General features: G+C 74.3%; 55 protein-coding genes (1 of these 55 running past the window's edge). 17 read left to right on the top strand and 38 right to left on the bottom strand.

Features of this window, described 5'->3' with window-relative positions; translation table 11 throughout:
* The first annotated feature begins 78 nt into the window (after positions 1–78).
* From EDC57_RS06710 to EDC57_RS06690, 5 genes are read left to right on the top strand one after another with little or no spacing between them, the layout of a single operon-like run.
* A complete protein-coding gene (locus EDC57_RS06710; protein WP_123401131.1) occupies positions 79–558 on the top strand; it encodes a hypothetical protein in 480 nt (159 codons plus the stop codon).
* A gap of 6 nt (positions 559–564) precedes the next feature.
* Positions 565–2961 carry a HEAT repeat domain-containing protein gene (locus EDC57_RS06705; protein WP_123401130.1) on the top strand — a complete coding sequence of 799 codons (2397 nt, stop codon included), beginning with the start codon at positions 565–567 and terminating at the stop codon, positions 2959–2961.
* On the top strand, positions 2958–4052 hold the full coding sequence (locus EDC57_RS06700) for a type IV pilus twitching motility protein PilT (RefSeq protein ID WP_123401129.1): 1095 nt from the start codon (positions 2958–2960) through the stop codon (positions 4050–4052). Before EDC57_RS06705 ends, EDC57_RS06700 begins: the two co-directional genes overlap by 4 nt.
* A gap of 13 nt (positions 4053–4065) precedes the next feature.
* A complete protein-coding gene (locus EDC57_RS06695; RefSeq protein WP_123401128.1) occupies positions 4066–5148 on the top strand; it encodes a type IV pilus twitching motility protein PilT in 1083 nt (360 codons plus the stop codon).
* 43 nt (positions 5149–5191) lie between these two features.
* A complete protein-coding gene (locus EDC57_RS06690; RefSeq protein ID WP_170165064.1) occupies positions 5192–5857 on the top strand; it encodes an FHA domain-containing protein in 666 nt (221 codons plus the stop codon).
* 11 nt (positions 5858–5868) lie between these two features.
* On the opposite strand, the gene cysG is transcribed toward EDC57_RS06690, so the two are convergent.
* The 7 genes from cysG to EDC57_RS06655 are packed head-to-tail and all read right to left on the bottom strand — an operon-like array spanning position 5869 to position 13539.
* Positions 5869–7275 carry a siroheme synthase CysG gene (gene cysG, locus EDC57_RS06685; protein WP_123401126.1) on the bottom strand — a complete coding sequence of 469 codons (1407 nt, stop codon included), beginning with the start codon at positions 7273–7275 and terminating at the stop codon, positions 5869–5871.
* A 50-nt stretch (positions 7276–7325) separates the two neighbouring features.
* Positions 7326–8603, bottom strand: a complete 1278-nt coding sequence (gene serS / locus EDC57_RS06680; protein ID WP_123401125.1) for a serine--tRNA ligase — start codon at positions 8601–8603, stop codon at positions 7326–7328.
* Between the two features lie 12 nt (positions 8604–8615).
* Positions 8616–8927: a DUF190 domain-containing protein gene (locus tag EDC57_RS06675; protein WP_123401124.1), complete on the bottom strand. Its 312-nt coding sequence runs from the start codon at positions 8925–8927 to the stop codon at positions 8616–8618.
* Positions 8924–9307 carry a fluoride efflux transporter CrcB gene (gene crcB, locus EDC57_RS06670; RefSeq protein ID WP_123401123.1) on the bottom strand — a complete coding sequence of 128 codons (384 nt, stop codon included), beginning with the start codon at positions 9305–9307 and terminating at the stop codon, positions 8924–8926. The genes EDC57_RS06675 and crcB overlap by 4 nt, the downstream gene beginning before the upstream one ends.
* The gene (locus EDC57_RS06665) at positions 9304–10575 is read right to left on the bottom strand and encodes a replication-associated recombination protein A (protein ID WP_123401830.1); all 1272 of its coding nucleotides are present in this window, start codon (positions 10573–10575) and stop codon (positions 9304–9306) included. The genes crcB and EDC57_RS06665 overlap by 4 nt, the downstream gene beginning before the upstream one ends.
* Before the next feature lie 32 nt (positions 10576–10607).
* Complete coding sequence (gene lolA / locus EDC57_RS06660) at positions 10608–11237, bottom strand: outer membrane lipoprotein periplasmic chaperone LolA (RefSeq protein WP_148051438.1); 630 nt, start codon at positions 11235–11237, stop codon at positions 10608–10610.
* A 4-nt stretch (positions 11238–11241) separates the two neighbouring features.
* Positions 11242–13539 carry a DNA translocase FtsK gene (locus tag EDC57_RS06655; protein WP_211331916.1) on the bottom strand — a complete coding sequence of 766 codons (2298 nt, stop codon included), beginning with the start codon at positions 13537–13539 and terminating at the stop codon, positions 11242–11244.
* Positions 13540–13706: 167 nt separating this feature from the next.
* On the opposite strand from EDC57_RS06655, the gene trxB reads away from it, so the two are divergent.
* Positions 13707–14669, top strand: coding sequence for a thioredoxin-disulfide reductase (trxB, locus tag EDC57_RS06650; RefSeq protein WP_123401120.1), 963 nt, complete (start codon positions 13707–13709; stop codon positions 14667–14669).
* 7 nt (positions 14670–14676) lie between these two features.
* Here the strand turns inward: trxB and EDC57_RS06645 are convergent, their stop codons facing one another.
* Both EDC57_RS06645 and EDC57_RS06640 read right to left on the bottom strand, forming a co-directional pair.
* Positions 14677–15165 carry a L,D-transpeptidase gene (locus EDC57_RS06645; protein WP_211331915.1) on the bottom strand — a complete coding sequence of 163 codons (489 nt, stop codon included), beginning with the start codon at positions 15163–15165 and terminating at the stop codon, positions 14677–14679.
* Positions 15162–16649, bottom strand: a complete 1488-nt coding sequence (locus EDC57_RS06640; RefSeq protein WP_123401119.1) for an ABC transporter substrate-binding protein — start codon at positions 16647–16649, stop codon at positions 15162–15164. The genes EDC57_RS06645 and EDC57_RS06640 overlap by 4 nt, the downstream gene beginning before the upstream one ends.
* On the opposite strand from EDC57_RS06640, the gene EDC57_RS06635 reads away from it, so the two are divergent.
* Genes EDC57_RS06635 through EDC57_RS06625 form a run of 3 tightly spaced genes read left to right on the top strand, consistent with a single transcriptional unit; the run spans position 16648 to position 18970 of the window.
* Positions 16648–17466: an alpha/beta hydrolase gene (locus EDC57_RS06635; protein ID WP_123401118.1), complete on the top strand. Its 819-nt coding sequence runs from the start codon at positions 16648–16650 to the stop codon at positions 17464–17466. The two genes, EDC57_RS06640 and EDC57_RS06635, sit on opposite strands and share 2 nt — an antisense overlap.
* Positions 17463–17837 carry a gamma-glutamylcyclotransferase family protein gene (locus tag EDC57_RS06630; protein ID WP_123401117.1) on the top strand — a complete coding sequence of 125 codons (375 nt, stop codon included), beginning with the start codon at positions 17463–17465 and terminating at the stop codon, positions 17835–17837. Before EDC57_RS06635 ends, EDC57_RS06630 begins: the two co-directional genes overlap by 4 nt.
* Positions 17765–18970, top strand: coding sequence for a PQQ-dependent sugar dehydrogenase (locus tag EDC57_RS06625; protein WP_123401116.1), 1206 nt, complete (start codon positions 17765–17767; stop codon positions 18968–18970). The genes EDC57_RS06630 and EDC57_RS06625 overlap by 73 nt, the downstream gene beginning before the upstream one ends.
* On the opposite strand, the gene rlmD is transcribed toward EDC57_RS06625, so the two are convergent.
* Genes rlmD through cysM form a run of 3 tightly spaced genes read right to left on the bottom strand, consistent with a single transcriptional unit; the run spans position 18886 to position 21903 of the window.
* The gene (gene rlmD, locus EDC57_RS06620; protein ID WP_123401115.1) at positions 18886–20211 is read right to left on the bottom strand and encodes a 23S rRNA (uracil(1939)-C(5))-methyltransferase RlmD; all 1326 of its coding nucleotides are present in this window, start codon (positions 20209–20211) and stop codon (positions 18886–18888) included. The genes EDC57_RS06625 and rlmD overlap by 85 nt on opposite strands.
* Positions 20212–20214: 3 nt before the next feature.
* Positions 20215–21000 carry a 3'-5' exonuclease gene (locus EDC57_RS06615; RefSeq protein WP_123401828.1) on the bottom strand — a complete coding sequence of 262 codons (786 nt, stop codon included), beginning with the start codon at positions 20998–21000 and terminating at the stop codon, positions 20215–20217.
* 9 nt (positions 21001–21009) lie between these two features.
* Positions 21010–21903 carry a cysteine synthase CysM gene (gene cysM / locus EDC57_RS06610; RefSeq protein ID WP_123401114.1) on the bottom strand — a complete coding sequence of 298 codons (894 nt, stop codon included), beginning with the start codon at positions 21901–21903 and terminating at the stop codon, positions 21010–21012.
* 108 nt (positions 21904–22011) lie between these two features.
* Here cysM and EDC57_RS06605 point away from each other — a divergent pair, with 108 nt between their 5' ends.
* The 3 genes from EDC57_RS06605 to EDC57_RS06595 are packed head-to-tail and all read left to right on the top strand — an operon-like array spanning position 22012 to position 28473.
* Positions 22012–24042, top strand: coding sequence for a TonB-dependent receptor plug domain-containing protein (locus tag EDC57_RS06605; protein ID WP_123401113.1), 2031 nt, complete (start codon positions 22012–22014; stop codon positions 24040–24042).
* 16 nt (positions 24043–24058) lie between these two features.
* On the top strand, positions 24059–24976 hold the full coding sequence (locus EDC57_RS06600; protein ID WP_123401112.1) for a hypothetical protein: 918 nt from the start codon (positions 24059–24061) through the stop codon (positions 24974–24976).
* Complete coding sequence (locus EDC57_RS06595) at positions 24973–28473, top strand: ATP-binding protein (protein ID WP_123401111.1); 3501 nt, start codon at positions 24973–24975, stop codon at positions 28471–28473. Before EDC57_RS06600 ends, EDC57_RS06595 begins: the two co-directional genes overlap by 4 nt.
* Here the strand turns inward: EDC57_RS06595 and acpS are convergent.
* The 14 genes from acpS to rpoE form a co-directional block, all read right to left on the bottom strand.
* Positions 28455–28847 (bottom strand): holo-ACP synthase, encoded by a 393-nt coding sequence (acpS, locus tag EDC57_RS06590; RefSeq protein WP_123401110.1) that lies wholly within the window; start codon positions 28845–28847, stop codon positions 28455–28457. The two genes, EDC57_RS06595 and acpS, sit on opposite strands and share 19 nt — an antisense overlap.
* Entirely contained in the window at positions 28844–29593 is a 750-nt protein-coding gene (gene pdxJ / locus EDC57_RS06585) for a pyridoxine 5'-phosphate synthase (RefSeq protein WP_123401109.1), read from the bottom strand. Before pdxJ ends, acpS begins: the two co-directional genes overlap by 4 nt.
* The gene (gene recO, locus EDC57_RS06580; RefSeq protein ID WP_123401108.1) at positions 29590–30312 is read right to left on the bottom strand and encodes a DNA repair protein RecO; all 723 of its coding nucleotides are present in this window, start codon (positions 30310–30312) and stop codon (positions 29590–29592) included. The genes pdxJ and recO overlap by 4 nt, the downstream gene beginning before the upstream one ends.
* A 6-nt stretch (positions 30313–30318) precedes the next feature.
* Complete coding sequence (gene era, locus EDC57_RS06575; protein ID WP_123401107.1) at positions 30319–31215, bottom strand: GTPase Era; 897 nt, start codon at positions 31213–31215, stop codon at positions 30319–30321.
* On the bottom strand, positions 31208–31888 hold the full coding sequence (gene rnc / locus EDC57_RS06570; RefSeq protein WP_123401106.1) for a ribonuclease III: 681 nt from the start codon (positions 31886–31888) through the stop codon (positions 31208–31210). Before rnc ends, era begins: the two co-directional genes overlap by 8 nt.
* On the bottom strand, positions 31885–32280 hold the full coding sequence (locus tag EDC57_RS06565; protein WP_123401105.1) for a DUF4845 domain-containing protein: 396 nt from the start codon (positions 32278–32280) through the stop codon (positions 31885–31887). The genes rnc and EDC57_RS06565 overlap by 4 nt, the downstream gene beginning before the upstream one ends.
* Positions 32281–32288: 8 nt before the next feature.
* Entirely contained in the window at positions 32289–33098 is an 810-nt protein-coding gene (lepB, locus tag EDC57_RS06560) for a signal peptidase I (protein WP_123401104.1), read from the bottom strand.
* 11 nt (positions 33099–33109) lie between these two features.
* Positions 33110–34906 (bottom strand): translation elongation factor 4, encoded by a 1797-nt coding sequence (gene lepA, locus EDC57_RS06555; RefSeq protein WP_123401103.1) that lies wholly within the window; start codon positions 34904–34906, stop codon positions 33110–33112.
* A gap of 94 nt (positions 34907–35000) precedes the next feature.
* Positions 35001–35255: a glutaredoxin family protein gene (locus EDC57_RS06550; protein WP_123401102.1), complete on the bottom strand. Its 255-nt coding sequence runs from the start codon at positions 35253–35255 to the stop codon at positions 35001–35003.
* A complete protein-coding gene (locus EDC57_RS06545; RefSeq protein ID WP_425454793.1) occupies positions 35248–36678 on the bottom strand; it encodes a DegQ family serine endoprotease in 1431 nt (476 codons plus the stop codon). Before EDC57_RS06545 ends, EDC57_RS06550 begins: the two co-directional genes overlap by 8 nt.
* Before the next feature lie 73 nt (positions 36679–36751).
* Positions 36752–37198, bottom strand: a complete 447-nt coding sequence (locus EDC57_RS06540) for a SoxR reducing system RseC family protein (RefSeq protein WP_123401101.1) — start codon at positions 37196–37198, stop codon at positions 36752–36754.
* A 4-nt stretch (positions 37199–37202) separates the two neighbouring features.
* Positions 37203–38165: a MucB/RseB C-terminal domain-containing protein gene (locus tag EDC57_RS06535; RefSeq protein WP_123401100.1), complete on the bottom strand. Its 963-nt coding sequence runs from the start codon at positions 38163–38165 to the stop codon at positions 37203–37205.
* Complete coding sequence (locus EDC57_RS06530) at positions 38166–38681, bottom strand: sigma-E factor negative regulatory protein (RefSeq protein ID WP_123401099.1); 516 nt, start codon at positions 38679–38681, stop codon at positions 38166–38168.
* Positions 38678–39274 (bottom strand): RNA polymerase sigma factor RpoE, encoded by a 597-nt coding sequence (rpoE, locus tag EDC57_RS06525; RefSeq protein ID WP_123401098.1) that lies wholly within the window; start codon positions 39272–39274, stop codon positions 38678–38680. The genes EDC57_RS06530 and rpoE overlap by 4 nt, the downstream gene beginning before the upstream one ends.
* A gap of 189 nt (positions 39275–39463) precedes the next feature.
* Here rpoE and nadB point away from each other — a divergent pair, with 189 nt between their 5' ends.
* Positions 39464–41077, top strand: coding sequence for an L-aspartate oxidase (nadB, locus tag EDC57_RS06520; protein WP_123401097.1), 1614 nt, complete (start codon positions 39464–39466; stop codon positions 41075–41077).
* 3 nt (positions 41078–41080) lie between these two features.
* Here nadB and EDC57_RS06515 read toward each other — a convergent pair whose 3' ends face one another.
* The 6 genes from EDC57_RS06515 to sdhC are packed head-to-tail and all read right to left on the bottom strand — an operon-like array spanning position 41081 to position 44920.
* On the bottom strand, positions 41081–41443 hold the full coding sequence (locus EDC57_RS06515) for a hypothetical protein (RefSeq protein ID WP_123401096.1): 363 nt from the start codon (positions 41441–41443) through the stop codon (positions 41081–41083).
* 13 nt (positions 41444–41456) lie between these two features.
* The gene (locus tag EDC57_RS06510) at positions 41457–41723 is read right to left on the bottom strand and encodes an FAD assembly factor SdhE (protein WP_245995167.1); all 267 of its coding nucleotides are present in this window, start codon (positions 41721–41723) and stop codon (positions 41457–41459) included.
* A 1-nt stretch (position 41724) separates the two neighbouring features.
* Complete coding sequence (locus EDC57_RS06505) at positions 41725–42417, bottom strand: succinate dehydrogenase iron-sulfur subunit (RefSeq protein WP_123401095.1); 693 nt, start codon at positions 42415–42417, stop codon at positions 41725–41727.
* Positions 42418–42441: 24 nt separating this feature from the next.
* Entirely contained in the window at positions 42442–44202 is a 1761-nt protein-coding gene (gene sdhA / locus EDC57_RS06500) for a succinate dehydrogenase flavoprotein subunit (protein WP_123401094.1), read from the bottom strand.
* A complete protein-coding gene (sdhD, locus tag EDC57_RS06495) occupies positions 44202–44540 on the bottom strand; it encodes a succinate dehydrogenase, hydrophobic membrane anchor protein (RefSeq protein WP_123401093.1) in 339 nt (112 codons plus the stop codon). Before sdhD ends, sdhA begins: the two co-directional genes overlap by 1 nt.
* On the bottom strand, positions 44537–44920 hold the full coding sequence (gene sdhC, locus EDC57_RS06490) for a succinate dehydrogenase, cytochrome b556 subunit (protein WP_123401092.1): 384 nt from the start codon (positions 44918–44920) through the stop codon (positions 44537–44539). The genes sdhD and sdhC overlap by 4 nt, the downstream gene beginning before the upstream one ends.
* A gap of 167 nt (positions 44921–45087) precedes the next feature.
* On the opposite strand from sdhC, the gene ygfZ reads away from it, so the two are divergent.
* Both ygfZ and EDC57_RS06480 read left to right on the top strand, forming a co-directional pair.
* Positions 45088–46137, top strand: coding sequence for a CAF17-like 4Fe-4S cluster assembly/insertion protein YgfZ (gene ygfZ, locus EDC57_RS06485; protein WP_123401091.1), 1050 nt, complete (start codon positions 45088–45090; stop codon positions 46135–46137).
* A 24-nt stretch (positions 46138–46161) separates the two neighbouring features.
* Positions 46162–46998 carry an HDOD domain-containing protein gene (locus EDC57_RS06480; RefSeq protein WP_123401090.1) on the top strand — a complete coding sequence of 279 codons (837 nt, stop codon included), beginning with the start codon at positions 46162–46164 and terminating at the stop codon, positions 46996–46998.
* A gap of 22 nt (positions 46999–47020) precedes the next feature.
* Here the strand turns inward: EDC57_RS06480 and lysS are convergent, their stop codons facing one another.
* From lysS to alaC, 6 genes are all read right to left on the bottom strand, one after another.
* Positions 47021–48508, bottom strand: a complete 1488-nt coding sequence (gene lysS / locus EDC57_RS06475; RefSeq protein ID WP_123401089.1) for a lysine--tRNA ligase — start codon at positions 48506–48508, stop codon at positions 47021–47023.
* A protein-coding gene (prfB, locus tag EDC57_RS06470) for a peptide chain release factor 2 (RefSeq protein ID WP_123401088.1) occupies positions 48508–49603 on the bottom strand; the annotation gives its coding sequence in 2 pieces (ribosomal slippage) (positions 48508–49530 and positions 49532–49603; 1095 coding nt in all). Before prfB ends, lysS begins: the two co-directional genes overlap by 1 nt.
* A gap of 64 nt (positions 49604–49667) precedes the next feature.
* Positions 49668–50591 carry a hypothetical protein gene (locus EDC57_RS06465; protein WP_123401087.1) on the bottom strand — a complete coding sequence of 308 codons (924 nt, stop codon included), beginning with the start codon at positions 50589–50591 and terminating at the stop codon, positions 49668–49670.
* A 2-nt stretch (positions 50592–50593) separates the two neighbouring features.
* Positions 50594–51688 (bottom strand): threonine synthase, encoded by a 1095-nt coding sequence (gene thrC, locus EDC57_RS06460; protein ID WP_123401086.1) that lies wholly within the window; start codon positions 51686–51688, stop codon positions 50594–50596.
* On the bottom strand, positions 51685–52995 hold the full coding sequence (locus EDC57_RS06455) for a homoserine dehydrogenase (RefSeq protein ID WP_123401085.1): 1311 nt from the start codon (positions 52993–52995) through the stop codon (positions 51685–51687). The genes thrC and EDC57_RS06455 overlap by 4 nt, the downstream gene beginning before the upstream one ends.
* The gene (alaC, locus tag EDC57_RS06450) at positions 52992–54197 is read right to left on the bottom strand and encodes an alanine transaminase (RefSeq protein ID WP_123401084.1); all 1206 of its coding nucleotides are present in this window, start codon (positions 54195–54197) and stop codon (positions 52992–52994) included. The genes EDC57_RS06455 and alaC overlap by 4 nt, the downstream gene beginning before the upstream one ends.
* A gap of 142 nt (positions 54198–54339) precedes the next feature.
* Here alaC and EDC57_RS06445 point away from each other — a divergent pair, with 142 nt between their 5' ends.
* Both EDC57_RS06445 and dksA read left to right on the top strand, forming a co-directional pair.
* The gene (locus EDC57_RS06445; protein WP_123401083.1) at positions 54340–54708 is read left to right on the top strand and encodes an Mth938-like domain-containing protein; all 369 of its coding nucleotides are present in this window, start codon (positions 54340–54342) and stop codon (positions 54706–54708) included.
* A gap of 79 nt (positions 54709–54787) precedes the next feature.
* On the top strand, positions 54788–54872 hold the 5' end (the start) of the coding sequence (gene dksA / locus EDC57_RS06440; RefSeq protein WP_123401082.1) for an RNA polymerase-binding protein DksA. The gene runs 362 nt beyond the window's last position; 85 of the gene's 447 nt are visible here — the first part of the coding sequence; its start codon is at positions 54788–54790; the stop codon falls past the right edge of the window.

Genomic DNA, 54872 nt, shown 5'->3' with positions numbered 1-54872 from the left:
GCCCCGACGCGGCCATTGTAAGATCCGTGAAAGACCGCGTGCGGCGGTGGGCGAAGGAGACGCGCGGAAGGAGCCGGCATGACGGGGCGCGAGGAGCTGAGGATCCCGAAGCGGCCGCTGACGGTGACCCTCTGGGTCCATCCGGAGGGTCCGGTGGTGGGCTGCCTGTTCCTGGCCGAGTCGGGCGAGACCGGCACCCTGGAGGATCCGCTGGAGGTGCTCAACGGCCCCGCGCCCTTCATCGTGGTGCGCCGCGAGGGCGCCCCGGCCGATCCCATCCGCTTCTACAACAAGCGCGCCATCGTGCGCGTGCTCTGCGGCCCGGACGAGGAGGAGGCGTGGGCCGCCACCGCGGCCCAGGCCTGCGAGCTGCACCTCATGGACGGCACCGTCCTGCGCGGCACCGTCCGGCACAGTCTGCCGCCGGAGCGCGCGCGCCTCTACGACTTTTTCAACCTCGAGCGCGAGCGCTTCGCCCGCATCCGCCTCGAGGACGGCGAGGCCTGTCTCGTCAACAAGGCCTACGTCGTCGCCGTCATCCCCCGGGACGAGGGCTGAGCCCCCATGGGCCTGCTGGACGGACTGCGCACCCGCAAGGCCGTCGCCACCGTCGCCGCCTCGCCGAGCCCAAGCACACCGCGGGTGGCGGAGGCGGTGCTGCGCCTGAAGCAGGTCCCCGAGGCCGCGGTGGAGGCCCTGCTCGAGGCGCTGGACGGGGCCGCACACCCGGAGACCGTGCTCGCGGTCCTCAACACCTTCCTCGACAACGCCACCCTGCCCCGCTTTCTCGAGGCCCTCGCCGGCGGCGGGCGTGCGGGGGACGCGGTGGCCCGGCTGCTGGCGCAGAGCCGCCGCTACGATCCCTCGCTGCTGCTGCCCGCCTACCTCGACCCGGCGATCCCGAAGGCGCCGCTTGCACGCATCCTCGAGGCCCAGCGCGAGCGCCTCGACGCCCGGGGCCTGGTGCGGCTGCTCGCCCAGGCCCCCGAGGAGGGGCGGGCGGCGGTGCTGCGCCTGCTCGAGGCCGTGGCCTCGCCGTCGATGGTGCCGGAGCTTGCGCGCCTGTGCGCGGCGCGCGACCCGGCGATCCGGCTCGCCGCCGCCCGCATCCTGCGCCGCTTCAGCGGCGAGGCGGTGCGTGACGCCCTCCTGCCGCTGCTCCAGGACGAGCACAAGGCGATCCGCAACGCCGCCCTCGAGGGCCTGGCGCGGCAGAAGGTCCCGGTGGATGTCGCCCCCATCTGCGCGCTGCTTCGCGACCCGGACCTCACGGTGCAGAGCAAGGCCATCGAGACCCTCGGCCGCATCCGCTCGCCCGAGACCATCCAGCACCTGCTGCCGATCCTGCAGGACGACTCGGAGTACGTGCGCCGCGCCGCGGTGGAGGTCCTCAACCTCGTCGGCGACACCCGCGCGGTCAAGGACCTGCTCAACGCCCTGCGGGACCAGGACTGGTGGGTGCGGGTACGGGCCGCGGACGCCCTCGGCACCATCGGCGGCCCCAAGGTGGTGGAGGCGGTGCTGGCCCTGATCCGCGACGAGGACGAGTTCATCCGCCGCCTCGCGGTGGAGATCCTCAACACCACCAAGGACCCGCGCGCCGCCGAGCGCCTCGTCGCCGCCCTCGACGACCCCGACTGGTGGGTGCGCGAGCGCGCCGTGGACGCCCTCGCCTCCCTCGGCGACACCCGCGCGGTCCCGAGCCTGCTCCGGCTCCTCGAGCGCGACCGGCGCGCCCGCCCGGTGGTGATCCGCGCCCTCGCCGCCCTCGGGGACCGCCGCGCCGTACCCGCCCTCATGCGCTGCCTGAAGGACGAGGACCGCGCCGTGCGCAAAGAGGCCCTGCGGGCGCTCGCCCGGCTCGCCGACGGCGAGCACGCGCCCGAGATCGAGGCCGCCGCCGCCCCGCTGCGCGAGGCCGCCGACGAGGAGATCCGCCAGCTCGCCGACCAGACCGTGGCCACGCTGCAGGCGCTGGTGAGCGTCGCCCGCGAGGAACCCACGCGCGTCGCCGAGGGGGGCGGCGAGCGGCCGGCGGGGGCCGCGGACGGGCCGCGCTCGCTCCTCGTCCAGGGGGTGGAGCCGCCGGCACGCGAGCCGCCCATCGACCCCGCCACGCTCGAGGCGGGGTCGGTGCTCGGCGGGCGCTACAAGGTCGTCCGCCGCGTCGGGCGGGGCGCCTTCGGCACCGTGGTGCTGGTGGAGGACCAGGCGATCGAGGACCGCATCGTCCTCAAGATCCTCAACCCCCAGGTGACGGCCAACGCCGACGTGGTCAAGCGCTTCGTGCTCGAGCTCAAGTACGCGCGGCGCATCGCCCATGAGAACGTGATCCGCATCTACGACTTCGTCGCCATCGGCGGCAGCTACGCCATGTCCATGGAGTACTTCGAGAGCCACTCCCTGGCGGCGGAGCTGCGCGGCGCCAAGCCCCTGGACATCGCCCGCGGCGTGCGTATCGCGCTGCAGATCTGTCGCGGCATGGCGGTGACCCACCGCGGCAACCTCGTCCACCGCGACCTCAAGCCCTCCAACATCCTCATCGGCGAGGGCGACCTGGTGAAGATCGTCGACTTCGGCCTCGCCGCCGCCGCCCGCGAGGGCGAGACCCATCTGACCCGCACCGGGGTCATCCTCGGCACGCCGAGCTACATGGCGCCGGAGCAGATCCGCGGCCACCGCGTCGACCCGCGCACCGACATCTACAGCCTCGGCGTGGTGATGTACGAGATGTTCACGGGCCGGCCGCCCTACGTCGCCGACGACCCGATGGCCATCCTCTTCAAGCACCTGGAGGGCGAGCCGGAACCGCCCTCGCGGGCGAACCCCGCCGTCCCGCCGGCCCTCGAGCACGTCGTGCTCAAGGCCATGGCGCGCCGGCCGGAGGACCGCTACGACACCATGGACAGCCTCGGGCGGGCGCTGGAGCGGGTGCTCGCCCGGGTCGAGGCGGGGGCATGAGCCGCATCGACGCCTTCCTGCGCCTCGGCCGCGAGCAGGGCTGCTCGGACGTCCATCTCGCCGTCGGCGCGCCGCCGCTCCTGCGCCTGCACGGGCAGCTCGAGCCGGTGAAGTACCGGGAGCTCGGCAGCGACGAGCTCGCCGCCCTCCTCGACGAGATCCTCGACCCCGACCAGCGCCGGCGCCTCGCCGCCGGGGACGATCTCGACTTCGCCTACCACAGCGAGGAGGCCGGACGGTTCCGCGTCAACGTCTACCGCACCGTCGCCGGCCTCGCCGCCGCCTTCCGCGTCATCCCCAGCGAGATCCCCCGCCTCGAGGCGCTGGGTCTGCCGGAGGTGGTGCGCCGCATCCCCGACCTCCACCAGGGGCTGGTACTGGTGACCGGGGCGACCGGCTCGGGCAAGTCCACCACCCTCGCCGCGCTCATCGATCACATCAACCGCCACCGCCGCCTCAACATCATCACCCTCGAGGATCCCATCGAGTTCGTCCACCGCAGCGAGCGGTCGCTGGTGGTCCAGCGCGAGGTGGGCACCCACGTGCCGAGCTTCGCCGAGGGCCTGCGCGCCGCCCTGCGCGAGGACCCGGACATCATCCTCGTGGGCGAGATGCGCGACACCGAGACCATCACCCTGGCCATGACCGCCGCCGATACCGGCCACCTGGTCCTCGGCACCCTGCACACCAGCACCGCGGCCAAGACCCTCGACCGCATCATCGACGCCCTGCCCCCGGAGCAGAAGCTGCAGGGCATGAGCGCGCTGGCCCAGAACCTGCGCTACGTGATCAGCCAGACCCTGGTGCGCACCCCGGACGGGCGCGGACGGCGCGCCGTCGCCGAGGTCATGGTCATGACCCCCGCCATCGCGCACCTGCTCATGGCCGGCAAGGTGCACCAGATCCCGAGCCAGATCCAGATGGGCCGGGCGCAGGGGATGCAGCTCCTCGACCAGGCCCTGCTCGCCGCGCTCCAGGCCAAGGAGATCGACCCCGACGAGGCCTACCTGCACGCGACGGACAAAAAGCTGTTCCAGCGCTTCGTCACCGATCCGGCGCTGCTGCCCACGGTCAGCCTCGGCGGCGGCTGAGGGGAACGGCACCATGGCGGAGGCAGGCGGACATCGGATCGACAGCTTCCTCGAGCTGGTGGTGCGCCAGGGCGGCTCCGACCTCCACCTGGTGGCCGGCAACCCGCCCCGGATCCGCCTCTACGGCGAGCTCATCGAGGTCAAGTACCGCACCCTCGGCGCCGACGAGACCGAGGAACTCATCGGCGAGATCCTCCCGCCCATCGCCCGGCGCACCCTCGCCGAGCGGCTCTCGGTGGACTTCGCCTACGAGGTGCCCGGGCTCGCCCGCTTCCGCGTCAACGTCTTCCGCCACCTCGACGGCGTCGGCGCCGTCCTGCGGGTCATCCCCAACGAGGTCCCGAGCCTCGCCGAGCTTGGCCTGCCGCCGGTGGTGCGCCAGCTCTGCCAGCAGCGCCGCGGCCTCATCCTCGTCACCGGCCCCACCGGCTCGGGCAAGTCCACGACGCTGGCGGCGATGGTGGACGCCATCAACCGCAGCCGGCGCGGCCACATCATCACCATCGAAGACCCGGTGGAGTATCTGCACACCCGGCGCCGCTGCCTGGTGAGCCAGCGCGAGGTGGGGGTGCACACCCGCGACTTCGCCGCCGCCCTGCGCTCGGCCCTGCGCGAGGACCCCGACGTGCTGCTGGTGGGCGAGATGCGCGACCTCGAGACCATCCACCTCGCCGCCACCGCGGCCGAGACCGGGATCCTCGTCCTCGGCACCCTCCACACCAACGGCGCCGCCGCCGCCGTGGACCGCATGATCAACGTCTTCCCCGCGACCCAGCAGCCGCTCATCCGCACCATCCTCTCCACCTCGCTGGTGGCGGTGCTGTCGCAGCAGCTGCTGCGCCGCGCCGACGGGCGCGGACGGGTCGCCGCGGTGGAGGTCCTGCTCAACACCCCGGCCGCCGCCAACCTCATCCGCGAGGGCAAGAGCGAGCAGCTCGTCAACGTCATCCAGAGCGGCGCCCTGGTGGGCATGCAGAGCCTCGATGCGGCCCTGCGCCGGCTCGTCGACGCCGGGCTCGTGCGCGGCCAGGAGGCCTATCTCAAGGCCGTCAGCAAGGCCGAGTTCGAGCACCTGCGGGAGCCGGACCTGGAATGACGGCGCCGCAGGCCGCTGCGACACCGAGGAGGGAAGCGAGTCCATGGCCAAGCTGATCCTGACCCTCGACGGCGCGGTGATCCGCGAATACCCCCTGGAGAAGGAGACCGTGAGCATCGGCCGCAGGCCCGGCAACGACATCCAGCTCAACGACCTCGCGGTGAGCGGGCGCCACGCCCTGGTCACCCACCTGCGGCGGACCTACATCGAGGACCTGGGCAGCACCAACGGCACCCTGGTCAACGGCAAGCGCATCCGCAAGACCATCCTCGAGCACGGCGACGTGATCCAGGTGGGCAGCCACCAGATCACCTTCCTCGCCGACTCGGACCAGCCCTACGAGCCCACCATGTTCCTGCGCGCCGAGTACGAGCCGACGATGCACCTCGGCGCCGATGAGATCACCGCCGGGCCCGTGCGCGGCACCCCCCTCGGCGCCATCCGCATCCTCGACGGGCCCCACGCGGGCAAGGTGATGGAGCTGCGCAAGCCCTTCAACACGCTGGGGTTCCGCGGCCTCAAGGTGGCCCTGATCACGCGCGGCCCCCGCGGCTACACCATCCACGGCATCCGCGCCAAGGAGCTCCGCCGCGCCTCGGACCTGCCGGTGGTCAACGGCGTCCCCGTGGGCACCGGAAGCCGTCCCCTGAAGGACCAGGACGTGATCGAACTCGTGGGGACGAAGATGCAGTTCTTCCTGCTCGGCTGAGCGCGCCCCGCTCAGAGGGTGGGGGCGGGCTCGAACCAGGCCAGCTTCTCGCGCAGGCGCACCACCTCGCCGACGATGATCAGCGTCGGCGGCTCCAGGCCCGACTCCCGCGCCGCCCGCGGCAGCCCCTCCAGCGTCGTCTCCACCACCCGCTGCTCGGGGGTCGTCCCCTTCTGCACCAGCGCCACCGGCGTCTGCGGGGCGCGCCCGTGGCGGATCATCTCCCGCGCCAACACCGGCGCCCCGTGCAGCCCCATGTAGAAGACCACCGTCTGGCCGGGCTGCGCCAGCGCCGGCCAGTTGAGATCCAGCGCGGCACCGTCCTTGAGGTGGCCGGTGACGAAGACGCAGGCGTGGGCGTGGTCGCGATGGGTCAGCGGGATGCCCGCGTAGGCGGCACAGCCCGAGGCCGCCGTGATCCCCGGAACCACCTGGAACGGGATGCCCTCGTCCATGAGGGTCTCGATCTCCTCGCCGCCGCGGCCGAAGATGAACGGATCCCCCCCCTTGAGGCGCAGCACCCGCCGCCCCTCCCGCGCAAGCCGCACCAGCAGCGCGTTGATCTCCTCCTGGGGCACGGCGTGGCGGCTGCGCGCCTTGCCGACGTAGATGCGGTCGGCGTCGCGGCGGGTCAGCTCCAGGATCGCCGGCGCCACCAGCCGGTCGTAGACCACCACGTCGGCCTGCTGCATCAGCCGCATGGCCCGGAAGGTGAGCAGGTCCGGATCCCCGGGACCGCCCCCCACGAGATAGACCTCGCCCACCTTCCGCTCGCCCGCGGCCTCCGCCGCCAGCGCCCGCTCGAGCATCCCCTCGGCCTCCGCCTCCTTGCCGGCGAAGACCCGCTCCGCGATGGGCCCCTGCAGGACCTCCTCCCAGAAGATGCGCCGGCGCTGCACGTCGGGCAGCATCGCCTTGACGCGGTCGCGGAAGCGCTCCACGAGGGCGGCGAGGCGGCCGTAGGCGGCCGGGATCTGGGTCTCCAGGCGGGCGCGGATCAGCCGCGCCAGCACCGGCGAGGCCCCGCCCGTGGAGACCGCCGCCACCACCGGCGAGCGGTCGATGATGGAGGGCAGGATGAAGGTGCTCAGCGCGGGCCGGTCGGCGACGTTGACCGGAATGCCGCGCCGCTCGGCCTCGCGGAAGACGGCCTCGTTGACCTCGGCGTCGTCGGTGGCGGCGAGCACCACCGCCACCGGCGCCTCGTCGAGGAGTGCCGGCTCGAAGCGCCCGGGGCGGTGCCTCACCCGGCCCTCCTCCACCAGCTCGGCCAGCGCCGGCGCCAGCGCCGGGGCCACCACCTCGATGCGGGCGCCGGCCTCGAGCAGCAGCCGCGCCTTGCGCGAGGCCACCGCCCCGCCGCCCACCACGAGGCAGCGGCGGCCGCGCACGTTCATGAAGATGGGCAGGAAGTCCATCGCTCCAGATCCTCTCCCGGGCTGCGCACCCGGACAATATGCCCGAAGGGCTAAGGCCCGATGACCTCCTGCCCGCCGAGATAGGGCCGCAGCGCCTCCGGGACGCGGATGCTGCCGTCGGCCTGCTGGTAGTTCTCCATCACCGCCACCAGGGTGCGCCCCACCGCCAGGCCGGAGCCGTTCAGCGTGTGCACCAGCTCCGGGCGGCCCGTCTCGGGGTTGCGCCAGCGCGCCTTCATGCGCCGGGCCTGGAAGTCCTCGAAGTTGCTGCACGAGGAGATCTCGCGGTAGCGCCCCTGTCCCGGCAGCCAGACCTCGAGGTCGTAGGTCTTGGCCGCGGAGAAGCCGAGGTCGCCCGCGCACAGCGCCACCCGCCGGTAGGGCAGCCCGAGCCGCTCCAGCACCGTCTCGGCGTGGCGCGTCAGCTCCTCAAGGGCCTCGTAGGAGCGCGCGGGCTCCACGATCTGCACCAGCTCCACCTTCTCGAACTGGTGCTGGCGGATCATGCCGCGGGTGTCCTTGCCGTAGGCCCCGGCCTCGGCGCGGAAGCACGGCGTGTGGCAGACGTAGCGCCGCGGCAGGGTCTCGGCCTCGAGGATCTCGTCGCGCACCAGGTTGGTCACCGGCACCTCGGCGGTGGGGATGAGGTAGAGCCGCCGCTCGCCCTCGACGGCGAAGAGCTCGTCCTCGAACTTGGGCAGCTGGCCCGTGCCGCGCATGCTCTCGGCGTTGACGAGATACGGAGCGTAGGTCTCGAGATAGCCGTGCTCGCCGGTGTGCAGGTCGAGCATGAACTGGATCAGCGCCCGCTGCAGGCGCGCCAGCCCCCCGTGGAGGACGACGAAGCGCGCGCCGGCCAGCTTCGCCGCGCGCTCGAAGTCCATCCATCCCAGGCGCTCGCCGAGGGCGACGTGGTCGCGCGGCTCGAAGTCGAAGGCGGGCGGCTCACCCCAGCGGCGGACCTCGACGTTGGCCGACTCGTCGGCGCCGTCCGGCACCGACTCGTGGGGGATGTTGGGGATCTCCAGGAGCATGGCCTCGAGCTCGGCCTGGACGCCGGCCAGCGCCTCGCGCGCGGCGTCGAGCTCGCGCCCGAGCCCCGCCACCGCCTCCAGCATCGGGGCGATGTCCTCGCCCGCGGCCTTGGCGCGGCCGATGACCCGGGAGCGTGCGTTGCGCTCGGCCTGCAGCGACTCGGTGCGGCCCTGGAGCTCGCGGCGGCGCGCCTCGAGGGCACGGTAGCGCGCGAGGTCCAGGGTGAAGCCCCGACGCGCCAGCGCCGCCGCCACCGCCTCCGGGTCCTGGCGCAGTCGCTTCGGATCCAGCATCCGCCACCTCCCCTATTCGCCGTCGTTGAGCCGCGCGGTCCACCAGACCGCATGCCCGGCCGGGATCACGTCCCGCAGGTCGTGCAGAATCTGCTCCACCCGCTCCGGCAGGTCGAAGAACTCCACCACCACCGGCAGGTCCATGCCCAGGTCCACGAGGCTCGCCGAGTGCATCCGCCCGGAGCGGCCGAAGCCGGTGATGCCGCGGAACACCGTCACCCCGCGGACCTTCTCCTCGTCATGGAGGCGCCGGAGCAGGTCGCGCAGCAGCCCGCCGCCCTCGGTGATGTAGATGCGCACCACGGTGACCTCGATCCGTTTCACAGCGACCTCCCGAGCCAGACCCCCACCGCGGCCGCCGCCAGGCACAGGACGACGCTGGCGACGACGTTGGCCGCCGCCGCGAGCCACGCCCCCTCCTCGGCCAGGCTCAGGGTCTCGATGGCGAAGGTGGAGAAGGTGGTGAAGGCCCCCAGCAGCCCCACGGTGAGAAAGGCCCGCAGCGCGGGCCCGCTCGCCAGGCGCTCCACCAGCAGCACCCACAGCAGCCCCATGGCCAGCGAGCCGAGCAGGTTCACCACCAGGGTCCCCCAGGGAAAGCCACGGCCAAGGACCCCGTAGACCGCGGTGGAGACCGCGTAGCGGAGCACCGCGCCGAGGGCGCCGCCGGCGGCGACCGAGCCGAGGGTGGCCGCCCCCGTCACCGCCCCCGCTCCCGGTCCAGGCGGCGCAGCCGCGCCAGCCGCTCGCGGATGCGAAGCTCGAGCCCGTCCGCGACCGGCTCGTAGTAGCGGCCCTCGGGCATGCCCTCCGGGAAGTAGCGCTCGCCGGCGGCGTAGCGCTCCGGCTCGTCGTGGGCGTAGCGGTAGCCCCGCCCGTGTCCCAGCTCGCGCATCAGCCGGGTCGGCGCGTTGCGAAGGTGCATCGGGACCTCCAGGCTGCCGTGGCGGCGCGCATCCTCCATCGCCGCGCCGAAGGCGCGGTAGACGGCGTTGCTCTTGGGCGCGCAGGCGAGGTAGACCACGGCCTGGGCGATGGCGAGCTCGCCCTCGGGGCTGCCCAGCCGGTCGTAGACGTCCCACGCCGCGAGCGCGAGCTGGAGGCCGCGCGGGTCGGCGTTGCCGATATCCTCGCTGGCCATGCGCACCACGCGGCGGGCAATGTAGCGGGGATCGCACCCCCCGTCCAGCATCCGGCAGAGCCAGTACAGGGCCGCGTCCGGCGCCGAGCCGCGCACCGCCTTGTGCAGCGCCGAGATCTGGTCGTAGAAGAGGTCCCCGCCCTTGTCGAAGCGGCGCACCCCGCCCCGCACCACCTCCGCCACCGCCGCCTCGGTGATGCGCGCCCCCTCGCCCTCGGGCTCGGCGAGATCGGCGGCGATCTCGAGCAGATTGAGGGCGCGGCGGGCGTCACCGTCGGCGGCTCGCGCGATGAGGCGCAGAAGCTGCGCGTCGACGCGCAGGCCGCGCCCGCCGAGGCCCCGCTCGCCGTCGGCCAGCGCCCGCTCCAGCACCCGAACCAGGTCCTGCTCGCCCAAGGGGCGCAGGACATAGACCCGCGCCCGCGAGAGCAGCGCGTTGTTGAGCTCGAACGAGGGGTTCTCGGTGGTGGCGCCGACGAAGACGAGGGTGCCGTCCTCGACGTGGGGGAGGAAGGCGTCCTGCTGCGCCTTGTTGAACCGGTGCGCCTCGTCCACGAAGAGGATCGTCGCCCGCCCCTGCTCCCTCAGGGCGCGCGCGCGGGCGACCGCCTCGCGGATCTCCTTCACCCCCGCGAGCACCGCGGAAACTGCGATGAACTCCGCCCCTGCGCGCCGCGCGAGGAGCCGCGCCAGCGTCGTCTTGCCGGTCCCAGGCGGCCCCCACAGCACCATGGAGTGCAGCCGCCCGGCCTCGATGGCCCGGCGCAGGGGCTTGCCCGGACCGAGGATGTGCCCCTGCCCCACGACCTCGTCCAGGTCGCGCGGCCGCATCCGGTCGGCGAGCGGGCGCTCGGGCGCGGCGGTCACTGCGCCTCTGCCCCCACCACGTCCACGCCCGGCGGCGGCTCGAAGCGGAACAGGCCCGGATCGAGCCCGCGGTTGCGCTGCACCTGCGAGAAGCGGAAGCGCGTGCGCTGGCCGAAGCCGTCCACCAGCACCATGACCTCGATCCCCTCGGCGCCGAGCCCCACCTCGAGCCGGGCGAAGTCGTCGCTGCCGTCGCGGGGCTCGAGCCGCACCCAGGCGAGCCCCTCGCGCCGCCCCGCGGCCTCGGCGCGGAAGCCGTCGGCGAGGGTGGCCGCCCCGCTCAGCAGGCGCGACGGCGCGCTCCCCAGGGCCTCGTCCAGAGGCCGCACCGTGACCTGCTCTAGGGCCGCGTCGTAGAACCACAGACGCTCGCCGTCGGCGACGATGAGCTGGCGCGCGGGCTCCACGTAGTCCCAGCGGAAGCGCCCGGGGCGAAGGATCGCCACCGTGCCCGCCGAGCGCTGCACCTCGCGCCCGCGCTCATCCAGCAGCACCTGCTCGAAGCGGCCCTCGAGGGTCCGCGTGCCCTCGAGCCAGGCCGCAAGCCGCGCCACCGCATCGCCCTCCTGCGCCGCCGCCGGCAGCACGGCGAGGGCCAGCATCAGCACCGTCCCGAACCATCCCATCACCCTAGGCCTCCGGCGGCGGCGGCGCGAGCACCTCGCGGCCGCCGTTGGACTGCATGGGCCCCACCACGCCCGCCTCCTCCATGGCCTCGACGATGCGCGCGGCGCGGTTGTAGCCGATGCGGAAGCGGCGCTGGATCAGCGACACCGAGACCCGGCGCTTCTCGGTGACGAAGCGGACCGCCTCGTCGTAGACCGGGTCCTGCTCGCCGCCGCCGCCCTCCTCCTCGCCCGTCTCCGCCCCCGCCGCGGCATCCCCCGCCAGCACCGACTCGTCGTAGCGCGGCCCGCCCTGCCGGCGCAGGTGCTCCACCACGCGATGCACCTCCTGGTCCGAGACGAAGGCGCCGTGCACCCGCCGCGGGACCATGGTGCCGGGCTCGACGTAGAGCATGTCGCCGCGGCCGAGGAGCTGCTCGGCCCCCATCTGGTCGAGGATGGTGCGCGAGTCCACCCGCGAGGAGACCTGGAAGGCGATGCGCGCCGGGATGTTGGACTTGATCAGCCCCGTGATCACGTCCACCGAGGGCCGCTGGGTGGCGAGGATGAGGTGGATGCCCGAGGCCCGCGCCTTCTGGGCGAGGCGGATGATGAGCTCCTCCACCTTCTTGCCCGCCACCATCATGAGGTCGGCGAGCTCGTCCACCACCACCACGATGAAAGGCATGGGGGCGAGCGGCGGCGCCGGCCCCTCGGCCGCGTCCGCCGTGGGGTCGGCGAGGGGCTCGCCCTTCTCCAGCGCCGCCCGCACCTTGCGGTTGAAGCCGGCGAGGTTGCGCACCCCCACCGCCGCCATCAGCCGGTAGCGCCGCTCCATCTCGGCCACGCACCAACGCAGCGCATTGGCCGCATCCTTCATATCCGTGACCACCGGCGCGAGCAGGTGCGGGATGCCCTCGTAGACCGAAAGCTCCAGCATCTTCGGGTCCACCAGGACCAGGCGCACCTCCTCCGGCGAGGCCTTGTAGAGGATGCTGAGGAGCATGGCGTTGAGGGCCACCGACTTGCCCGAGCCCGTGGTGCCCGCCACCAGCAGGTGGGGCATGCGGGCGAGGTCCACCACCACCGGGTGGCCGGCGATGTCCTTGCCCAGCGCCAGGCTCACCGGCGAGCCCGCCCGCTCGTAGTCGCGCGAGCGCAGGATCTCGCCGAGCAGCACCGTCTCCCGCTCGGCGTTGGGCACCTCGAGGCCGATCACGGACTTGCCCGGGATCACCTCCACCACGCGCACGCTCACCACCGACAGCGCCCGCGCCAGGTCCTTGGCGAGCCCCGTGATGCGGCTCACCTTGACCCCGGGCCCCGGCTGCACCTCGAAGCGGGTGATGACCGGCCCCGGGTGCACCGCCACCACCTCGGCCTCGACCCCGAAGTCCTTGAGCTTGAGCTCGAGCTGGCGCGACATCGCCGTGAGCTCCTCGCTGCTGTAGCCGCGCCGCCCCCCCTGGGGCTTCTCGAGAAGCGCGAGCGGCGGCAGGCCGCCGTCCGGCGGCAGCTCCGCGAAGAGCGGCACCTGCCGCTCGCGCTGCGGCCGCTCGCCCTCGGCCACCTGATCCACCACCGGCTCGATGCGCGGCGGCGCACGCCGCGCCATGCGGCCGCGCTCGGCCCGCACCTGGCGCGTGCGCTCGCGCCTCTGCCGCCGCCCCACCCACCAGCGCTCCCAGGCCGCCGCCGCCCCCGCGCGCGCGAGGTGGAGGCCGCGCAGGGTCAGGTAGCCGGTGAGATCCATCAGCCCCAGCCACGACAGCCCCGTAAACAGCGTCACCCCGGCGAGGAAGGCCGCGAGCAGGAAGAGCGTCGTGCCGAGGGGTCCCACCGCCGGCAGCAGGGCCTTGGCGATCACGCCGCCGACCACGCCCCCGGCGCCCACGCCCTCGGGCAGGCGCACCGGGGTGAAGTGGACCGCCGCGAGCCCGCTGCCGCCCGCCACCAGCAGCACCAGCCCGGCCGCGCGCACCGCGAGGCTGCGCGGGCGCAGCAGCGCCCCGCCCGCCTCGCCCTCGCGGCTCGCCAGCCACGCCCCGTAGGCCGCCATGGCCGGCATCAGCCAGGCGAGGTGGCCGAGCAGGTAGAGGGCGAGGTCGGCGAACCAGGCCCCCGCCACGCCCCCGGCGTTGTCCACGGGCCCGCCGTCGCCGCTGTAGGACCAGGCCGGATCGCCGGGATCGTAGGTGGCGAGCGCCACCAGCAGGTAGGCCGCAAGCGCCAGCCCCGCGAGCAGCAGCGCCTCGCGCAGCCGGCGCGAGAGCTGGATGCGGACCGCCGGACGCGGGCCCCGCTTCGGTGTCGCCTGGGGCAAGAAGCGACCTCTCGTACAGTATGAGAAACAGCCCGCAATTGTTTCATTCTGCGGGCCTTGCTGTCCACCGCCACGGACCGGCTCCGGCCGGGAGAGGCTTGGCCTCGCGGGGGTCCTCCCGTACCATGGCCCGCCGGTCAGGAAGCGTGCGATCGGAGGGATTATAAATGAGCACCACCAGGCACTGCCGGCTCCTCATCCTCGGCTCGGGCCCGGCCGGCTACACCGCCGCCGTCTACGCCGCACGCGCCAACCTCTCGCCGGTGCTCATCACCGGCCTCGAGCAGGGCGGCCAGCTCATGACCACCACCGACGTGGACAACTGGCCCGGCGGCCACGAGGGCCTGCAGGGTCCGGAGCTGATGGAGAACATGCGCCGCCACGCCGAGCGCTTCGGCACCGAGATCGTCTTCGACCACATCCACACCGCCCGCCTCGGCGAGCGCCCCTTCCGCCTCGAGGGCGACAGCGGCGTCTACACCTGCGACGCCCTCATCATCGCCACCGGCGCCTCGGCCATGTACCTGGGCCTGCCGAGCGAGGAGAAGTACCGCGGCCGCGGGGTCTCCGCCTGCGCCACTTGCGACGGCTTCTTCTACCGCGGCGAGCGGGTGGCGGTCATCGGCGGCGGCAACACCGCGGTGGAGGAGGCGCTGTATCTGGCCAACATCGCCGAGCACGTCACCGTCGTGCACCGCCGCGACCGCTTCCGCGCCGAGAAGATCCTCGCCGACAAGCTGATGCAGAAGGCACGCGAGGGCAACGTCGCCATCGAGTGGAACCATGTCCTCGACGAGATCCTCGGCGACGAGCAGGGCGTGACCGGCATCCGCATCCGCAGCACGGTGGACGGCAGCACCAAGGAGATCCCGGTCAAGGGCGTCTTCGTCGCCATCGGTCACCGGCCCAACACCGAGATCTTCAAGGGCCAGCTGGAGATGGACGAGCGCGGCTACCTCATCGTGCGCGGCGGACGCGAGGGCAACGCCACCGCCACCAGCATCGAGGGGGTCTTCGCCGCCGGCGACGTCGCCGACCCCGTCTACCGCCAGGCGGTGACCTCCGCGGGCGCGGGCTGCATGGCCGCCCTCGACGCCGAGCGCTACCTGGACGCCCTGGGGGCGGGCTGACGCGCCCTCAGCGGCCGATCCAGACCCGCGTCCCCGCCGGCACCAGGTCGAAGAGCTCGATGACGTCGGCGCTGCGCATGCGGATGCAGCCGCGCGAGGCGGGCACGCCCATGGGGGCGTCGTCGGGGGCGCCGTGGATGTAGATGTAGCGGCGCATGGTGTCCACCGCACCGAGGCGGTTGCGGCCGCGCTCGAGGCCGCTCAGCCAGAGGATGCGCGAGAGGATCCAGTCGCGCCCGGGATGACGGGCGGCGAGCTCCGGGGTCCAGATCTCGCCCGTGGGGCGGCGGCCGACGAAGACCGTCCCCGGGGCGCAGCCGGCGCCGATCTTGGCCCGCACCACGTGCCAGCCGCGCGGTGTGCGCTCGCTGCCGCGCCGCTCCCCGAGGCCCCGCGCCGCGGTGGAGACCGGCCACGAGCGCAGCACCCGCCCGTCGGCGACCAGCGCCAGCCGCTGCACCGCCACGCGGACCTCGAGATGCGGCGCCTCGCTCACCGCCTGCGCACCGTCGCCAGCCCGTCCCAGCTCCCGTCGGGCGAGAGCCGATAGCCCGCCACCTCCGCCCGCAGCGCCGCCACGTGATCCTCGTACCAGAGCGGCACGTAGGCGAGGTCGCGGTGCACCTCCTCCGCCACCGCCCGGTAGATGGGTGCCAGCGCCTCCAGCGTCGCCGCCCGCGCGGCCGCATCCAGCAGCCCGTCCACCCGCGGCGAGCGGTAGCGGCCGCGGTTCGCCCCCGCCGGCGGGAGCGAGGCGCTGTGGAAGATGTAGCGCAGGATCTCCGGGCTCCGCACCCCCACCCAGCTCAGGCTGTACATCTGGAAGCGCCCCGCCTTGATGTCGCCGTAGAAGGTCCCCCAGTCGTGGCTGGCGATGCGCACCTCGATCCCGGTCCGGCGCAGCTGCGCCTGGATCACCGTCGCCACCCGCAGCCGGAAGGGGTCGGCGGAGGTCTTGTAGCTCAGGCGCACCGGCGCCCCCAGGGAGGCCACCAGCGCCCGCGCGCGTGCCGGATCGTGGGCGTAGGGCCGCAGGCCCGGATCGCCGGCCCAGTGCGTCGGCGGCAGGATCCACTCGGCGGGGCGGGCGGCGCCGGCGAAGAGATGGCGGACGATGGCCTCGCGGTCGATGGCGCGGGCCACCGCCTCGCGCAGCGCCCGCCGCCCGGTGAGCGGATCCTCCAGGTTGAAGCCGAGGTAGGTGAAGGTGGTGCCGGGCGCGCGCAGGATCCGCACCTCGGGGCGGCGCCGGAGGTAGGCCACGAGCTCCGGAGGCAGGTCGTTCTGCACCAGGTCGAGCTCCCCGCGCAGGAGCTTCAGCACCCGCACCGTGGGGTCGGGCACCACCACCAGCTCCACCCGCTGCCCGTCCGCCCGCCGCTCCAGCACCATGCGCCCGGGCTCGCGGGCGAGGAGCCGGAACGGCCCGCTCCCCGGCGCCCCCGCCACCGGCGCGCCGCGCCCGGCCGCCGCCGCCGGCAGGATGCCGAGCCCGAGCCGCGTCGGAAAGAGCGGATCGGGCCGCGAGAGGACGAACGCCACCGTCTCCTCGTCCACCGCCTCCACCGCCCGGATCACCTCGAGGCCGGCACGGTACGGCGACCCGGTGGCCGGGTCCAGCACCGAGCGGTAGGTGGCCACCACGTCCGCGGCGGTGAGCCTGCGCCCGTCGGCGAAGGCGCGCCGCTCGGGGTCGAGGCGGAAGCGGTAGCGGGTCGGGGCCGCCCGCGTCCAGCGCGCGAGCGCCGGCACCGCCCGCCCCGCGGCGTCGAAGTCGGTCAGGCGCGCATAGAGCAGCCGCACCAGGCGCACCGAGGCGGCGTCGGTGGCGAAGCGCGGATCCAACGTCGCCGGCGCGGCGGCGATCCCGAGGCGGATCGCCCGCGGCGCGGCATCACCGCCGGCGCAGGCGCCGAGCAGCAGGGCCAGCCCCAGGACGGCTCCCGCGCGGGCCCGTGCCGTTGCTATCCTCCCCTCCATGAGCGCGCTGCCCCTGCTCCTCCTGCCGCTTGCCGCCTACCTGGTGGCGGCGCTCTACGTCTACGCCGTGCAGGAGCGCGTGGTCTACGCCCCCGACCGGCTCCTGCGCGCCACCCCCGCCGAGGCCGGCCTCCCCTACGAGGACGTCCTCCTCACCGCCGAGGACGGGGTCGGCCTGCACGGCTGGTGGGTCCCCCACCCCGAGCCCCGCGGGACCCTCCTCTTCGCCCACGGCAACGCCGGCAACGTCTCCGACCGCCTGGACAGCCTGCGCCTGTTCCACGAGCTGGGGCTCGCGACCCTGATCGTGGACTACCGCGGCTACGGCCGCAGCGAGGGCCGTCCCTCCGAGGCCGGCACCTACCGCGACATCGCCGCCGCCTGGCGCCACCTCGTGGAGACGCGGGGCGCCGACCCCGCCCGCACCGTGCTCCTCGGCCGCTCCCTCGGCGGGCCCATCGCCGCCTGGCTGGCGGCCCGCGTGCGCCCGGCCGGGCTCGTGCTCGAGGGCACGTTCACGAGCCTGGTGGACATGGCCCGGCTCCATTATCCATGGCTGCCGGTGCGCTGGCTCGCCCGCATCCGCTACGACACCCTGGCCTCGGTGCGCCGCCTCGCCGACGTGCCGCTGCTCGTCGTCCACAGCGTCGACGACGCCGTGGTCCCCTGCGCCTTCGGCCGGGCCCTCTACCGCGCGGCCCCGCCGCCGAAGCGCTTCCTCGCGCTGCACGGCCCCCACGCCGAGGCCCACCTCGCCTCCCTGCGGCGCTACCGCGCCGGCCTCGAGCGCTTCCTCGCCGAGACCCTGGGGGGATGACCGCGCACCTCTTCGTCTACGGCACCCTCGCCTCGGGCCCGCTGCCGCCCGCGCTGCGCCGGGTCCTGGCCCGCCACGCCCGCGACCTCGGACCGGCCACGGTGCGCGGGCGCCTCCTGGACCTCGGCCCGTGGCCGGGCTGGATCCCCGAGGGCGCGGGGCGCGTCCACGGCCGGGTGCTGGCCCTGGCGCGGGCGCGCTGGACCCTGCCCCTGATCGACCGCTACGAGGACCCGGCCGGGCGCGAGTTCGTGCGCGTCGCCACCCGCGCCCGGCTCGCGCACGGGAGGGAGCTGCCATGTCTTGCCTACGCCTGGCGCGGCCGCCGGCGCGGGCGGCCGCTGCCCTCGGGGCGCTGGCGGCGGCCCTGAGCGCCGCCGCCGCCCCGCCGGTGGCGCGCATCGCGCTGCCGCCGGGCTTTCGCGCCGCGGTCTACGCCTGGCCCGTGCCCGGTGCGCGCTCGCTCGCCCTCGGCCCCGGCGGCACGGTCTTCGTCGGCAGCCGCGGCGAGGGCCGCGTCTACGCCCTCCACGACGCCGACGGGGACGGCCGCGCCGAGCGCGTGGAGGTGCTGCTCGCGGGGCTCGACACCCCCAACGGCGTCGCCGTCGGCGGCGACGACCTGTACGTCGCCGAGAACCACCGCCTCGTGCGCTATGCGGGGCTCGCCGCCCGCCCCGGCACGCCGCCGCGGCCCGAGGTGCTGGCGCGCCTGCCGCGCTATCGCCACCACGGCTGGCGCTACCTGCGCATCGGCCCGCAGGGCCGCCCCTGGCTGTCCCTCGGCGCCCCCTGCAACGTCTGCGAGGCCCCGGGCACCGCCCGCATCGTGCGCGTCGAGCCCGACGGCCGCCTCACCCCCTGGGCCCTGGGCGTGCGCAACTCGGTGGGCTTCGACTGGCATCCGCGCACCGGGGTGCTCTGGTTCACCGACAACGGCCGCGACTGGCTCGGCGACGACCTGCCCCCCGACGAACTCAACCGCGCGCCGCGGCCAGGCCTGCACTTCGGCTTCCCCTACTGCCACGGGCGCGGGCTGGCCGACCCCGAGTTCGGCCGCGGCGCCGACTGCCGCCGCTACACGCCCCCGGCGCTCGAGCTCGGCCCCCACGTCGCCGCGCTCGGCATGCGCTTCTACACCGGCGACACCTTCCCGCCGCCCTGGCGCGGCCGCCTCTTCATCGCCGAGCACGGCTCGTGGAACCGCAGCGAGCGCATCGGCTACCGCATCACCACGGTGCGGGTAGAGGGCGGGCGGGCCGACGACTACCGCCCCTTCGCCGTCGGCTGGCTCACCGCCGGTCGCGTCTGGGGCCGGCCGGTGGACCTCCTGGTGATGCCCGACGGCGCGCTGCTGGTCTCCGACGACCACGCCGGGGCCGTCTACCGCATCGCCTACGAGGGGGCGGACGCGGCCCCTCAGGCGCGCTCGAACAGGGCCATGGACTCCACGTGCGCGGTGTGCGGGAACATGTCCATGACCCCGGCGGCGGCGAGGCGGTAGCCCTGGGCGGCGAGGACGGCGGCGTCGCGGGCGAGCGTGGCCGGCCCGCAGGAGACGTAGAGGATGCGCCGGGCCCCGGTGGCGCCGAGGTGCCCCACCACCGCCTCGGCGCCGCTGCGGGGCGGATCCAGCAGGACCGCGTCGTAGCCGCCGGCAAGCCACGGCGCCCCGGTGGGATCCCGGGCGAGATCGGCGACGTGATGCTCGACGTTGCACGCGCCGTGGGCCTCGGCGTTGGCCCGCGCGCGGGCCACCAGCCCGGCCTCGCCCTCCACGCTGACCACCGCCCCGGCCCTGCGCGCCAGGGGGAGGGTGAAGTTGCCGAGGCCGGCGAAGAGCTCCAGCACCCGCTCCCCCGGCCGCGGGTCGAGCAGCTCCATCGCCTGCGCCACCATGGCGCGGTTGATCGCCGCGTTGACCTGGGTGAAGTCCGTGGCCTGGAAGCGGATCACCACGGCGCCGCCGTCCACCGCGTAGGCGAGGGGCGGGGCCTCGGGGTCCAGCGGCTCCAGCGCCTCGGGGCCGCCGGGCTGGAGCAGCACCTGCAGCCCGGTCTCGGCGCCGAAGGCGCGCAGCCGCTCGCGGTCCTCCGGGGCCAGGGGCGCGAGGTGGCGGAAGACCAGGGCCCCCGCCTCGTCGCCGATGGCCACCTCGATCTGGGGCAGGCGCGCGCGCACCGAGAGCGAGCCCACCAGGGCCGAGAGGGCCTCCAGGCGCTCGCCCACCCACGGGTGCAGCACCGGACAGGTGCGAAGATCGGCGATCAGCCGCCCGCCGCGCTCGCGAAAGCCCACCAGCACCCGCCCCTTCGCCGGCACGTCGCGCACGCCGAGACGGGCGCGGCGGCGGTAGCCCCAGACCGGGCCGGTGAGCGGCGGCAGCACCTCGCGCGGCGCCACGCCGCCGATGCGGCGCAGGTTGTCCAGCAGCCAGCCCTGCTTCTCCCGCACCTGCGCCGCCGGGTCCAGGTGCTGCAAGCTGCAGCCGCCGCAGACCCCGAAGTGGGGGCAGCGGGGCGCCACCCGCTCGGCCGAGGGGACCAACACCTCGGCGCACTCGCCCTCGTCGTAGCGGCGGTGCCGCCGGGTGCGCAGGAAGCGCACCCGCTCGCCGGGCAGGGCGCCGGCGATGAAGGCCGCCTTGCCCTCGATGCGGGCGAGGCCGCGCCCGTCGTGGGCGAGGGCCTCCACCACCACCGGCTCGGGCAGCAGTTCGCGCCGGCTGCGCCGCCTCGCCGCCACCGCTCAGCCCGCCCCGCCGCGCCAGCGCCGGAGGAAGGCGGCGAGGTGCGGGCGGCCGTCGGCGGCGAGCGCCCGCGCCACCCGCTCGCACTCCGCCTCGTAGCCCGCCGGATCGAGCCGCCCCCGCAGGAGCTCGAAGCGCAGGTAGACGAGATAGGTGTTGAGGGCGTCGGTCTCGCAGTAGTCGCGGATGGCCCCGATCTCGCCCGCGAGCCACGCCCCCCAGACGTCGCCGCCGCGCATCCCCATCTTGCCCGGCAGCCCCAGCAGCACCGCCACCTCGTCCAGCGGCGCCCCCGCCCGCGCCTGGTAGGCGCCGAGCACGTCCATGAGGTCAGTGTGGCGCTGGTGGTAGCGGCTGAGATAGTTGTTCCAGCGGAAGGACTGGTCGTCCTCGCCCGTGTCCCAGTAGCGCGGGGCCTGCACGCCGTGCACCAGCGCCCGGTAGTGGAGCACCGGCAGGTCGAAGCCCGACCCGTTCCAGGAGACCAGCACCGGAGCGTAGCGCTCGATGCCGTCGAAGAAGCGCCGGATGAGCTCGGCCTCGCCGGCCTCGGGCCCGCCCAGCGCCCACACCCGCACCTGGCCCTCGTGGCGCAGCACCGCCGCGATGGCCACCACGCGCTGGAGGTGGTGGGGGAGGAAGTCCGAGCCCGTGGCCTGGCGGCGGCGGGTGAAGAGGATCTCGCCCACGGCGCGGTCGTCGAGGCCCTCGAGGTCCAGCAGGCGCCGCGCCCCGTCCACGTCGGGCACGGTCTCGATGTCGAAGGCGAGGACCGTCGCCGGCAGCACGGCCGCTCAGCGGGTCGGGAAGATGCCGGTGGAGAGGTAGCGGTCGCCGCGGTCCGGGATGATGGTGACGATCACCGCCCCCTCCAGCTCCCGGCCGAGGCGAAGCGCCGCCGCCACCGCCCCGCCCGCGGAGACGCCGCAGAAGATCCCCTCGCGCGCCGCCAGCGCCCGCGCCGTCTCCTCCGCCTCCTCCTGGCTGACGTCGAGGATGCGGTCGACGCGGGCCGGGTCGAAGATCTTCGGCAGGTACTCCGGCGGCCAGCGCCGGATCCCCGGGATGCTGGCGCCGTCGGCGGGCTGCACCCCGACGATCTGCACCGCGGGGTTGCGCTCCTTGAGGTAGCGGGAGACCCCCATGATGGTGCCGGTGGTGCCCATGGCGCTGACGAAGTGGGTGACCTCGCCGCCGGTGTCGCGCCAGATCTCCGGCCCCGTGGTCTCGTAGTGGACCCGCGGGTTGTCGGGGTTGGCGAACTGGTTGAGGAGCAGGCCGCGCCCCTCGCGCGCCATCGCCTCGGCGAGGTCGCGCGCCCCCTCCATGCCCGCCTCGCGGCTGACCAGCACCACCTCGGCGCCGTAGGCGCGCATGGTGGCCACGCGCTCGGCGCTCGCGTTCTCCGGCATGATCAGCACCATCCGGTAGCCGCGGATGGCGGCGGCCATGGCGAGGGCGATGCCGGTGTTGCCGCTGGTGGCCTCGATGAGGGTGTCGCCGGGGCGGATCTCGCCCCGCGCCTCGGCGCCGCGGATCATGCCCAGTGCCGGGCGGTCCTTGACCGAGCCGGCGGGGTTGTTCCCCTCCAGCTTGACCAGGAAAGTGTTGGGGCTGTCCCCGGGCAGGCGCTGCAGCCGCACCAGCGGCGTGTTGCCCACCTGCTCCTCGATGGTCCCGTAGCGCATGGCGCGGCACAGTGTAGCGCATGGCCACCGCGGCGACCACGAGGCGCGGCGGCGGCCGACGGGTTACCCTACGGCGCAAAGAGGACCGCATCCCGGGAGGACACCGCCGTGAGAGCAACCGCCGGCTGGCTGCTTGCCCTTGCCCTCGCCTTCACCGCCCGCGCCGCAGAGCCGCCGCTGCTCGCCGCCGCCGCCGAGCTGCCGGTGGTGCTCTCCGCCACGCGCCTTCGCCAGCCCGCCCTGGAGGCCCCGGTCTCGGTCACCGTCATCGACCGCGAGCTCATGGAGGCGAGCGGCGCGACGGAGCTCCCGGAGCTCTTCCGCCTCGCCCCGGGGTTCCTCGTCGGCCACCTCAACGGCCATCACGCCACGGTGGGCTACCACGGCCTCCTCGACCCCTACGCACGCCGCATGCAGGTGCTGGTGGACGGCCGCTCGGTCTACACCCCGGCCTTCGGAGGCGTGCGCTGGAGCAACCTGCCGCTGGTGATGGAGGACATCGCGCGCATCGAGATCATCCGCGCCCCCAACGCCGCCGCCTACGGCCCCAACGCCTTCCAGGGGATCGTCAACATCGTCACCGAGACCGCCCTGGAGACCCGCAACGGCGCCGCCGTCGCCGCGGGCGAGCCGGGGCGGCGCCGCGCGGTGCTGCGGCTCGCCGGCGCGCGCGGCGAGCGCGCCTTCCGCGCGAGCCTCGCCTACCGGCGCGACGACGGCTTCAGCGGCCGCAACGACGATGCCGAGACCGCGATCCTCGCCCTGCGCGCCGATCTGCCCCTGGGGCCCGCCGAGATGGTGGAGCTGCAAGGGGGCTACAACCACGGCCGCCACGGCCAGGGCGACGGCGTCGACCAGTTCGGCTTCGACGACCGCCGCAGCGACGAGACCGACACCGGGTTCGTCCAGGGGCGCTGGCGCCGCGTCCTCGGCCCCGGGGAGGAGCTTACGCTCCTCGCCTACCACCGCCGCGAGCGCACCCGGGACCGGGAGAGCGGACCCGCCACGATCCCGCTTCCCGGGCTCGGGGATCTTCCCCTCGAGGTCGAGGCCGACCTCGGTCGCGACGCCCGCCGCACCGACCTCGAGCTGCAGCACGTGGTCGCGCCGCGCCCTGGAACCCGCATCGTCTGGGGCCTGGAGGCCCGCCACGACGAGGTGGAGGCGCCCGGGCTCCTCGCCGGCGGGTCCTTCAGCAACGACCTCTGGCGCCTGTTCGGCAACCTCGAGCAGGGCGGCGGCGGCCGCCTGGTCTGGAACGCCGGCGCCATGGCGGAGGCCAACCGGGTGAGCGGCACCCGCATCGCCCCCCGCCTCGGGGTCAACCTGCGCATCGCCCCGGGCCACGCCCTGCGCCTGACCGTCGCGGGCGCCACCCGCAACCCCTCGGCGGTGGAGGCCGCAGGCGACTTCGCCTTCTTCGGCCGCGTCACCGACCCGCTGCAGGCGGCGCTGCTGGACGGCGTGCTCGATGCTCTCGTCGGCACCGACGTGCGCGGCGACCTCGTCATGGATCACCAGTTCCTCACCCGCCGCCTGCCGGACCCGGAGGAGATGCGCTCGCTGGAGCTCGGCTGGATCTTCCGCGCCGGCCCCGTGGCGGGGGACCTCAAGCTTTTCACCGAGCGGCTCGACGGCCTCGTCGCCGCCACCAAGCTGACCCTCGCCGCCAAGGACGGTGTCTACAACGTCGACGGCAAGACCGGGGTCTTCGTCAACCGCAACGACGTGCGCCTGCACGGGCTCGAGCTCCAGCTCGACGCCCGCCCCGGGCGGCGCAACCGCATCCACCTCGCCTACGCCCTCACCGACGCCGACGCCAGCGGCGAGGATGCGCAGGACCTGGAGGAGTCGGTGCCGCGCCAAAACCTCGCCCTGCTCCTCACCCGGCGCCTCGCGGGCGGGCTGCGCGCGAGCGCGGCGGCCTACTACGTGAGCGGCATGCGCTTCCTCGACGTGGGCGCGACGGTGGGCGCCTACCGCCGCCTCGACCTCACCCTCTCGGGGCCGCTCGCCGGCGCCGGCCGGGGTGCGCGCTGGCGCCTGGCGCTGCAAAACGTCGACGGCGCCGATGCCGACCTGCAGCCGGACAACCGCCTCGACACCCGCCTCCAGGCGGGCGTGACCCTGCCCCTCTGAGCGCCGCGAGCACGCCGTGGCTGCGCCGCTCCGCCTCCCTGCCGCGCTGGTGCTGCTGGTGGCGGCGGCCGCCGCCCCGGCGGCGCAGGTGGCGGTGTGGGGCGGGGGCGATGCCGCCGCGCGGGAGACGGCGGCCCTCGTCGAGGCGGCCCTGCGCACCGGCGGACACGAGCCGGTGGCCGATGCACCCGGGACCGTGCGCGCGGGCGCTGCGGCCTACGTGGTCCTCGGCCGCGACGCCCTCGCCGGCATCGCGACCCTCCCGCCGGCGCTGCCCGTGGTGGCGGGGCTCGTACCGCGCGCCGACGCCGAGGCCGTCGTCGCGCGGCTGCCGCCGCCGCGCCGGCACCGGCTCTGGATCGTCACCACCGAGCAACCCCCGGCGCGGATCCTGCGCCTTGCCGCCCTCGCCCTACCCGAGGCGCGCCACGTGGGCGTCCTCCTCGGTCCCCGCTCGGGTGCCGCCCGCGCCGCGGTGGAGGCGGCGGCGCGGGCCCTCGGGCGGGTGCCGCGCATCGGCCTCGTCCCCGACGCCGGCGCCCTCATCCCCGTCCTCGACGAGCTGCTGCCCGAGGTCTCGGTGCTCGCGCTGCTTCCGGATCCGGTGGTGGTCAACCGGGTCGGCATCCGCCCGCTGCTGCTGCGCGCCTACCGCGCCGGCGTGCCCGTGGTGGGCCCCTCCCGGGCCCTCGTTCGCGCCGGCGCCGTGGCGGGGGTATTCTCGGGGCCGGAGGAGATGGCCGGCGAGCTCGCGGCGCTGGTGGAGGCGGCGCTGGCGGGCAAGGCCCCCGACCCCGGGCCGCGCCCGCCGCGCCGCTTCGACGTCGTCGTCAACCCCTACGTGGCGCACGCCCTGGGCCTGACCCTGCCGGGGGCGCCGGTGCTGGCCCGGGAGCTGCGCGAGCTGGAGGAGCGGGAGGTGGGCGCACTATGAAGGGGGGACCGAGCCTGCGCCGGCACCTGCTGGCGGCCACCCTGGTGCCCCTGGTCCTGAGCGCCCTGGTGCTCACCGGCCACTTCGTCCGCCGCCAGTTCCAGGCCGAGGAGGCCTCCCTGGAGGCGCGCGCACGCGCCCTCGCCGCGCAGCTCGCGGTGGCGGCCGAGTACGGCGTCTACAGCGGCAACCTGCGCTACCTCGACGACCTGGGCCTCGCCCGCCAGCTCGCCGCCACCCCGGGCTTCGAGGGCGCCGAGGTGCGCAGCGCCGACGGCCGCGTGCTGGCCCGCTTCGGCCGCCCGGACCCCCGCCCGCCCGAGGCCCCCACCGCGGGGCTGCGCCGCACCCGCCACGACCTCACGGTCACCGTCCCCGTGCGCCCCACCGGGATCCGGGTGGACGACTTCGCCCCCGCCGAGGCCGAGCCCGCCGGCGTCGCCGGCTTCGTGAGCGTCCGCTTCTCCCTCGCCGCCACCCGCAACGCGCAGTGGGCCTTCGCCCGCGAGGCGGCGCTGCTCTCGGCGGGGGTGCTGCTGCTCGGGCTCGCCGGCGCCTGGTGGCTCGGACGGCGCATCACGCGCCCGCTGGCGGAGCTGACCGAGGCGGTCTCGCGGCTCGAGGCCGGCCACCTGGACACGCGGGTGCGGGTCGCCCGGGAGGAGGAGCTCGCCACCCTCGGGCGGGGCTTCAACCGCATGGCCAAGGCCCTGGAGCGGGCGCAGCGCGAGCTCGAGACGCGCATCGAGCGCGCCACCGCCGAGCTGCGCGAGTCGCTGGAGGCGCTGGCAGCGCAGGAGACCCGCTACCGGGAGCTGGTGGAGAACGCCAACAGCGCCATCCTCAAGCTGGACCTCACCGGTCGCATCACCTTCGTCAACGAGCACGCGGCCCGCTTCTTCGGCTACGAGGAGGAGGAGCTCGTGGGGCGGCCGCTGCTCGCCACCCTGCTGCCGGGAGGCCACGCCGAGCAGCTCGCCCGGATCCTGCGCGACCCGCGGTCCTATCCGGTGGCCGAGCTCACCAACCTCCGTCGCGACGGGCGCATCGTCCACATGCTCTGGTCCCACCACCCGCTGCGCGGGACCGACGGGCGCGTCGTGGGCGTGATCGCGGTGGGCCAGGACGTGACCGAGCGGCGGCGCATGGAGCAGGCGCTGGAGCGCCTCGCCCAGGTGGGGGGCAGCCCCGCCGAGCTCTACGACGCCTTCGCCGCGGCGCTCTGCATCGGGCTCGACGCGCGCTGGGCCGCCCTCTGCCGGGAGGTGGAGGGCCGCCCCGACTGGGTCGAGACCGCAGGCAGCGCCGAGGCGGGTACACCGGCCCCGCACCTGTGCTACCTGCTGCGCGAGACCCCCTGCGCCGAGGTCTGTCTCGAGGGGCGCGCGGTGGCCATCGAGGCGGGCTTCGCCCGCCGCCACCCCGGCGATACGCTGCGCCGGGCGATGGGGGTGGAGAGCTACGCCGGGGAGCCCGTGCGCGACGCCTCGGGCCGCATCGTGGGCGCGGTCTGGGTGGCCGATCCGCAGCCGCGCGCCGAGACCCCCGCGGCGCGGGCCCTGCTGCGGCTCGTGGCCGCCCGTGCCGCCTTCGAGTTCGAGCGCGAGCGCGCCGCGCGGGCGCTGGTGCGGGACCGCGACCGCGCCGAGGCCGCCTCGCGGGCCAAGTCCGAGTTCCTCGCCAACATCTCCCACGAGATCCGCACCCCCATGAACGGCATCGTCGGCTTCGCCGGCATGCTCCTGCGCACCCGCCTGGACCCCACCCAGCGCCACTACGTGGAGACCATCGACCGCTCCGCCCGCCACCTCCTGACCCTGCTCAACGACGTCCTCGACCTCTCCCGCGTCGAGGCCGGCCGCCTGGAGCTGCAGGAAGGCCCCTTCCACCTGCGCGAGCTGGTGGAGGAGGTGCTCTCGATGCTGGGCGCCGCGGCGGCCGAGAAGGGCCTCGAGCTCGTCCACCTGGTCTACGCCGACGTCCCCGAGGCCGTCGTCGGCGACGCCGTGCGCCTGCGCCAGGTGCTGGTGAACCTGGTGGGCAACGCCATCAAGTTCACCGACGAGGGCGAGGTGGTGGTGCGGGTCATGAACGACGACGCCGGCGACGGGGAGACCGAGGACCTGCGCCTGCGCATCGAGGTCAGCGACACCGGCATCGGCATCCGCGCCGCGGACGTCGAGCGCCTCTTCGCCCCCTTCACCCAGCTCGACGGCGCGGCCGAGCGCCGCCACGGCGGCAGCGGGCTCGGGCTCGCGATCTGCCGCCGCCTGGTGGAGCACATGGGCGGGCGCATCGGGGTCGAGAGCGCGCCGGGGCGGGGATCCACCTTCTGGTTCACCCTGCGCCTGCGCCTCGACACCGCGGCACCGGACCTGCGCCAGGACCTGCACGGGCGGCGGGTGCTGCTCTGCGAGCGCCACCGCCTCGCCCGCCTCTCCATGAGCCACGTGCTCCACCACTGGGGGATCGAGACCCTGGAGGTGGCGGATCTTGCCGCCGCCCCCGACGCGGCGCGCCACGCCGCCGCCTCCGGGCGCGCGCTGGACGCGGCGGTGCTCGCCTTCCGCGCCGACGAGGCCGCCGCTGGACGCTGCCGCGACACCGTGGCCGCGCTGCGCGCCCTCGACCTGCCCGTGATCGCCTACGTCAGCGGCCGCAGCGCCGCCCAGCGCGAGCAGGCCTGCGCCCGCTGCACGGTGCGCTGCCGGGACAAGCCCTTCGTCAGCCACATCCTCTACGACGAGCTGCGCGCCGCCACCGCCCCGGAGCCGGCGGCGGCCGAGCGGCCCGCCACTGCCCCCGCGGCGGGGCTGCACCTCCTCGTGGTGGACGACAACGCCGTCAACCGCCGCCTGATGGAGCTCCTCCTCGGCCAGGCGGGCGCCCGCGTCACCCTCGCCGCCGACGGACGGGAGGCGCTGGCCGCGGCCGCGGCGCAGCCCTTCGACGCCATCTTCATGGACCTGCACATGCCGGGGATGAGCGGCGAGCGTGTGCTCAAGCGGCTGCGCGCCGCGGAGGGGCCCAACCGCGCCACCCCCGTGATCGCCCTCACCGCCGCCGGCGCCGGCGACGAGCGCCAGCGCCTGCTCGGCCGCGGCTTCGACGACTTCGTCGCCAAACCCGTGGACGAGCACGCCCTCGCCCGCGTCCTCGCCCGCCTCGGCGGCACCGCCGCCCCCGCGACGGGGGGCGCCATGGCGGGGGTGCGGGAGGAACTGCTGGGCATGCTCGTGGCCGAGCTCCCGGAACATGCCGCGGCCCTCGCCGCCGCCCTGCGCGGGCGCCGCGCGGCGCAGCTGCAGTCCCTCGCCCACCGGCTGCGGGGGGCCGCCCTCGCCGCCGGCCACGCCGCGCTCGCGGCCCATGCCCGCGCCCTCGAGGAGGCCGCCGAGGACGGCGACTGGGCGGTGATCCGCGCCCGCCACGAGGCGCTCGCGGCCCTCATCGAGGCCCTCGCCGAGCCCGCGCCGGCTCAGGACGCGGGCGGCTGAGCCTCGAGGATCACCACCGCGAGGGCCACGTCCTCCTCGTCGGAGAGGCTCAGATGCACCCGGGCGACCCCCAGCGCCCGCGCGCGCCGGGCCGCGGCGCCCCGCAGCTCCAGCCGCGGCGCGCCGCGCGGGTCGTGCCCCACCACCACGTCGGCCTTGCGGATGCCGTCCCGGAATCCGGTGCCGAGGGCCTTGACCGCCGCCTCCTTGGCGGCGAAGCGCCGCGCCAGGAAGTGGGCGGGGCGGGCGCTGCGGGCAAGCTCCGCCCGCTCCTCGGGGGCGAGCAGGCGCCGCTCCAGGCGCACTCCCCAGCGCGCGTGCAGCCGCGCAAGGCGTGCCACCCGCACGACGTCCGTGCCGAGGCCGACGATCACGGCAGCCCGCGCGCGGCGCGCATCAGCCGCTTCATCTCCGCCACCGCCGCCGCCAGCCCCGAGAAGACCGCACGGCAGACGATGGCGTGGCCGATGTTGAGCTCCACCAGCTCGGGGATGGCCGCCACCGGCATGACGTTGTGGTAGTCGAGGCCGTGGCCGGCGTTGACCTCGAGGCCGAGGCCGCGTGCGTGGACCACGGCCTCGCGCACGAGGGCGAGCTCGCGCCGCCGCGCCGCCTCATCCGCGGCCTCGGCGTAGCGCCCGGTGTGGATCTCCACCACCGGCGCGCCGGCCTCGCGGGCGGCGTCCAGCTGGCGCCGGTCCGGATCCACGAACAGCGAGACCCGGATCCCGGCGGCGCCGAGCCGCGCCACCGCCTCACGCACCCGCGCGAGCTGCCCGGCGACGTCGAGCCCGCCCTCGGTGGTGAGTTCCTCACGCCGCTCCGGCACCAGGCAGCAGTGCGCCGGCCGGTAGCGCTCGGCGACGGCCATCATCTCCTCCGTGACCGCCATCTCCAGGTTGAGCCGGGTGCGCAAGGTCTGCACCAGGATGGCGACGTCGCGCTCCTGGATGTGGCGACGGTCCTCGCGCAGATGCACGGTGATCCCGTCCGCCCCCGCCTGCTCGGCGACGAAGGCCGCCTGCACCGGGTCCGGGTAGCGGGTCCCGCGCGCCTGGCGCAGCGTCGCGACGTGGTCGATGTTGACCCCGAGCAGCGGGGCCTCGATGTGGGTGCTCATGCCTCGGCCTCCCCCGCGGGCGCGCCCCGGCGCCCGCCCAGCAGTTCCGGACTGCGCAGCGGCCGCCCGCCGAGGTGGCGGGCGAGGGCCTGCTGCAGGAGCCGCCGCGCCTCGCCGGCGTGCGCCCCGGGCGGCGGCTCCTCCCCGCGCAGGGCGAGCAGCGTCGCCCCCGAGACCGCACCAGCGGCCTCCGGCGCCACGGCCACCAGCCGCTGCCCCCCCTCGAGCCGGTAGCGGCCTTCCGCCACCACCGGCGCGCCGTCGGCGGTGCGCTCCAGCGGCAGGCCCCAGCCCAGCTCCTCGAGCAGCGCCGCCTCGAAGCGGCGCAGCGCCCAGCGCCGCCGCCCGGCATCGGGCAGCGCCCCGAGCAGGGCGTGATAGGCGGCGAAGAGGCCCGGATGCGGATCGCCCCGCACCGTCAGGCGCAGCAGCAGCTCGTTGGCGTAGAGCCCCGCGAGCAGGGCCTCGCCACGCAGCAGGGGCGCCGCCCCCGCAGGCTCGGCCCGGCGCAGGGTGGCGAGCTCGCCCCGCCCGCCCCAGGACGCGAGCAGCGGGCGGAAGGGCTGCAGCAGAGATCGCCACGGCGAGCGCGGCCCCCGCGCCCCGCGCGCCACCACCCCCACGCGACCATGGCCGGCGGCGAACAGCTCGACGATGCGGCTCGACTCGCGGAAGTCGCGCCCGTGCAGGACGTAGGCCGGCTCCAGCCCCTCGCTCACCCTCGCTCACTCCCGGTAGCCGAGGCTGCGCAGCACCCGCTCGTCGTCGCTCCAGCCCTCGCGCACCTTCACCCAGAGCTCGAGGTGCACCTTGCGCCCCAGCAGCTGCTCCAGGTCCTCGCGGGCCTCGATGCCCACGCGCTTGAGCATGCCGCCCTCGCGTCCGATCACGATGGGCTTCTGGCTCTCGCGCTCGACCAGGATGACGGCGTGGATGCGCGCGAGCCGCCCCTCGTCGACGAAGCGCTCCACCTCCACGGTGAGGGCGTAGGGCAGCTCCTCGCCGAGGCGGCGGGTGAGCTTCTCGCGCACGATCTCGGCGGCGAGGAACCGCTCGCTGCGGTCCGTCAGCTGTCCCGGCTCGAAGAGCGCCGGCCCCTCGGGCAGCAGCCTCACGAGGGCCTCCTCCAGCGCCTCCACGTTGTCGCCCCGGAGCGCGGAGACCGGCACCACCTCGGCCCATGCGCGCCTGCCGCGCAGCGCGTCGATGTGCGGCAGCAGGGCGCGCTTGTCGCGCACCCGGTCCACCTTGTTGATCACCAGCACCACGGGGCACTGCACCGGCGCCAGCCGCTCCAGCACCAGCTCGTCCTCCTCGGTCCAGCGCGTGCCCTCGGTGACCATCGCCGCGACGTCCACGTCGGCCAGGGCGCCGGCGGCGACGCGGTTCATGTAGCGGTTGAGCGCGCGGCGGGCGCGGCGGTGGATGCCCGGGGTGTCGACGTAGATGAGCTGGGCATCGGGGCGGGTGCGGATCCCCAGCAGGACGTGGCGGGTGGTCTGGGGCTTGGGCGCGGTGATGCTGAGCTTCTCGCCCACGAGGCGGTTGAGCAGCGTCGACTTGCCCACGTTGGGCCGCCCCACCAGGGCGACGTAGCCGCAGCGGAAGGGCGCCTCAGCCATCGCCCAGCATCTCCAGCAGGCGCGCCGCGGCCGCCTGCTCGGCCTCGCGGCGGCTCCCGCCGCCGCCCTCGGCGGCGAGGTCGCCGTCCTCGAGCCGGCAGCGCACCGTGAAGCGGCGCGCGTGCTCCGGGCCCTCGGCGCGGACCAGCTCGTAGCACGGCAGCGGCCGCCCCGCGCCCTGCAGCCGCTCCTGCAGCCGCGTCTTCGGATCCTTCACCGCGTCCTGCGGCGCCAGGGCGTCGAGGCGCTCGCCGAGCAGGCGCCGCACCACCCCCCGCGCCCCCTCCAGTCCCGATTCGAGATAGGCGGCGCCGATGAGGGCCTCGACCGCGTCGGCGAGGATCGAGGGCCGGCGAAAGCCCCCGCTCTTGAGCTCGCCCGCGCCCAGCCGCAGGTGGGGCCCGAGATCGAGCTCCGCCGCCACCGCCGCCAGGGTCCGGCCCTGCACGATGCGGGCGCGCAGGCGCGACAGCGCCCCCTCGTCGAGCTCGGGGAAGCGCGCGTGGAGGATCTCCGCCACCACGAGGTTCAACACCGCATCGCCCAGGAACTCGAGGCGCTCGTTGTGCCGCCCGCCCGCACTTCGGTGGGTCAGCGCCTCGGCCAGCAGCCCGCGGTCGCGGAAGCGGTGGCCGAGCCGCTCGCAGAGACGCTCGAGGGGATCGCCGCTCACGGTGCGCCGATGAAGACCTCGTCGTGGAAGCGCACCAAGGCGTCGACGTTGCCGAGGATCGGCACCTGCACCTGATACGCCACCACCACCCGGTGACCGCCCCGCTCGCGCAGCACCTTGACCGCGTCCTTGCCGACGCGGTCGACGTCGTTGATGTCGAGTCGGCGCATGAGGAGCTCGCGGATCTCGCCCGGCCCCGCCCCGCGTGCGGCCGGGTCCTGGATCAGCGAGCGCATCGAGGCCTTGACCTCGAAGTGCTCCAGATAGACCGGGATCAGCCGCAGCGCCAGCAGCAGGAAGAAGCCGCCGATGAGCAGCGCCGCAAGCGCCCCCAGCAGCGTCAGCCCCCGCGCTCGTGCCGGACCGCCCCCCTTGCCCTGCCCTCGTGCCATGGTGCCCCTCAGTGGATCGGCCGCCCGATGCGCCGCCAGCGGATCAGCCCCTCGTCGACGCCGCTCCAGTTCATCCAGATCAGGAACGCCTTGCCGACGAGGTTGCGATCCGGCACCGCGCACCAGAAGCGGCTGTCGTTGCTGTTGTCGCGGTTGTCGCCCATGACGAAATAGTGCCCCTCAGGGACGACGTAGGCGCCGTCCCGCAGACAAGGGTAGCGCAGCGGCGCCGGATAGGGGTCGAGGAGGATGTCGTGCTCGCGCCCGTCGAGCCGCTCCCGGTAGCGGCGGGCGCCGTTCTCGTATTCGCCGACGTAGCGCCGGGGCACGGCGCGGCCGTTGACGTAGAGCTGCTTGTCGCGGTACTCGATGCGGTCCCCCGGCAGGCCCACGACGCGCTTGATGTAGTCCACCGAGGGGTCGCGCGGGTAGCGGAAGACCACCACGTCGCCGCGCTCGGGGCGGCCGAGATCGATCACCTTGGCGTTGATCACCGGCAGGCGGATGCCGTAGGCGAACTTGTTGACGAGGATGAAGTCGCCCGCGAGCAGGGTCGGCATCATGGAGCCCGAGGGGATGCGGAAGGGCTCCACGAGGAACGAGCGCAACACCAGCACGGCGAGCAGGATCGGGAAGAAGGAGCGCGCGTACTCCACGAGCACCGGCTCCCGCGGCGCCGGCCGCGCCTCGGCGTCGCCGGTCGCGACCGCGGCGGCGTGTGCACGCCGGCGCGGCGCCAGCCACAGGGCGTCGGCCGCCCACACCAGACCGCTCGCCACCACGGCGAAGAACAGGACGGTCGGAAAATCGAACTGCATCGTCGCCTCCCTCACCCCTCCCGGCCGATGCGCAGCGCGGCGAGGAAGGCCTCCTGGGGGATCTCCACCCGCCCCACCTGCTTCATGCGCTTCTTGCCCGCCTTCTGCTTCTCCAGCAGCTTGCGCTTGCGCGTGACGTCGCCGCCGTAGCACTTGGCGGTGACGTTCTTGCGCAGGGCCTTGACCGTGGTGCGGGCGACGATCTTGGAGCCGATCGCGGCCTGGATCGCCACCTCGAAGAGCTGCCGCGGGATGAGCTCGCGCATCTTCTCGGCCAGCTCCCGCCCCCGCGCCTGGGCCTGGTCCCGATGCACGATCATGGACAGGGCGTCGACGCGGTCGCCGTTGATGAGCAGATCGAGCTTGACCAGCGGCGCCGCCTGGAAGCGCACGAACTCGTAGTCGAAGGAGGCGTAGCCGCGGCTCACCGACTTGAGGCGGTCGAAGAAGTCGGTCACCACCTCGGCCAGCGGCAGCTCCCAGGTCAGCGCCACCTGGCTGCCGTGGTAGTGCATCGCCCGCTGCACGCCCCGCTTCTCCACGCACAGGCCGATGACCGCCCCCAGATGCTCCTGCGGCACCAGGATGTGGGCGGCGATGATGGGCTCGCGGATCTCGCGGATGCGGCTCGGCGGCGGCAGCCGCGCCGGATTCTCCACCCGCACCACCTCACCGTCGGTGGTCTCCACCTCGTAGACCACGGTGGGCGCCGTGGTCACGAGGTCGAGCCCGTACTCGCGCTCGAGCCGCTCCTGCACGATCTCCATGTGGAGCATGCCGAGAAAGCCACAGCGGAAGCCGAAGCCGAGCGCCTGCGAGGTCTCGGGCTCGTAGTGCAGCGCCGCGTCGTTGAGGCGCAGCTTGGCCAGGGCCTCGCGCAGGTCCTCGTAGTCGTCGCCGTCGCTGGGATAGAGGCCGGCGAAGACCCGCGGCTGCACGCGGCGGAAGCCCGGCAGCGGGGCGGCCGCGGGGCGGCGGTCATGGGTCACGGTGTCGCCCACGGGGGCGCCGTCGATCTCCTTGATGCCGGCGACGAGGTAGCCCACCTCGCCGGTGGCGAGGCGTTCGCGCGGGCTGCGCTTGGGGGTGAAGACCCCCACTTCCTCGACCTCGTAGGTGCGCCCGGTGGACATGATGCGGATCCGCTCGCCCGGCGCGACGGCCCCGTCCACCACCCGCACCAGCGAGATCACGCCGACGTAGTTGTCGAACCACGAATCCATGATGAGGGCCTTGAGCGGGGCCTCCGCCTCGCCCCGCGGCGGCGGGATGCGCGCCACCACCGCCTCGAGCAGCTCCGGCACCCCCTCGCCGGTCTTGGCGCTGACCCGCAGCGCGTCGCTGGCATCGAGGCCGATGATGTCCTCGATCTCCGCCGCCACGCGCTCCGGCTCCGCCGACGGCAGGTCGATCTTGTTGAGCACGGGGACCACCTCCAGCCCCTGCTCGATGGCGGTGTAGCAGTTGGCCACGCTCTGGGCCTCGACGCCCTGCGCCGCATCCACCACCAGCAGCGCCCCCTCGCAGGCCGCGAGCGAGCGCGAGACCTCGTAGGAGAAGTCCACGTGCCCCGGGGTGTCGATGAGGTTGAGCTGGTACTCGCGCCCGTCCCGCGCGCGGTAGCGCAGGCTCACGCTCTGCGCCTTGATGGTGATGCCCCGCTCGCGCTCGAGCTCCATGGAGTCGAGCACCTGCTCGCGCATCTCGCGCTCGTCCAGCCCGCCGCAGAGCTGGATGAAGCGGTCGGCCAGGGTCGACTTGCCGTGGTCGATGTGGGCGATGATGCAGAAGTTGCGGATGTGTTCCATGGACGCTCGAGGCCCCGCCGATGGAGCCGGCCGCAAAGGCGCGGGATTATAACCGACGCCGCGGGGCGGGCGGCGCACGGCCGCCCGCCCCCGGTCAGGATGCGGCCTCGTGGCCCAGGTGGCGCAGCAGCGCCGCCTCGTCGAGCCGTCCGAAGCAGATCTCGGTCTCCCCCTCGGTCAACACCGGCACCCGCTCGCCGTACCGGGCCTCGAGCCCCGGCTCGCCCTCGATGTCCACCACCTCGAGGGCGAAGCCGAGCCGGGCCTGCCACGGCGCGAGGGCGGCCTCCATCGCCTCGCACAGGTGGCACCAGCCGTGCCCGTAGAGGGTCAGGCGCCGCTCACTCATCCGCCGGCACCTTGAGGGCGAGGAAGAGGGGGCCGCTGCGCCGCTGCACCAGCAGCGCCACCGCCTTGCCCGCGGGCAGCTCCTTGATCAGCTTCCGGAACTGCTCGACCCCCTCCACCGGCTCGCCGCCCACGCGGACGATGACGTCGCCCGGCTCCAGCCCGGCCGCCCGCCCCGCCCCGTCGCCCACCTCCTCGACGACGACCCCGCCCTCGGGCAGGTCGAGGGCCTCGCGGATCTCGTCCGGCACCTCGCCGACGACGATACCGAGCCGCTCGCTGCGCGCCTTGTCCGGCTGCTCCCCGGCGGCGCGCGCAAGCTCCTCCTCCGCCGGCAGCTCGCCGATGCGCACGCGGAGGGTGATCCGCTTGCCCTCGCGCAGCACCGTCACCGGCACCTCGCGCCCGACGCGCGTGCGCCCCACCATGGGCGGCAGCGCCGCCGAGTCCGGGACCTCGCGCCCGTCGTACTCGAGGATGACGTCGCCGACCTGGATCCCGGCCTTGGCCGCGGGGCTGTCGGGCAGCACCCGAGCCACCACCGCGCCGGTGGGCTTGTCGAGGCCGAAGGACTCGGCGAGCTCCCGGTTGACGTCCTGGATCAGCACGCCCAGCCAGCCGCGCGTGACCTTGCCTGTCGCCTTGAGCTGCTCGGCCACGTCCATCGCCACGTCGATGGGGATGGCGAAGGAAAGCCCCATGAAGCCGCCCGTGCGGCTGTAGATCTGGGAGTTGATGCCCACCACCTCGCCGTCCATGTTGAACAGCGGCCCGCCCGAGTTGCCGGGGTTGATGGCGACGTCGGTCTGGATGAAGGGCACGTAGCTCTCGCGCGGCAGGCTGCGCCCCTTGGCGCTGACGATGCCCGCGGTCACGGAGTGGTCGAAGCCGAAGGGCGAGCCGATGGCCAGGACCCACTCCCCCACCTTGAGCCGGCGCGAGTCGCCGATGCGCACCGCCGGCACCGGCTCATCCACCTCCACCTTGAGCAGCGCCACGTCGCTGCGCTCGTCGAGGCCCACCACCTTGGCCTGCAGCTCGCGCCGGTCGCTGAGCCGGACGACGATCTCGTCGGCGCCCTTGACCACGTGCGCGTTGGTGAGGAGATAGCCGTCCGGCGAGATGAAGAAGCCCGAACCCAGCGACTGGGTCGGGACCTCCTCGGTCTCGCCCTGCTCGCCGAAGAAGTGGCGGAAGAGGTCGCCGAAGGGCGTCCCCTCGGGCATGTCCGGGATCTTGAAGCCGGGCGGCAGACGCCGCCTGCGCTCCACCTTCTGGGTGGTGCTGATGTTCACCACCGCCGGGCTCGCCTCCTCCACCAGCTTCGTGAAATCGGGCAGGCCCCGCGCCGCCTGCGCAAGCCCGGCCGCCATCATCGCCGCCACGGCGGCCAGCGCCGCCGTCCCGTATCGCATCCCGTTCATCTCACCTCCTACGCACCCTGCGCCGGTTCCGGCGCCTCCTTCAACCCGATCGAGGCGGCGGTGTCCCGCCGCCTCAGCATCCGCAGAGATCGCGCCGGCGCGCCACGATCACCGGCTGGGCGCGGGCGCCCCGCCGCCACCGCCCGGCGTAGGCCCGCGCCAGCGCCAGGCCCGCGGCGAACCCCGCCGCCGCCCCGGCCAGCGCCGGCCCGTCGCCGCCGGCCACCGCCCCCACGGCGATCCCGCCCGCGAGCAGGCCCAGCAGCGGCACCAGGTAGACGGCCACGACGCCGCGCAGCATCGCCCCTTCGTCCAGGGCCACCGTGACCTCGTCGCCCGCCCGCGCGCCGGCGGCGTTGAGGGCCCGCACCCGCACCGCCCGCCGCCCGAAGACGCTCGCGAGCGCCCCGCTGCCGCAACCCGCGGCGGCCTCGCAGCCGTCGCAGCCGGCGCGCCGCTGCGCCTCCACCCAGGCGTGGTCACCCTCGACCCGGATCACCCGTCCCGACGTCTCGATCAATGCCTCATCCCCCCTCCTCGATGCCCTCGGCCACCATCCGCACCGTCGGCGGCGGCACCTCGCCCACCGCGGTGACGCGGTGCCCGTCGAGGATGCGCCCGTAGGCGCTCACCGCCCCCATGCGCACCAGCCCCTCGAGACCGCCCGCGGCCCCCGCCTCCTCCACGTAGACCGAGACCGCGGCAAGCCCGTCGCTGATCAGCAGGTGCACCGCCTCGTCGCCCGCACCCGGCAGCCGCGTCATCCCCCGGCCCACGAGACGGAAGCCCGGCGGCAGGCGTCCCAGGCGCCAGCGCCCCGGATCCGCCTGCGGCCCCGCCGCCGGCACCTCGTGCATGCGCAGCCGCGTCCCGCCGGGCGCGGCCTCGAACCGCTCGCGCGGGATCGCCCCCCCGACGCGCAGGCTGGTGAAGAGCACGGTCTCCAGCACCCGCCCGCCCTCGCGCAGCTCCACCCGCAGCGGCAGCGCGTGCTCGCGGTCGAGCCAGAGCCGGTAGCCGTAGCGGTAGCGGTCGCGCGGCTCGATGGCGACGACCACCGCCCTGCGACCGGCGACCCGCCCCTCGCCCGCGGTGTGCAGGCGGTAGCCGGCCTCCACCGCGTCGAGCCCGCCGGCGAGCCGCCAGCCCAGCGTCGCCGGCGGCACCCCCTCCGGGATGCGCACCGCGCCGCCGTCGGGCAGCACGTAGGTGAGGCCGTCGCCGTCGCGGACGATCTCCCGCGGCGCCCCGTCGAGGGCGTAGAGCCGCTCGCGCTCGACGCCGCCGACGCGCCCGTGCACCAGCGCCATCGTCGTCATGCCGCCACCGTGGCGGTAGACGAACACCCCCTCGTAGTCGAGCCGGCGCAGGGCCTCGGCCATGCGGTCGAGCCACAGCCGCGCGTCGTCGCCCGCCGCGGCCGCCGCCACCGCCGCCTGCAGCAGCACCGCCGCAGCGAGCCCGCGCCCTGCAGCCGGCGCACCCACCTAGCGCGATTCCTCGTAGCCGACGATGCGCACGTAGGGCGGCACCCCCGCCATCGCCGCCCCCGCCGCCGCCCCGGAGTGGTCCACGAGATAGGCGTCGAGGCGGGCCCGCAGCGCCCGCTCGTCGCGCAGCCAGGGATCGCCGGCCGCCGGCGCCGCCGCCACCGGGACCTCCTTCACGGGCTCGCCGCCCCCGCGCATGAGCACCGCCGCCGCCACCAGCGCCGCCGCGGCCGCCGCGGCCGCCGCGGCCCACGGCAGCCGCCGCCCCCGCACCGGGGCCGCCGCCGGCGCCGGCGGCTCGGTCTGCAGCGCCTGGCGCACCCGATCCGCGAAGCCCGGATCCACCCGCTCCGGCAGGCCCCGCCGCAGCGCCTCGCCGATGAGCTGGTAGCGCGCCCAGCGCGCCCGCAGCGCCTCGTCGCGCTCGAGCCGCCTCAGCAGCAGCGGCACCTCCTCCTCGGCCAGCTCCCCGTCCATCCACGCCGAAAGCTGCTCGCCAACCCGGTCGCTCATGCGCGGCCTCCGTCCTTCGTTTCCACCAGGGAACGCAGCTTGCGGTCGATGGCCTCGCGGGCGCGGAAGATGCGCGAGCGCACCGTGCCCACCGGGCACGACATCGCCTGCGCGATCTCCTCGTAGCTCATGCCCTCGAGCTCGCGCAGGACGATGGCGGTGCGCAGCTCCTCGGGCAGGGCCTCGATGGCCTCGAACACCGCCCGCTCCACCTCGTCGCGCAGCAGCAGGTTCTCCGGCGTGTCCACGTCCTGCAGGTGCATCTGCGGCCCGTCCGGCTCCGCCACCTGCGTCTCGATGTCGTTCTCCACCGGCCGCCGCCCCTGCGCGATGAGATGGTTCTTCGCGGTGTTGACCGCAATCCGGTACAGCCAGGTGTAGAAGGCGCTCTCGCCCCGGAACTTGGGCAGGGCCCGATACGCCTTCAGAAACGCCTCCTGGGCCACGTCCAAGGCCTCGGCGGGGTCCCGCACGTAGCGCGAGATCAGCTGCACGATCTTGTGCTGGTACTTGCGGACGAGGAGGTCGAAGGCCTCGCGCTCGCCCGCCTGGACCCTGCGCACCAGCTCGCGGTCGACGCTACGCTCGCCCATCGGGGCGAACCCTCACCGCGGGCCGGCGGATCCCTCCGCCTGTTGACGTAGACAATGCGTGCATGGGTTAGTTCTCGGCCCTTGCCGGGCCCGGAAGACGTGGGCTAGGCTTCATCGCCTTCGCGCCGCCCTCCCCAGCGGGCGGTCGCGCCACGGCACGATAGCGCAGCGGGCAGCGGGGCCACAAGCATGCTCCCCGGAGAGCAGGTCGACGTCCTCATCATCGGCAGCGGCGCGGCGGGACTCAGCCTCGCGCTGCGCCTCGGGACGCGGCTGCGCGTCACCGTGGTCGCCAAGGGCCCCGTCACCGAGGGCAGCACCTACTACGCCCAGGGGGGCATCGCGGCGGTGCTCGCCGACGACGACTCGGTGGAGGCCCACATCGCCGACACCCTCGAGGCCGGCGCCGGGCTGTGCCGCGAGGAGACCGTGCGCTTCGTGGTGGAGCGCGGCCCCGAATGCATCCGCTGGCTCATCGAGCAGGGCGTGGTCTTCACCCCCGCCCGCGGGGAGGACGGCGCCGGCGGCTACCATCTCACCCGCGAGGGCGGCCACAGCCGCCGCCGCATCATCCACGCCGCCGACGCCACCGGGCGCGCGGTGCAGACCACGCTGGTGGACCGGGTGCGGGCGCGGCGCAACGTCCGCATCCTCGAGCACCACATGGCCGTGGATCTGATCACGGCGCGGCGGCTCGGGCTCGCCGAGGACCGCTGCCTCGGCGCCTACGTCCTCGACCTGCAGCGCCAGCGCGTGGAGGCGATCCCCGCCCGCTTCGTGGTCCTGGCCACCGGCGGCGCGAGCAAGGCCTATCTCTACACCACCAACCCCGACACCTCCACCGGCGACGGCATCGCCATGGCCTGGCGTGCGGGCTGCCGGGTCGCCAACCTCGAGTTCAACCAGTTCCACCCCACCTGCCTCTATCATCCGGAGGCGCGCAACTTCCTCATCTCCGAGGCGGTGCGCGGCGAGGGCGGGCGGCTGCTGCTGCCCGACGGCACCCGCTTCATGGAGGAGTTCGACCCGCGCGGCGAGCTCGCCCCGCGCGACATCGTCGCCCGCGCCATCGACCACGAGATGAAGCGGCTCGGCATCGAGTGCGTCTATCTCGACATCAGCCACCGCCCGCCCGAGTTCGTGCGCGAGCACTTCCCCACCATCTACCGGCGCTGCCTCGAGTACGGCTTCGACATCACGCGCGAGGCCATCCCGGTGGTGCCTGCGGCGCACTACACCTGCGGCGGCGTGGTCACCGACCTGGCCGCCCGCACCGACCTGCCCGGGCTCTACGCCGTCGGCGAGGTGGCCTGCACCGGCCTGCACGGGGCCAACCGCATGGCCAGCAACTCGCTCCTGGAATGCCTGGTGTTCGGCGCCGCCGCCGCCGAGGACATCCTCGCCCGGGCCGACGAGGTCCCCCCGCCGCCGCCCCTGCCGCCCTGGGACGAGAGCCGCGTCACCGACTCCGACGAGGAGGTGGTGGTGGCCCACAACTGGGACGAGCTGCGCCGTTTCATGTGGGACTACGTGGGCATCGTGCGCACCGACAAGCGCCTGCAGCGGGCCCGCAACCGCGCCCAGCTCCTGCGCTCGGAGATCCAGGAGTACTACGGCAACTTCCGGGTCACCGGCGACCTGCTGGAGCTGCGCAACCTCGCGCAGGTGGCCGAGCTCATCATCCGCTGCGCCCAGGCGCGCAAGGAAAGCCGCGGCCTGCACTACACCCTGGACTACCCGCGGCCCGACGACAGCCGCCCGCCCCGGGACACCGTGCTCGACCCCGCCGCCGACGCGGCCTGAGGCTCAGGCGAGCCCGAGGGCCACGCGCAGCCGCCCGAAGGCGGCGGCGCCCACCTCGGCGCGCCGCACCACCAGCGCGTAGCGCCCCTCGCCCGCAAGGCGGAGCCGCAGCACCAGGATCCCGGGCGCCACCGCATGGGCCGCCGCCACGGTGGCGGCGACCGGTTCGCGCCCCGCCCGGTGCAGCCGCCAGCCCCCGGCGCCGGGCTCGAGCCGCCGCGGCGGGTGGGCGCGCCGGTGCCAATGGCGGCGGCCGGCCAGGGCCGAGGCCGCGGCGGCCGCGACCACGGCCGCCGCCCCCGGCGGCGGCAGCAGCAGGGCGACGGCGAGGGCCGCGGCGTGGGCGGCGGCCCACAGCCACGGCACCGGGTCGGCGCCCTCAAGGACGAGCGCGGGCGTGGGCGCGGATCCGCTCCACGAGGTCGGTGAGCTCCCCATCCGTGGGCCTCTCCCCGGCCAGCAGCCACGACATCAGGCGCTGGTCCTCCGTCGCCAGGAGCCGCTCGAAGGCGGCGCGCTGCGCCGGCGTCAGGGCATCGTAGCCGCCGCCGTCGACGAAGCCGCCGAGCAGCTCGTCCAGCTCCAGCATGCCGCGGCGGCAGCGCCAGCGCAGCCGCCCGCGCTCGCCGCCGCCCTCCGCCGCCACCTCAGATCGCCCGCTTGAGCATGAGCTGCTTGATGTGGCCGATGGCCTTGGTGGGGTTGAGCCCCTTGGGGCAGGCCTCGACGCAGTTCATGATCGTGTGGCAGCGGAAGAGCCGGTAGGGGCCGTCGAGGGCGTCGAGGCGCTTCTCGGTGGCGGTGTCGCGGCTGTCGGCGAGGAAGCGCCAGGCCTGCAGCAGCGCCGCCGGCCCCAGGTACTTGTCCGGGTTCCACCAGAACGAGGGGCAGGAGGTGGAGCAGCAGCCGCAGAGGATGCACTCGTAGAGGCCGTCGAGCCGGTCGCGGTCGGCCGGATCCTGCAGCCGCTCGCGCTCCGGGGCCGGCTCGTCGTTCTGCAGCCACGGCTCGATGCTGCGGTACTGGCGGTAGAAGGGCTCCATGTCCACCACCAGATCGCGGATGACCGGCAGCCCCGGCACCGGGCGAATGGTCACCGGCTCGGCCAGCTCCCGCACCGGGGTGATGCAGGCGAGGCGGTTCGAACCGTTGATGTTGAGGGCGTCCGAGCCGCACACCCCCTCGCCGCAGGAGTGGCGGAAGGTCAGGCTCTCGTCGCGGGCCTTGATGGCGATGAGGGCATCGCGGACCATCCACTCCGGCTGGACCTCGATGTCGTATTCCTGCATGTAGGGCCCGCTGTCCTTGTCCGGGTTGTAGCGGTAGATCGAGAAACGCATGGGGCGACGCCTCCGGGGTCCTGCTCAGTACACCCGCTTCTTGGGCGGGAAGGGGTCGACGGTCAGCGGCTGCATGCGCACCGGCTTGTAGTCGAGACGCCCGTCGCGGAAGTAGAGGGTGTGCTTGAGCCAGTTCTCGTCGTCCCGCTCCGGGTAGTCCACGCGCGAGTGGGCGCCGCGGCTCTCGGTGCGGGCGAGCGCCGAGTTCACCGTCGCCAGGGCCACGTCCACCAGGTTCTCCAGCTCCAGCGCCTCGATGCGCGCGGTGTTGAACTGGCGGCTGTGGTCGCGCAGGCGCACGTCGGGCAGCCGGGCGGCGATGGCCTTGACCTTCTCGACGCCCTCGGCCAGCACCTCCTCGGTGCGGAAGACGCCGCAGTGGTCCTCCATCACCTTCTTGAGCTCGTTGCGCAGCCCGTCCACGGTCTCCCCGTCGCCCTTCAGCTCCCAGCGGGCGAGCCGCTCGAGGGCGCGGTCCACCGCCTCCTGCGACGCCGGCCGGCGGCCCGGGTTTTTCTCCAGGTACGCGAGGATGCTGTTGGCCGCCGCCCGCCCGAAGACGACGATGTCCAGGAGCGAGTTGCCGCCCAGGCGGTTCGCCCCGTGCACCGAGACGCAGGCGCACTCGCCGGCGGCGTAGAGGCCCGGCACCGGGTCCTCCGCCCCGCCCTCGCCGGGGGCCACCACCTCGCCGAAGCGGTTGGTGGGGATGCCGCCCATGGAGTAGTGCGCGGTGGGGTAGACCGGGATCGGCTTCTCGATGGGATCGACATGGGCGAAGATCATGGAGGTCTCGCGGATCGCCGGGAGCCGCTTCTTGATCACCTCGGCGCCCAGGTGGTCGAGCTTGAGGTAGACGTGGTCCTTGTCCGGCCCCACGCCCCGCCCCTCCTTGACCTCGGTGTAGATGGCGCGGCTGACCACGTCGCGGCTGGCCAGGTCCTTGGCGTTGGGGGCATAGCGCTCCATGAAGCGCTCGCCCTCGCTGTTGACGAGGTAGCCGCCCTCGCCGCGCACCCCCTCCGTGATCAGCATGCCCTTGCCGGCGATGCCGGTGGGGTGGAACTGGAAGAACTCCATGTCCTGCAGCGGCACGCCGATGCGCAGCGCCATCGCCATGCCGTCGCCGGTGTTGATCTTGGCGTTGGTGGTGGTGCGGAACATCTGCCCGGCGCCGCCGGTGGCGAGCAGCGTCGCCCGGGCCTCGATGATGTGGACCTCGCCGGTCTCGATGCACAGCACCACCGCGCCCTGGACGAGACCGTCCTCGCCGCGGATGAGGTCGATGGCGAAGTACTCGTCGAAGAAGCGGGTGCGCGCGCGCAGGTTCTGCTGATAGAGGGTGTGGAGCATGGCGTGGCCGGTGCGGTCGGCCGCCGCGCAGGTGCGCGCCGCCTGCTCGCCGCCGAAGTTCTGGCTCTGCCCGCCGAAGGGTCGCTGGTAGATGCGCCCGTTGTCCAGGCGCGAGAAGGGCACGCCGAAGTGCTCCAGCTCGTAGACGATCTCGTGCGCCACCCGGCACATGTACTCGATGGCGTCCTGGTCGCCCAGGTAGTCGCTGCCCTTGACGGTGTCGAACATGTGCCAGTGCCAGTCGTCGGGCAGGACGTTGGCGAGGGCGGCGTTGATCCCCCCCTGGGCGGCGACGGTGTGCGAGCGCGTGGGGAAGACCTTCGAGACCACCGCCACGCTCACCCCCGCATCGGCGAGCTGCAGCGCCGCGCGCAGCCCCCCCCCGCCGGCGCCGATCACCAGCGCGTCGAACTTGTGCTTCTCCACCTTCATCACAGCCCCGCCACGATCAGGATCCGCGCCGCCCAGATGCCGTAGGCGACGAGGACGAGCCCCAACACCGCCAGGGCCGCAAAGCGCGCCCCGGCGTTCCACACGTAGTCCATGATCACGTCCCGGACGCCGACCCAGGCGTGCAGCAGCAGCGAGACGAAGAACAGCCCCGCGAACACCGCCACCGCCGGATCGCCCGCCCACGCCTTCCACTCGGCGTAGGTCTCGGGCCCGCCGCCGACGAAACGCAGCCCCAGGTAGACGAGATAGACGGCGAGATAGACGGCCGTGACGCGCTGGCTCACCCAGGCGCGCAGGCCCGCGGCCCTGCGGCTCATACGAACACCCCCAGCAGTCCCAGGATCGCCCCCACCAGGCCCACCGCCAGCACCACCTTGGCGCTCAATCGGGCCTGCTCCTTCTCCACCCCGACGTCGACGTCGATGAGCAGGTAGCGGATGCCCGCCGCCAGGTGGTGGAAGAGCGCCCAGGCCAGCACGATGGAGACCAGCCAGGCGAACCACCCGCCGGCGGCCTCGGCGGCGCGGGCGAAGCCCGCCTCGCCCCGCAGCGACAGGTCCAGCAGCCACAGCAGGACCGGGATGAACAGGAACAGCAGCACCCCGGAGATGCGGTGGGCGATGGAGCTGATGCCGACGATGGGCAGGCGGAAGCGGAACAGGTCCAGGTTCACTGGCCGGTCGGTCTGGACTGGCATGGATGCCCCCCGTCTGTGTGTTGGTGGATGCCTGCTCCCCCGGCGGAGAAGCGCCGGAATTTTAGGCCCTTATTCCGCCATAAGCAAATGTGATCAGCGCGGACGGCCCTCCTGACAGCGCCGCGGGGATTGATCTACCATGGGCCGACCCCAGCGAGGATCGTGCAATGCAGCAGGATTGGCAAGCCTGGCTGGACGGCCGTGGCGCCCGCCGCGACGAGGCCGGCGCCGTGCGTGACTTCGGCGCCCCCGAAGCGGCGCAACGCCGCGCGTGGGAGGACGCGGCGCTTCTCGCCCTCGACGCCCTCGGCGTCGTCCGGGTCACGGGGCGCGACGCCCGCACCCTGCTCCAGGGGCAGCTCACCTGCGACCTGGCCGAGCCTGCGCCGGGGCGGCTTCGCCTCGGCGCCCACTGCAACCACCAGGGGCGCGTCCTCGCGGTGATGCGCATCCTGGAGGACGAGGACGGCTTCTGCCTCGTGCTGCCGGCGGGCCTCGTCGACCCCCTCGCCCGCCGCCTGGCGATGTTCGTGCTCCGCTCCGACGCCCGCGTCGCCCCCGCGCCGGACCGGGTGGTGACGGGCGTCATGGGGCCGGCCGCCCCCCGGATTCTGGCCGCGGCCGGCGCGGCACCGCCGCCCGAGCCCGGCGCGGTGGGCCGCGGCGACGGCCTGGTGCTCGCGCGGGTGGAGGGGGCGCCGCCGCGGATCCTCGTGCTGGGCCCTGCGGATGCCCAGATCGCCCTCTGGGAGCGGCTCGCCGCCCACGCCGCGCAGGCGGGCCCGGATCCCTGGTTCCTGGGCGAGATCCGGGCCGGCGTCGGCCACGTCTTTCCCGCCACCAGCGCCGCCTTCCTGCCGCAGATGCTCAATCTCGAGCTGGTGGGCGGGGTGAGCTTCCGCAAGGGCTGCTACAGCGGCCAGGAGGTGGTGGCGCGGGCGCAGTTCCTGGGCGAGGTCAAGCGGCGCATGGTGCGCGTGGCGCTCCCCGCCGCCGCCGCGCCCGGCGACGAGGTCTTCACCGCGGACGGCCAGGCCGCGGGGCGCATCGTCGACGCCCGCCCCACCCCCGAGGGCGGCCACGAGGCCCTGGCGGTGCTCACCGCCGCCGCGCGCGAGGCCGGCCGCGTCCGCCTCGGCACCGCCGGGGGGCCGGCGCTGACGCTGCTGCCCCTGCCCTATCCGATCCGCCATCTGGTGCCCGGGAAGGACGCCTGACCCCCGGGCCGGAAGGAGACCGCCATGCCCGTCGACGCCGCCGCCTACATCGAGCGCATCCGCGAGGACCTGGAGGCCGATCGCCTCGTCCTCCCGACCCTGCCGGAGGTGGCGCTGCGGGTGCGGGAGGTGGTGGACGATCCCGATGCCGACGCCGACGCCATCGCCGAGGCCGTGGCCCAGGACGGCGCCCTGGCGGCGCGGCTGGTGCAGGTGGCCAACAGCCCCCTCTACCGCGCCGCCCGCCCCATCGAGGACCTGCACACCGCGGTCACCCGCCTCGGGCTCGGGGTGGTGCGCAACCTCGTCACCAGCTTCGCCATGCGGCAGATCTTCCAGCCCACCACCGAGGCGGTAGACGAGGCCCTGCGGGCGCTGTGGGCGCACGGCGTCGAGGTGGCCGCGATCAGCGCCGCGCTGGCCAAGGCGCGGCCGGGGTTCCGCAGCGACGAGGCCCTGCTCGCCGGGCTCGTCCACGACATCGGCAAGCTGCCGGTGCTGGCCCTGGCCGAGCTCGAGCCGGACCTCGGCGGCGATCCCGTCCTCCTCGCCGAGGTCCTCTCCACCACCCACGCCGAGCTCGGGCGCGCCATCCTCGAGGCCTGGGACTTCCCCGAGGCGCTGGTGAAGGTGGCCGCCGAACACGACGATCTCGAGCGCAAGGCCACCGAGGCCGACTACGTGGACATCGTCCAGGTGGCCAATCTCCAGGCCTACCTCGGCACCGACCACCCCTGGGGCCGGCTCGACTGGAGCGGCATCGGCGCCTTCGACCGCCTCGGCATCGACACCACGGTGGAGGAGGTGGACATCGGCGCCGACCCGGAGCAGGTGGCCGCGGCCCGCGAGCTGGTGGGCTGATGCGGGCGGGGCGGGAGCCGCCTCAGCGCTCGGGCCGCATGTGGGGGAAGAGGATCACGTCGCGGATCGAGGGCGCGTCGGTGAGCAGCATCACCAGGCGGTCGATGCCGATGCCCTCGCCCGCGGTCGGCGGCAGGCCGTACTCCAGCGCGCGCACGTAGTCGGCATCGTAGGGCATGGCCTCGTCGTCGCCCGCGGCGCGCTCGGCGGCCTGGCGGCGGAAGCGCTCGGCCTGGTCCTCGGGGTCGTTGAGCTCGGAGAAGCCGTTGGCGATCTCGCGCCCGGCGATGAAGAGCTCGAAGCGGTCCGTGACCTCGGGGTCGGTGTCGCTGCGGCGCGCCAGCGGCGAGACCTCGGTGGGGTAAGCCGTGATGAAGGTGGGATCCTGGAGCCGGTCCTCCACCGTGCGCTCGAAGATCTCCACCAGCAGCTTGCCCGCGCCCCAGGACGGCTTGACCTCCGCGCCCAGGGCCTCGGCATGGGCGGCGAGCCGCGCGCGGTCGCGCAGCGCGTCCGCGTCCAGCCCGGGGTTGTGGGCGAGCACCGCCTCGGCCACGCTCATGCGCGCGAAGGGCCTGCCGAAGTCGATCTCGCGCCCCTGGTAGGTGACCGCCGTACCGCCGGTGACCGCCTCGGCCAGCTCGCGCAGCATGGTCTCGGTCAGGTCCATCAGGTCGCGGTAGTCCGCATAGGCCTGATAGAACTCCAGCATCGTGAACTCGGGGTTGTGCTGGGTGGAGAGGCCCTCGTTGCGGAAGTTGCGGTTGATCTCGTAGACGCGCTCGAAGCCCCCCACCACCAGGCGCTTGAGGTAGAGCTCGGGGGCGATGCGCAGGTAGAGGTCCATGTCGAGGGCGTTGTGGTGGGTGACGAAGGGCCGCGCCGCCGCGCCGCTCGGCAGCACCTGCAGCATCGGCGTCTCCACCTCCAGGAAGCCCCGCGCGTCGAGGAAGCGGCGGATGAAGCGCACGGTCTCGCTGCGGATGCGGAAGCGCTCGCGGGAGACCTCGTTGACCAGCAGATCCACGTAGCGCTGGCGGTAGCGCTGCTCGGTGTCGGTCAGGCCGTGGAACTTCTCGGGCAGGGGCCGCAGCGACTTGACCAGAAGCCGCAGGGTCTCGACCCGCACCGAGAGCTCGCCGGTGCGGGTGCGAAAGAGCGTCCCCTCGGCGCCGACGATGTCGCCCACGTCCCAGCCCTTGAAGTCGCGGTAGGCCTCCTCGCCCAGCGCGGTGCGCTGGACGAAGAGCTGGATGCGCCCGGACATGTCCTGCAGATGGGCGAAGGTGACCTTGCCCATGACGCGCTTCGACATCAGCCGCCCGGCCACGCGCACGCGGACCGGGTCGGCCTCCAGGGCCTCGCCGTCGAGGCCGCCGTAGCGGGCGTGCAGCTCCCCCGCGAGGGCGTCGCGGCGGAAGTCGTTGGGGAAGGCCTGCCCGCGCTCGCGCAGCCGCGCCAGCTTGGCGCGACGCTCCTCGATCAGGCGGTGGGTGTCCTGCTCGCTCATCACAGCCCCTGCTTCAGGCTCGCCTCGAGGAAGACGTCGATGTCGCCGTCGAGCACCGCCTGGGTGTTGCCCACCTCGACCCCGGTGCGCAGATCCTTGATCCGCGACTGGTCGAGGACGTAGGAGCGGATCTGGTTGCCCCAGCCGATGTCGGCCTTGCTCTCCTCGAGCTTCCGCTGCTCGGCGCGCCGCTTCTGCATCTCCAGCTCGTAGAGGCGGGCGCGCAACTGCTTCATGGCGCGGTCCTTGTTCTGGTGCTGGCTGCGCTCGCTCTGGCACTGCACGACGATGCCCGTCGGCAGGTGGGTGATGCGCACCGCCGACTCGGTGCGGTTGACGTGCTGCCCGCCGGCGCCGCTGGCGCGGTAGACGTCGATGCGCAGGTCGGCGGGGTTGATCTCGATCTCGATGTCGTCGTCCACCTCGGGCGAGACGAAGACCGCGGCGAAGGAGGTGTGGCGCCGGTGGCCGGCGTCGAAGGGCGACTTGCGCACGAGGCGGTGGACCCCGGTCTCGGTGCGCAGCCAGCCGTAGGCGTACTCGCCCTCGAAGCGCACCGTGGCGCTCTTGATCCCGGCCACCTCGCCCGGCGAGACCTCGACGAGCTCGGTCTTGAAGCCGCGCCGCTCGCCCCAGCGCAGGTACATGCGCAGCAGCATCTCCGCCCAGTCCTGGGCCTCGGTGCCGCCCGAGCCGGCCTGGATGTCCAGGAAGGCGTTGGCGGCGTCCATCTCGCCGGAGAACATGCGGCGGAACTCGAGCTGCCCGATCTCCTGCTCGATCCGCCCGAGGTCGGCCTCCACCGAGGCCAGGGTCTCCTCGTCCCCCTCCTCGGCCGCGAGCTCCAGGAGCTCGCCCGCCTCGTCGAGGCCGCGGCCGAGGCGCTCGAGCTGCTCCACCACCCGCTCCAGCGAGGCGCGCTCGCGCCCCAGCGCCTCGGCCCGCTGCGGATCGCTCCAGACCGCCGGGTCCTCCAGCGCCTTCAGCAGCTCGTCGAGACGTGCGCGCTTGCCCTCGTAGTCAAAGGAACCCCCTCAGGGCGTCGAGCCGCCCTCGGAGCTCCCGGACGCGCGCGCGGACCGGGTTGATCTCCATCGACCACTCCCCTCTCGCGGAAAGGCGCGAAGTTTACCGCATGCAGCCGCCGCCGGCCGCCCCCTCAGCGCCCGCCCAGCCAGGCCCCCAGCCGCCCGAGCCGCCACACCCCCGCACCCGGCGCCACCACCTCCAGCAGCCCCAGCGCCCCGCGGCGTACCGCCGCACGCAGGCGCGCCACCGCCGGCGCCACGGGCGTCTCCTCCCAGCGCAGCGGCTCGCCCGCGAGCTCCTCCCCGGGCCACAGCACCGCCAGCGCATCCTCGCCGTGGAGCGCCGCCGTCACCGCCTCTTCGGGCGCGCAGACCCGCGCACCCGCCGCCCGCCCCAGCACCGACGCCATCCAGCCCCCGCTCCCCACCACCGCCCAGCGCCCGCGCACGGCCCCGCCGGCCCCGCCGCCCCACGGCCAGAGCCCGTTGATCTCCGGCAGCCCCCGCGTGCGCCGGGCCTGGTTGACCGGGTGGGCATGGAGCAGCGTCTGCGCCTCGTTGAGGCGACGGTGCCAGGCGAGGGCCCCGGGGCCCTCGGGCAGGGCCCGCGCGATGTCGGTCCCGTGCAGGGCGCGGGGTGGCGCCGCCGCAAGCTCCGCAGGCCCGGCCAGGGCGAGATACCAGCGGTGCGGCGCGGCCACGTGCAGGCGCCCCCCGAGGTCGGCGAAGGCGGGCTCGGCCGCCGCCGCGAGCGAGCGCGCCTCGGCCTCGTGGAGGCCCAGCCCGCGCCCCCAGAAGAGGCGCAGGGCGGTCATGTCCGGGAGCAGGTGCACGGGATCGCAGCGCAGCCAGCCCCCGGCCTCGACGCCGGGCAGCTCCGCCGCGGCCCCGAGGGCGGCGAGCCCCGCCCCGGGCTCGCGCCCGAAGAGGCGGCAGAGCGCCGCCTCCGGCAGGGACTCCGGCGACCGGCGGCGGCGGGCACCGCGCAGCAGGCGCCTCAGCCCCTGCGGGGGCGGGCCGTCGGTGACGACGAAGAGCGTGAGGGTCGCGCCCAACCTCAGGCGAGCTGTCCGACGATGGCCTCGCGCACGGCCTCGAGGGTGGCGTCCACCGTGCGCAGCCGCCCCGCCGCCTGGCTCACCGCGATGTCCGGGTCCTTGAGGCCGTGGCCGGTCAGGGTGCAGACCACGACGCTGCCGGGCCGGATCCGCCCCTCGGCGATGTCGTGCAGGGCGCCGGCGACGGAGACCGCCGAGGCGGGCTCGCAGAAGATGCCCTCGCGCTCGGCCAGCAGACGCTGGGCGGCGAGGATCGCCTCGTCGTCGAAGGCGGCGAACCAGCCGCCCGAATCCTCCTGGGCGGCCTTGGCCTTGTCCCAGCTCTGGGGGTTGCCGATGCGGATCGCGGTGGCCACGGTCTCGGGCCGGGCCACCGGTCCGCCGCGCACGAAGGGCGCCGCCCCCGCCGCCTGGTAGCCCACCATGCGCGGGCGGCGGGCGATCAGCCCGTCGGCGTGGTACTCGCAATAGCCCATCCAGTAGGCGCTGATGTTGCCGGCGTTGCCCACCGGGAGGCAGTGGTAGTCGGGGGCGCGGCCGAGGTCGTCCACCACCTCGAAGGCGGCGGTCTTCTGCCCCTGCAGCCGGTACGGGTTGACGGAGTTGACCAGGGTCACCGGCTCGGTGGCGGCCAGCTCGCGCACCAGGCGCATGCCGTCGTCGAAGTTGCCGCGGATCTGGATCACCTCGGCGCCGTGCATGACCGCCTGGGCGAGCTTGCCGAGCGCGATCTTGCCGTCCGGGATGAGGACGAAGGCGCGGATGCCGGCGCGGGCGGCGTAGGCCGCCGCGGAGGCCGAGGTGTTGCCCGTGGAGGCGCAGAGGATCGCGCGGCTGCCGTCGTTGACCGCGCGCGTCACCGCCACGGTCATGCCGCGGTCCTTGAACGAGCCCGTAGGGTTGAGGCCCTCGTACTTGACGTAGATGTCGCAGCCGCGGCCGTACTCGCGGGCGATGTTGCCGAGGCGGATGAGGGGCGTGGCCCCCTCGCCGAGGCTGATCACCCGCTCGTCGTCGGCCACCGGCAGGCGGTCGCGGTAGCGGTGGATGAGGCCGGCGTAGCGGCCGCCGGCACCGGTGAGGATCCTGCTCATTCGAAACTCTCCAGGCGGATGCGGCAGATCCCGGCGCGCATGCAGGCGAGCCCCCGCATCCGCGTCAGGGCGCGCTCCACCTGCCCCTCGCGCACCCGGTGCGTGAGCATGATGAGCGGCACGTCGGCGGCCCCCGCCGCCGGCTCCTTCTGCAGCACCGCCTCGATGCTGATGCCCTCCTCGCCGAGGATGCGCGCGATCTCGGCCAGCACCCCGGGGCGGTCCTCCACCTGCATGCGCAGGTAGTAGCGGCTCTCCACCTCGGCCATGGGCACCACCGCGAGGTCGGCGAGGGCGTCGGGCTGGAAGGCCAGATGCGGGACGCGGTTGCCGGGGTCGGCGGTGAGCGCCCGCGTGACGTCCACCAGGTCCGCCACCACCGCCGACGCCGTGGGATCGGCGCCGGCGCCGGCGCCGTAGAAGAGCGTGGTGCCGACGGCGTCGCCCTCCACCAGCACGGCGTTCATGACCCCGTCGACGGAGGCGATGAGCTCGCGTGCCGGAACCAGCGTCGGGTGCACGCGCAGCTCCACGCCGCGTCCGGTGCGCCGGGCGATGCCGAGGTGCTTGATGCGGTAGCCGAGCTCGGCGGCGAAGGCGACGTCGGCCCGGCTCACGCCGCGGATCCCCTCCACGTGCACGCGCTCGTACTGGAGCGGGATGCCGAAGGCGAGCGAGCCGAGGATGGTGAGCTTGTGGGCGGCGTCGATGCCGTCGATGTCGAAGCTGGGGTCGGCCTCGGCGTAGCCGAGCCGCTGCGCCTCGGCGAGCACCGCCTCGAACTCGGCCCCCTCCTCGCGCATCGCGGTGAGGATGTAGTTGCAGGTGCCGTTGATGATCCCCGCCACCTGCCGCAGGCAGTTGCCGGCGAGGCCCTCGCGCACCGCCTTGATCACCGGGATGCCGCCGGCGACGGCGGCCTCGAAGGCCACCATCACCCCGCGCTCGTGGGCGGCGGCGAAGATCTCGTTGCCGTGGTGGGCGATGAGCGCCTTGTTGGCCGTGACCACGTGGCGCCCGCGCTCGATGGCGGCGAGCACGAGCGAGCGCGCCGGCTCCAGCCCCCCGATGAGCTCCACCACGATGTCCACCGCGGGGTCCGCCACCACCTCCTCCGGGCGGGTGGTCAGGCGCAGGCCGTCGACGGGGCAGCTCCGGGGCCGCGCCGGGTCGCGCACCGCCGCCGCCACCGGCTCGATGGCGCGGCCCGCGCGGCGGATGATCTCCTCGCGGTTGCGCCGCAGCACGTCGACGGTGCCGCAGCCCACCGTGCCCAGCCCCAGCAGACCGACCCGCACCGGCCTCATGCCCGGGCCTCCGCCGCCGCCACGCCGTCGCGGCGCAGCATCTCGCGGATCCCGCGCACCGCCTGGCGCGTGCGGTGCTCGTTCTCGATGAGGGCGAAGCGCACGTACTCGTCGCCGTACTCGCCGAAGCCGATCCCCGGCGAGACCGCCACCTTGGCCTCGGCAAGGAGCTTCTTGGCGAACTCCAGCGAGCCCATGGCGCGGTAGGGCTCGGGGATGCGGGCCCAGACGAACATGGTCGCCCGCGGCGGCTCCACCGGCCAGCCTGCGGCGTTGAGCCCGCGGCAGAGGACGTCGCGGCGGCTGCGGTAGCGCTCGACGATCTCGCCCACGCACTCCTGCGGCCCCTCCAGGGCCGTGATCGCCGCCACCTGGACGGGGGTGAACATGCCGTAGTCGAGATAAGACTTGATGCGCGCCAGCGCCGCCACGAGGGTGCGGTTGCCGCACATGAAGCCGACCCGCCACCCCGGCATGTTGTAGCTCTTCGACAGCGAGAAGAACTCCACCGCCACCTCGCGCGCCCCCTCCACCTGCAGGATCGAGGGCGCCTCGTAGCCGTCGAAGACGATGTCGGCGTAGGCGAGGTCGTGGATGACCCAGATGCCGTGCTCGCGGGCCACGCGCACCACCTCCTCGAAGAAGCCGAGGTCGACGCACTGGGTGGTGGGGTTGGCCGGGAAGTTGAGCACCAGCGCCTTGGGCCGCGGCCAGCTGTCCCGGATCGCCTTCTCCAGCTCGGCGAAGAAGTCGCCGCCGGGGATCAGGGGCACGTGCCGGATGTCGGCCCCCGCGATGACGAAGCCGTAGGGGTGGATGGGATAGGAGGGGTTCGGCACCAGCACCGCATCGCCCGGCCCCACCATGGCCAGCGCCAGGTGGGCGAGCCCCTCCTTGGAGCCGATGGTGACGATGGCCTCGGTCTCCGGGTCGAGCGCCACGTCGTAGCGGCGCCGGTACCAGTTGCAGATCGCCCGCCGCAGGCGCGGGATCCCGCGGGAGGCGGAGTAGCGGTGGGTGTCGCGCCGCTGCGCCACCTCCACCAGCTTCGCCACGATGTGGGCCGGCGTGGGCTGATCGGGGTTGCCCATGCCGAAGTCGACGATGTCCTCGCCGCGCGCCCGCGCCGCCGCCTTGAGATCGTTGACCACCGCGAAGACGTAGGGCGGCAGGCGTCGGATTCTCGGAAATTCCTCGTTCAACGGAGTCCCCCGGCACCATGGAGACGGCCCGGCGGGCCGTCGCAAAGGGCGAGCCGGTAACGTTAAACACCCCGCCGCGAGGGTGTCAATGACGCCGCGCGCGGCCTAGAATGACCCCCCGCCGCACCCCGCGGAGGGCGCCATGGAGATCAGCCTCGACACCGGCGGCAGCAACCTCGTCCGCAGCTACGGACCGGACCGGATCGTCATCGGCGAGCGCACCTTCCGCGCCGCCATCGTCCTCAGCCCCGAGGCCATCCTCGAGGACCGGCTGCCGCGCCGCCCCGAGGAGCTAGCGCCGGCGCACCTGGAGGCGGTGACCGCGCTCGGGCCCGAGGTGGTGCTCGTGGGCACCGGGGCGCGGCTGCGCTTCCCCGCCCCCGAGGTCACCGCGCCGCTGCTCGCCCGCGGCATCGGCGTCGAGGTCATGGACACCGGGGCCGCCTGCCGCACCTACAACGTCCTGGCCTCCGAGGGACGGCGGGTGGTGGCGCTGCTGCTGCTCGGCTGAGGCCCGCCGGGGCGGCATTGCCACCCCCCGGGGATTCTGGTATACGGGGTCGCTTCCCGTGCCCGAGGAGTCCACGCGGATGGCTGCCAAGAAGCAGAAGGACGTGATCACCGCCCTCCCCGTCAAGGGGATCGCCCCCTACAAGCCCAAGCGCGGCGAGGAGT

Source organism: Inmirania thermothiophila, assembly GCF_003751635.1.
GTDB classification, from domain to species: Bacteria; Pseudomonadota; Gammaproteobacteria; order DSM-100275; family DSM-100275; genus Inmirania; species Inmirania thermothiophila.
Note: the sequence above shows the minus strand (reverse complement) of the source record. Positions and strands in the feature narration are given on the sequence as shown.

What these genes read in the sequence shown, in the direction of transcription:
- EDC57_RS06710 (WP_123401131.1), top strand. Translation starts at nt 79, where the DNA reads ATGACGGGGCGCGAGGAGCTGAGGATCCCGAAGCGGCCGCTGACGGTG.
- EDC57_RS06705 (WP_123401130.1), top strand. Translation starts at nt 565, where the DNA reads ATGGGCCTGCTGGACGGACTGCGCACCCGCAAGGCCGTCGCCACCGTC.
- EDC57_RS06700 (WP_123401129.1), top strand. Translation starts at nt 2,958, where the DNA reads ATGAGCCGCATCGACGCCTTCCTGCGCCTCGGCCGCGAGCAGGGCTGC.
- EDC57_RS06695 (WP_123401128.1), top strand. Translation starts at nt 4,066, where the DNA reads ATGGCGGAGGCAGGCGGACATCGGATCGACAGCTTCCTCGAGCTGGTG.
- EDC57_RS06690 (WP_170165064.1), top strand. Translation starts at nt 5,192, where the DNA reads ATGGCCAAGCTGATCCTGACCCTCGACGGCGCGGTGATCCGCGAATAC.
- cysG (WP_123401126.1), bottom strand. Translation starts at nt 7,275, where the DNA reads ATGGACTTCCTGCCCATCTTCATGAACGTGCGCGGCCGCCGCTGCCTC.
- serS (WP_123401125.1), bottom strand. Translation starts at nt 8,603, where the DNA reads ATGCTGGATCCGAAGCGACTGCGCCAGGACCCGGAGGCGGTGGCGGCG.
- EDC57_RS06665 (WP_123401830.1), bottom strand. Translation starts at nt 10,575, where the DNA reads ATGCGGCCGCGCGACCTGGACGAGGTCGTGGGGCAGGGGCACATCCTC.
- lolA (WP_148051438.1), bottom strand. Translation starts at nt 11,237, where the DNA reads ATGGGATGGTTCGGGACGGTGCTGATGCTGGCCCTCGCCGTGCTGCCG.
- trxB (WP_123401120.1), top strand. Translation starts at nt 13,707, where the DNA reads ATGAGCACCACCAGGCACTGCCGGCTCCTCATCCTCGGCTCGGGCCCG.
- EDC57_RS06635 (WP_123401118.1), top strand. Translation starts at nt 16,648, where the DNA reads ATGAGCGCGCTGCCCCTGCTCCTCCTGCCGCTTGCCGCCTACCTGGTG.
- EDC57_RS06640 (WP_123401119.1), bottom strand. Translation starts at nt 16,649, where the DNA reads ATGGAGGGGAGGATAGCAACGGCACGGGCCCGCGCGGGAGCCGTCCTG.
- EDC57_RS06630 (WP_123401117.1), top strand. Translation starts at nt 17,463, where the DNA reads ATGACCGCGCACCTCTTCGTCTACGGCACCCTCGCCTCGGGCCCGCTG.
- EDC57_RS06625 (WP_123401116.1), top strand. Translation starts at nt 17,765, where the DNA reads ATGTCTTGCCTACGCCTGGCGCGGCCGCCGGCGCGGGCGGCCGCTGCC.
- cysM (WP_123401114.1), bottom strand. Translation starts at nt 21,903, where the DNA reads ATGCGCTACGGGACCATCGAGGAGCAGGTGGGCAACACGCCGCTGGTG.
- EDC57_RS06595 (WP_123401111.1), top strand. Translation starts at nt 24,973, where the DNA reads ATGAAGGGGGGACCGAGCCTGCGCCGGCACCTGCTGGCGGCCACCCTG.
- pdxJ (WP_123401109.1), bottom strand. Translation starts at nt 29,593, where the DNA reads ATGAGCACCCACATCGAGGCCCCGCTGCTCGGGGTCAACATCGACCAC.
- era (WP_123401107.1), bottom strand. Translation starts at nt 31,215, where the DNA reads ATGGCTGAGGCGCCCTTCCGCTGCGGCTACGTCGCCCTGGTGGGGCGG.
- EDC57_RS06565 (WP_123401105.1), bottom strand. Translation starts at nt 32,280, where the DNA reads ATGGCACGAGGGCAGGGCAAGGGGGGCGGTCCGGCACGAGCGCGGGGG.
- lepB (WP_123401104.1), bottom strand. Translation starts at nt 33,098, where the DNA reads ATGCAGTTCGATTTTCCGACCGTCCTGTTCTTCGCCGTGGTGGCGAGC.
- lepA (WP_123401103.1), bottom strand. Translation starts at nt 34,906, where the DNA reads ATGGAACACATCCGCAACTTCTGCATCATCGCCCACATCGACCACGGC.
- EDC57_RS06550 (WP_123401102.1), bottom strand. Translation starts at nt 35,255, where the DNA reads ATGAGTGAGCGGCGCCTGACCCTCTACGGGCACGGCTGGTGCCACCTG.
- EDC57_RS06545 (WP_425454793.1), bottom strand. Translation starts at nt 36,678, where the DNA reads ATGAACGGGATGCGATACGGGACGGCGGCGCTGGCCGCCGTGGCGGCG.
- EDC57_RS06530 (WP_123401099.1), bottom strand. Translation starts at nt 38,681, where the DNA reads ATGAGCGACCGGGTTGGCGAGCAGCTTTCGGCGTGGATGGACGGGGAG.
- rpoE (WP_123401098.1), bottom strand. Translation starts at nt 39,274, where the DNA reads ATGGGCGAGCGTAGCGTCGACCGCGAGCTGGTGCGCAGGGTCCAGGCG.
- nadB (WP_123401097.1), top strand. Translation starts at nt 39,464, where the DNA reads ATGCTCCCCGGAGAGCAGGTCGACGTCCTCATCATCGGCAGCGGCGCG.
- EDC57_RS06505 (WP_123401095.1), bottom strand. Translation starts at nt 42,417, where the DNA reads ATGCGTTTCTCGATCTACCGCTACAACCCGGACAAGGACAGCGGGCCC.
- sdhA (WP_123401094.1), bottom strand. Translation starts at nt 44,202, where the DNA reads ATGAAGGTGGAGAAGCACAAGTTCGACGCGCTGGTGATCGGCGCCGGC.
- sdhD (WP_123401093.1), bottom strand. Translation starts at nt 44,540, where the DNA reads ATGAGCCGCAGGGCCGCGGGCCTGCGCGCCTGGGTGAGCCAGCGCGTC.
- sdhC (WP_123401092.1), bottom strand. Translation starts at nt 44,920, where the DNA reads ATGCCAGTCCAGACCGACCGGCCAGTGAACCTGGACCTGTTCCGCTTC.
- ygfZ (WP_123401091.1), top strand. Translation starts at nt 45,088, where the DNA reads ATGCAGCAGGATTGGCAAGCCTGGCTGGACGGCCGTGGCGCCCGCCGC.
- EDC57_RS06480 (WP_123401090.1), top strand. Translation starts at nt 46,162, where the DNA reads ATGCCCGTCGACGCCGCCGCCTACATCGAGCGCATCCGCGAGGACCTG.
- lysS (WP_123401089.1), bottom strand. Translation starts at nt 48,508, where the DNA reads ATGAGCGAGCAGGACACCCACCGCCTGATCGAGGAGCGTCGCGCCAAG.
- thrC (WP_123401086.1), bottom strand. Translation starts at nt 51,688, where the DNA reads ATGAGCAGGATCCTCACCGGTGCCGGCGGCCGCTACGCCGGCCTCATC.
- EDC57_RS06455 (WP_123401085.1), bottom strand. Translation starts at nt 52,995, where the DNA reads ATGAGGCCGGTGCGGGTCGGTCTGCTGGGGCTGGGCACGGTGGGCTGC.
- EDC57_RS06445 (WP_123401083.1), top strand. Translation starts at nt 54,340, where the DNA reads ATGGAGATCAGCCTCGACACCGGCGGCAGCAACCTCGTCCGCAGCTAC.